The sequence below is a fragment of the Pseudomonas sp. BMW13 genome (genome assembly GCF_013357275.1).
Lineage (GTDB): Bacteria > Pseudomonadota > Gammaproteobacteria > Pseudomonadales > Pseudomonadaceae > Aquipseudomonas > Aquipseudomonas khazarica.
The window spans coordinates 56,996-113,406 of sequence record NZ_SUKD01000025.1; the positions used below are offsets into that span (position 1 = coordinate 56,996).

Genomic DNA, 56,411 nt, shown 5'->3' on the forward strand with positions numbered 1-56,411 from the left:
AAGGAGTTCATGGAAGTCCGCGAGTAGCCCTGCCGATGGGCTGCGCTTGCACTTCGGGTTCACCGGGCGCATATCTGTGCGGTGAACTACAGGAGGCTGAGCATGGCCAGTGGCTGGGCGAACGACGACGCGGTACAGGAGCAGATCGACAGCAGCATCGAGGACGCCGTTGCGCGTGCCCGTAGCCAGCTGCCGAAGGGCGAGAGCCTGCGTCATTGCGAGGCGTGCGACGCGCTCATTCCCGAAGCGCGCCGCCAGGCGATTCCCGGCGTGCGCCTGTGCGTGACGTGCCAGGCCGAGCATGACCGCGAGAACGCCGCGTTCACCGGCTACAACCGGCGCGGCAGCAAGGATAGCCAGCTGCGTTGAACGAATGCGGCACCTCTCGGCGTGTCGAGGGTCTAGTTCTACTACGACCATCACTCAGGAAGAGGTGCCTGCATGACGATTTTCGAAGCGCTGCGACTCAGCCATGACCTTCAGCGCGAGCTTGCGCAGAAGCTGGTCGCCACCCACGGGGACAGCTCCGAACGCCACGCCCTGTTCGCCCAGCTCAAGCAGGAGCTGGCCGTGCATTCGGTGGCCGAGGAGCGCCATTTCTACATTCCCCTGATGCAGCAGGATGCCGGCGTCGACCTGTCGCGCCATGCGATTGCCGAGCATCACCAGATGGATGAAATGATCGAGGACCTGGAGGCGACCGACCCCAGCAGCCCCAGCTGGCTGGCACAGGCCAAGGCCCTGGCGGACAAGGTCGAACATCACCTCCGGGAAGAGGAACGCACCTTCTTCCAGATGGCCGGCAAGCTGCTGCGCGAACGGCAGAAGGAGCAACTGGCAGGTGATTACCTGAGCGCCTACGACGAGATGAAACAGGCCTCCTGAATCGGCCCGCCGGACAGGTTGCCGCCGCCCTGCTGGCTGCTCAGCGTGAGCGCTGGCAGAGCACCAGCAGTGTGAAGGCCAGGCCGAGCAGACCGCACAGCAGTGGCTCTGCCCAGAGCGCGCCAAAGGCTTCCAGCCTCGCGCTGGGCGCGGGTTTTTCGGCGAGATAGAGCACCTGCACGGCTTCGCCTTCCTCGTAGCCGAAGATCAGCCCGCCTTGTGGATAGCTGTGCTGCCGACCCTGTTCATCGGTAAAGCTGATCTGCGGGTGCGAGCCGCCAGCATTGAGCGCTACCACCTGGCCCGGCGCACGCTTCGCCTCGTCGAGAAAGGCGAGCGTATCCAGGTAGCTGTACAGGGTGGCGGTCAGCAGCAGAAGGCCGATGCCGAGAAACAGCGCGGATTTGAATCGGTGCATCCGTTGCGTCCTGTCATCCGTGAAAGAGCGCGCAGGTTAGCGAGGTTGCGTCCGGGTGGCCGTGATGTCGCTCACGCAGGCAGCGGGCGGATGCGCTCCGCCCGACTGTCCGTTCAGAACAGGAAGTAACGCTGCGCCATTGGCAGCACCTCGGCCGGTTCGCACCAGAGCAACTGGCCGTCGGCCTTGACCTGGTAGTTCTGCGCGTCGACCTCGATGCTCGGCAGGTAGCCGTTGTGGATCAGGTCGGTCTTCTGCACCTCGCGGCAGCCTTTGACCACGCCGATCTGCTTCTGCAAACCAAGCTGCTGCGGCACGCCGGCGTCGAATGCCGCCTGGCTGATGAAGGTGATGCTGGTGGCGTGGCGGCTGCCGGCATAGCTGGCGAACATCGGCCGGTAGTGCACCGGTTGCGGCGTCGGGATCGAGGCGTTGGCGTCGCCCATCAGGCTGGCGGCGATGGCTCCGCCCTTGAGGATCAGCGTCGGTTTCACCCCGAAGAAGGCCGGGCGCCAGAGCACCAGGTCGGCCCACTTGCCGACTTCGATGGAGCCGACCTCGTGGCTGATACCGTGGGTGATCGCCGGGTTGATGGTGTACTTGGCGATGTAGCGCTTGGCGCGGAAGTTGTCGTTGCCCGGGGCATCCTCGGGCAACGGGCCGCGCTGCTGTTTCATCTTGTCGGCGGTCTGCCAGGTACGGGTGATCACTTCGCCGACACGGCCCATGGCCTGGCTGTCGGAGCTGATCATGCTGAACGCGCCGAGGTCATGCAGGATGTCTTCGGCGGCGATGGTCTCGCGGCGAATGCGGCTTTCGGCGAAGGCCACGTCCTCGGCGATGCTCGGGTCGAGGTGGTGGCAGACCATGAGCATGTCCAGGTGCTCGTCGATGGTGTTCCTGGTGAACGGCCGGGTCGGGTTGGTCGAAGATGGCAGCACGTTGGGGAAGCCGCAGGCCTTGATGATGTCCGGCGCGTGGCCGCCACCGGCACCCTCGGTGTGGTAGGTGTGGATGGTGCGGCCCTTGAAGGCGCCGAGTGTGGTTTCGACGAAACCCGACTCGTTCAGGGTGTCGGTGTGGATCGCCACCTGCACGTCGTACTGGTCGGCCACGCTCAGGCAGTTGTCGATGGCCGCCGGGGTGGTGCCCCAGTCTTCGTGCAGCTTGAGACCGATGGCGCCGGCCTTGACCTGTTCGATCAGCGGCTCCGGCAGCGAGGCGTTGCCCTTGCCGGTGAAGCCGAGGTTCATCGGGAAGGCATCGGCGGCCTGCAGCATGCGCGCCATGTGCCAGGGGCCCGAGGTGCAGGTGGTGGCGTTGGTACCGGTGGCCGGCCCGGTGCCGCCACCGATCATGGTGGTGACGCCACTCATCAGCGCTTCTTCGATCTGCTGCGGGCAGATGAAGTGGATGTGGGTGTCGATGCCGCCGGCGGTGAGGATCATGCCTTCCCCGGCGATCACCTCGGTACCGGCGCCGATGGCGATGCTCACATCGGGTTGGATGTCCGGGTTGCCGGCCTTGCCGATCGCGGCGATACGCCCGTCCTTGAGGCCGACGTCGGCCTTGACGATGCCCCAGTGGTCGATGATCAGCGCGTTGGTGATCAGGGTGTCGACCACATCGGCGGCGCACAGCTGGCCCTGGCCCATGCCGTCGCGGATCACCTTGCCACCGCCGAACTTCACTTCTTCACCGTAGGTGGTGAAGTCCTTCTCCACTTCGATCCACAGGTCGGTATCGGCCAGGCGCACCTTGTCGCCGACGGTGGGGCCGAACATGTCGGCGTAGGCTTGTCTGCTGATTTTCATATTCGCTTCCCTTGTGGTGCGAAGGCTGGCGCGTGTTTGTCTTTCTGTCTGTCAGGGCATGAGGCACTGCGGTTCTTCTGCAGGAGCGGCTTTAGCCGCGATAGCGGTTTCGCGGCTAAAGCCGCTCCTACAAACCTCACCTCAATCCAGGTCGCCCATCACGCGCCCGGCGAAGCCGAACACGCGGCGTGCGCCGCTCAGCTCGACCAGTTCCACCTCGCGGCTCTGCCCCGGCTCGAAGCGCACCGCCGTGCCGGCCGGAATGTTCAGGCGCATGCCGCGCGTCGCCGCGCGGTCGAACAGCAGCGCATCGTTGGTTTCGAAGAAGTGGTAGTGCGAGCCGACCTGCACGGGACGGTCGCCACTGTTGGCCACGGACAGGGTCAGGGTGCGGCGACCGGCATTGAGCTCGATCTCGCCGTCGGCAATCTGGTATTCGCCGGGAATCATCAGGTGCTCACTCCAGAATCAGTTGCATGAAGGTCAGGTCCAGCCAGCGCCCGAACTTGCGGCCGACCTGGGGCATCTGCCCCGTGGTGACGAAGCCGAGGCGCTGGTGCAGGCGGATCGAGGCGCTGTTCTCGGACTCGATGGCAGCGACCATGACGTGCAGGTCGGCGGCGCGGGCGCGCTCGATCAGCGCCTGCATCAGGGCCGGGCCAAGGCCACGGCCACGCTGGTCGGCGCGCACGTAGACCGAATGCTCGACGGTCTGACGAAAGCCCTCGATGCTGCGCCAGGTGCCATAGCTGGCATAGCCGAGCACCTCGTCGTCGGCGTCGCGCGCCACCAGCACGGGAAAGCCGCTGGCTGTGCGCTCGGCCAGCCAGGCACGTCGGTTGGCCAGGTCCACCAGCGTTTCGTTCCAGATCGCCGTGGTGAACTCCACCGCGTCGTTGTATATGGCCAGGATGCCGGGCAGGTCGGCTTCGCTGGCGTCCACGATCGAGTAACTCATGCTCAGGCGATCGGCTGGTGGACGGTGACCAGTTTGGTACCGTCGGGGAAGGTGGCTTCGATCTGGATTTCCGGGATCATCTCCGGCACGCCTTCCATCACCTGGTCGCGGCTCAGCAGGGTGGTGCCGAAATGCATCAGCTCGGCGACGGTCTGCCCATCGCGCGCGCCTTCGAGCAGCGCCGCGGAGATGTAGGCCATGGCCTCCGGGTAGTTCAGCTTCACCCCCCGGGCCAAGCGACGCTCGGCCACCAGGCCGGCGGTGAAGATCAGCAGCTTGTCTTTCTCTCTTGGCGATAGGTCCATGAGAACTCCAGTCAGATGGCGTGGCAGGGCAGCCCTGCGTGGCGAAAGTGGTGGGTGGCCAGCGATGGCTGAATGTTCATCCGCTCAGGTACTCCAGATCCGTGGCGGCACGGCTTCGCGGCCGAGCAGCGCTGGTCGCAGCAGGCGCCACAGGGCGATCAGCCAGGCGCGGGCCTTGAGCGCTTCGCTGGCCAGGCAGCGTGCGATCAACAGCCCGGACAACTGGCTGAGATCGCCACGTACGCCCGCGACCTGCACTTCACGGCAGCGCTCCAGCAGCTCGCCGGGCACCTCGCCGCTGACCAGCAGGGTGGCGAATACCGGTTGGCCATCGAGGCCGAGCGGCGAGTCGAGCAGGCCGTCGTCGCCCGTGACCCGCTGGCGCTCGTGCCACAGCAGCTTGCCGTCGCGGCGGATGTCCAGTGCGGCCTGGAAATGGCCGCTGCTGAAGCGCTCGTCGGCGGCCGGGCGGCCGAGGGCGATGATGTCCCAGTAGAACAGCCGGGCATCGCCCTGCAGCTCGATCTGCGTGTGCAGCTCGGCCTGGGCGCCGGCATAGAGGATGGTTTCCTGCGGCAGCCACTCCAGGGTGGCGCCGGCCGCGACGCTCAGGCGCAGGTCCTGGCGGGCCACCTCGCTGGCGCGATACCACTTGGCTGCACCCGGGCTGGTGAGCTGCACCCAGGTGTTCTCCCCGGCATCTGCCGAGATGTCCAGGCGGTCGCCGCCGGCGATGCCGCCGGGCGGGTGCACGATGATGTGCTGGCAGACCTGCGGCCCTTCGGCATACAGGTGCTTCTGCACCCTAAGTGGGCCGAGGTGGCGCCTCTGCACCGGGGTGGTGCGCTCGCCATGGCGTGCGTAGGCCAGTTCCAGTTCGGCGGGCCAGCTTGGCGTGAACAGGGCTGCAGGCAGATTCATGGTGGGGCAGGGATTCCACTCGATAGTTGACCGAGTGGGCAAGCAAGAGGCGTGCCCTGAACCAATTCGGTGCGCCGTTGCGGGCGCCGGCCTGAAGTGGTCGGCGCCGGGCGGGTCAGTCGCGATCCACGGCGAAGGACGACCAGGCCTGACGGCTTGGCATGATTTCCAGGCGGTTGATGTTGATGTGCGCGGGCAGGGTGGCCACGTAGAAGATCTGCTCGGCGATGTCCTCGGCGCTGAGCGGCGTGGTGGTGCTGTACAGTGCGTCGGAAGCAGCCTGGTTGCCCTTGGTGCGGACCAGGGTGAACTCGGTTTCGGCCATGCCGGGTGCGATGTCGGTGACGCGCACGCCGGTGCTGACCAGATCGCAGCGCAGGTTGAAACCGAACTGTTTGACGAAGGCCTTGGTGGCGCCGTACACGTGGCCGCCCGGGTAGGGCCACTCGCCGGCGACCGAGCCGATGTTGATGATGCTGGTGCCCTTGCCGGTTTCCAGCAACAGCGGCAGTACGGCATGGGTGACGTTGACCAGGCCGGTGACGTTGGTGTCGATCATGGTGTGCCAGTCCTGCAGGGCCACCTTCTGCGCCGGTTCGGGGGCCAGGGCCAGGCCGGCGTTGTTGAGCAGCACGGTGACCTTGCGGAAGGCCTCCGGCAGGGCATCGACCATTCCTTGCACGGCCTCTGCGTCACGCACGTCGAGGGTGGCGATATGCACGGGAACCTTGGCTGCCAGTTCGTTCCGCAGCGCCTGCAAGCGCTCCTCGCGGCGGCCGGAAAGTACCAGCGACCAGCCGGCCTCGGCGAAACGGCGGGCGGCGGCGCGACCGAAGCCGGAGGTGGCGCCGGTGATGAAGATCACGTTGCTCATGGGGTGTCCTGTGCAGGTTCTGGAGTGGAGGGTGACGCGGCGCTGCCCCGGCAGTCGGGGCTTGGCGTGGGGCGAGGCGCACACGGCGTTCGCCACTGGCCCCGGTTACCGGGGCGGGCGGCCTCGGGCCGCTGCGGTGGGCGCCTGGAGGCCCGTCGGTAAGGGCAGGCCGGTACTGTCGCACAGATGATGCCGCGGTGTCAGGCGTCGCTGCGCACCGCCCGCGACCTGCCTCAGATCGCCACCAAGCCGCGTACGCCCTCGGCTTCCATGTTCTCGCCACGGCCCTGCTGGACGATCTCGCCACGGCTCATCACCAGGTACTGGTCGGCCAGTTCGGCGGCGAAGTCGTAGAACTGCTCGACCAGCAGGATGGCCATGTCGCCGCGCTCGGCCAGTTTGCGGATCACCGCGCCGATTTCCTTGATCACCGAGGGCTGGATACCCTCGGTGGGTTCGTCGAGGATCAGCAGGCGTGGCTGGCTGGCCAGGGCACGGCCGATGGCCAGCTGTTGCTGCTGGCCGCCGGAGAGGTCGCCGCCACGCCGCTGCTTCATCTCGCGCAGCACCGGGAACAGCTCGTAGATGAATTCCGGGACGACCTTGGCCTGGCTGCCGGGAAACCGCGACAGGCCCATCAGCAGGTTCTCTTCCACGGTCAGGCGGCCGAAGATCTCGCGTCCCTGTGGAACGTAGGCGATGCCGGCGTGCACCCGCTGGTGCGGCTTGAAGCCGGTGATGGCCTTGCCTTCCCATTGCACGCTGCCGTCCTTGGCCGGGATCAGGCCCATCAGGCACTTGAGCAGGGTGGTCTTGCCCACGCCGTTGCGGCCGAGCAGGCAGGTGACCTCGCCGACCTTCACGTCGAACGACAGCCCGCGCAGGATGTGGCTGCCGCCGTAGTACTGATGCAGTTGTTGGACTTGGAGCATGATTCAATTCCTCGTTCTTGGCGCTGCAAGCTTCAAGCTGCAAGCCACACGTAAAAGCGGCTTGAGGCTTGCAGCTTGTAGCTGGCGCGTCAGCGCCCCAGATAAACCTCGATCACCCGCTCGTCGTTCTGCACCTGCTCCAGCGAGCCTTCGGCCAGCACGCTGCCCTGGTGCAACACGGTGACGTGGTCGGCGATCGAGCCGACGAAGCCCATGTCGTGTTCCACCACCATCAGCGAGTGCTTGCGCGCCAGTGACTTGAACAGCTCGGCGGTGAACTCGGTCTCGGCGTCGGTCATGCCGGCCACCGGTTCATCGAGCAGCAGCAGATGCGGCTCCTGCATCAGCAGCATGCCAATCTCGAGGAACTGCTTCTGGCCATGCGACAGCAGGCCGGCCGGGCGGTGGCGCGAACTTTCCAGGCGGATGGTGGTGAGCACGTCTTCGATGCGGTCCTTCTGTTCGCCGCTGAGCCTGGCGCGCAGGCTGGCCCACACCGACTTGTTGGCCTTCTGCGCCAGCTCCAGGTTCTCGAACACCGACAGTGCCTCGAATACCGTGGGTTTCTGGAACTTGCGGCCGATGCCGGCCTGGGCGATCTCCACCTCGCTCATGGCGGTCAGGTCGTACTGTTCGCCGAAGTAGGCCACGCCGTTGTCCGGGCGGGTCTTGCCGGTGATCACGTCCATCATGGTGGTCTTGCCGGCGCCGTTGGGGCCGATGATGCAGCGCAGCTCGCCGACACCGATGTACAGGGTCAGGTCGGTCAGCGCACGAAAGCCATCGAAGCTGACGTTGATGTCTTCCAGGGTGAGGATGGTGCCGTGACGGACATTGACGCCCTTGCCGACGGTCTTGCCGGTGTCCAGCGACAGGCCGGTGGGGTCGAAAGCGGCTTCGAGCATGGTTTCGGGTACCGGAGTAGCTCTCATTGATCCTTCTCCGTGGAGGTCGTCAGGAGCGCGTCGCGAGCATTTTCAGCTGCAAGGCGCGAGGCGCGCAGCGACGAAGCAGTACGAGTGGGTACGCTGAGGAGCGGGCACCGCGCAACGCCGCAGATGGAAAGTGCAGGAGCGATCATGATGACTGCCTCCGCAGCAGGCCGATGACGCCTCGCGGCAGGAACAGGGTGACGACGATGAACAGGGCGCCCAGGGCGAACAGCCAGTATTCGGGGAAGGCCACGGTGAACCAGCTCTTCATGCCGTTCACCAGGCCAGCGCCGAGCAGCGGGCCGATCAGCGTGCCGCGCCCGCCGAGGGCGACCCACACGGCCGCTTCGATGGACTGCGTCGGCGCCATCTCGCTGGGGTTGATGATGCCCACCTGCGGCACGTACAGCGCTCCGGCCAGGCCGCACAGCACGGCGGACAGCACCCAGATGAACAGCTTGTAGCCGCGTGGATCGTAACCGCAGAACATCAGGCGATTCTCGGCGTCGCGCAGGGCAGTGAGCACGCGGCCGAACTTGCTGCGCGCCAGGCGAAAGCCCAGGTACAGGCTGGCGACCAGCAGCAGCACGGTGGCGAAGAACAGCGCGGCGCGGGTGCCCTGCGCGGTGATGTCGAAGCCGAGGATGCGGGTGAAGCCGGTGAAGCCGTTGTTGCCGCCGAAGCCGGTCTCGTTGCGGAAGAACAGCAGCATGCCGGCGAAGGTCAGCGCCTGGGTCATGATCGAGAAATACACGCCCTTGATCCGCGAGCGGAAGGCGAAGAAGCCGAACACCAGGGCCAGCAGGCCGGGCGCCAGTACCACCAGGCACATGGCCCAGAGGAAGCTGGAGGTGCCGTACCAGTACCAGGGCAGCTCGTTCCAGGCGAGGAAGCTCATGAACGCCGGCAGGCCGTCACCGGCGGCTTCGCGCATCAGGTACATGCCCATGGCGTAGCCGCCGAGGGCGAAGAACAAGCCGTGGCCCAGCGACAGCATGCCGGCGTAGCCCCAGACCAGATCCAGCGCCAGGGCGACGATGGCGTAGCAGAGGATTTTGCCCACCAGGGTCAGGCTGTAGGCCGTCACATGCAGGGCATGCTCGGCCGGCAGCAGGTGCAGCAGCGGCATGGCCAGCAGCAGCGCCAGTACCAGCACGCCGACGGCCATGCAGACGCGGGGGCCGAGCTTGGCGCTGGCGCGGGCCAGCAAGGTTTGGTTTAGCGCATTCATCAGTCGATCACTCGTTCTTTATTGGCGTAGGGCGGGGGCAACCCGCCGCTGCAGCGATGGCCCGCTCGGGGTGGTGGGGTTCACCCGCCCCACGGTCGATGGCGCCACCATCAGTCGATCACCCGGCCCTTGAGCGCGAAGAGGCCTTGCGGGCGTTTCTGGATGAACAGGATGATCAGCGCGAGGATGAGGATCTTGCCGAGCACGGCGCCGATCTGCGGTTCGAGGAACTTGTTCACCACGCCCAGGCCGAAGGCGGCCAGCACGCTGCCGGCCAGCTGGCCGACGCCGCCGAGCACCACCACCAGGAAGGAATCGATGATGTAGCTCTGGCCGAGGTCGGGGCCGACGTTGCCGATCTGGCTCAGGGCGACACCGCCGAGGCCGGCGATGCCCGAGCCGAGACCGAAGGCCAGCATGTCCACGCGACCGGTGGGCACGCCGCAGCAGGCGGCCATGTTGCGGTTCTGCGTCACCGCGCGCACGTTCAGGCCCAGGCGCGTCCGGTTCAGCAGCAACCAGGTAAGGACCACGACAAACAGCGCGAAGCCGATGATGACGATACGGTTGTACGGCAGCACCAGGTTCGGCAGCACCTGCACGCCGCCGGACAGCCAGGCCGGGTTGGCCACCTCGACGTTCTGCGCGCCGAAGGTGACGCGCACCAGCTGGATCAGGATCAGGCTGATGCCCCAGGTGGCCAGCAGGGTTTCCAGCGGGCGGCCGTAGAGATGGCGAATCACCGTGCGCTCCAGCGCCATGCCGATGCAGGCGGTGACCAGGAAGGCGATCGGCAGCGCCGCCAGCGGATAGAGTTCGAGGTAGCCGGGGGCGAGCTTCTGGAAGGCCAGCTGCACCACGTAGGTGGTGTAGGCGCCGAGCATCAGCATCTCGCCGTGGGCCATGTTGATCACCCCGAGCAGGCCGAAGGTGATGGCCAGGCCGAGCGCCGCGAGCAGCAGGATCGAGCCCAGCGACAGGCCGCTGAACGCCTGGCCGAGCAGCTCGCCGATCAGCAGTTTGTTCTTCACCTGCGCCAGGCTCTGCTCGGCTGCGGCGCGCACGTCGGCGTCGCTTTCGTCGCCGTCGAGCAGACCTTGCAGGCGGGTGCGCGCCTGCGGGTCGCCGGTCTGCCCCAGGCGCTTGACCGCCGCCAGGCGCACCGCCGGGTCGGCGTCACTCAGCTGCAGGTTGGCCAGGGCCAGGGTGATGGCGTCCTGCACCGCGTCGTCCGCTTCGATGCTCAGGCGGCTCTCCAGCAGCGGCAGCAGGGCGGGCGGTGTGTTGCGTTGCAGTTGCCGGGCCGCCTCGAGGCGCACGGCGGCGGCATCGTCGAGCAGCTGATGGCTGGCGACGGCCACGCCGATCAGGCCGCGCAGGCGATTGTTCAGGCGCAGCTTGCGTGGTGTGCCGTTGGCTTCACCCTCGCCAACGGCGGCCTGCCAGGCACCGTCCTGATCGATGAAGGCGCGCTTGTCGGCATCGCTGGCGACGCGACCCTGCTGCAGCGCCTGCAGCAGCGGCATGCGCTCGATGGTGGGGGCCGCCGCCCAGCCTTGCAGGAGCTTGGCCTGCTTGCTGGCGTTGGCTGCGGCGAAATCGTCGGCCTCGCCAGCCGTCGCGGCCAGTGGCAGCAACAGCAGCAGGCTGAGGAGAATTCGGGTAAGGGCAGTGGGCATAAGGTGTCCTTGGCGTAGCCCGGAGGCAATCCGGGGTGAGCGTCCCGGATTGCATCCGGGCTACGGCGGCCCTCTCCCTGGCCCTCTCCCCCTCTTCATGGAAGAAAGGGGGAGAGGGGACCGGTACGCTGCAGTGCATCGCTGCGTGCAGCGTGTCTCCCCTCTCCCGCTTGGCGGGAGAGGGGCTGGGGGAGAGGGGCTTTTGCCTTAGTTCGACTTCACCGGGGTGTCGGCTTTCTTGTCGTTGCCTTCGATGTACGGGCTCCACGGCTGGGCGCGGATCGGCCCCTCGGTTTCCCAGACCACGGAGAACTGACCGTCATCCTGGATTTCGCCGATCATCACCGGCTTGTGCAGGTGGTGGTTCTTCTCGTCCATCTTCAGGGTGAAACCGCTCGGCGCGGCGAACTCCTGGCCGGCCATGGCCTCGCGAACCTTGTCGACGTCGGTGGTGCCGGCCTTCTCGACGGCCTGGGCCCACATGTGGATACCCACGTAGGTGGCTTCCATCGGGTCGTTGGTCACCACGGTGTCGGCGTTCGGCAGCTTCTGGGCCTTGGCGTAGGCTTTCCAGTCGGCGACGAACTTCTCGTTGACCGGGTTCTCCACGGACTGGAAGTAGTTCCAGGCCGCGAGGTGACCGACCAGCGGCTTGGTGTCTATGCCGCGCAGTTCTTCTTCACCCACGGAGAAGGCCACTACCGGTACATCGGTGGCTTCCAGGCCCTGGTTGGCCAGTTCCTTGTAGAACGGCACGTTGGAGTCGCCGTTGACGGTGGAGACCACGGCCGTCTTGCCGCCCGCAGCGAACTTCTTGATGTTGGCGACGATGGTCTGGTAATCGCTGTGGCCGAAGGGGGTGTAGACCTCTTCGATGTCCTTGTCGGCGATGCCCTTGCTGTGCAGGAAGGCGCGCAGAATCTTGTTGGTGGTGCGCGGGTAGACGTAGTCGGTACCCAGCAGGAAGAAGCGCTTGGCGCCGCCGCCGTCTTCGCTGAGCAGGTATTCCACCGCCGGAATGGCCTGCTGGTTTGGCGCCGCACCGGTGTAGAACACGTTCGGCGACATTTCCTCGCCTTCGTACTGCACGGGGTAGAACAGCAGGCCGTTGAGTTCTTCATAGACCGGCAGCACGGATTTGCGCGACACCGAGGTCCAGCAGCCGAAGGTCACGGCGACCTTGTCCTGAGTCAGCAGCTGGCGCCCGCGCTCGGCGAACAGCGGCCAGTTCGACGCGGGGTCGACCACCACCGGTTCCAGTTGCTTGCCGAGCACGCCGCCCTTGGCGTTGATCTCGTCGATGGTCATCAGCGCCATGTCTTTCAGCGACGTTTCGGAAATGGCCATGGTGCCGGACAGCGAGTGCAGGATGCCGACCTTGATGGTCTCGGCGGCCTGGATGGACCAGCTCAGGCCCATGGCGGCGATGGAAGCGGAAAGGGTGAAGGCCTTGATCAGGCTGCGACGTTGCATGGTGCGATCTCCATTCACAAGTGTGAGTAAGTGGACAGCGTTGTTATGGGTCATGCAGTGAAGGTCATGGCTCGGTTATTCCGGCATCCGCTCCACGCGCTGTCTCGCGGCGTAAAGCTTGTGCAAGGTGATCGAATGCACCTCTGCCTGGCTGACCTCTATATGGCTCTTGAGCAATTGCTGTGCCTCTTCTGAGCGATGAGTCAGGATTGCCTCGAGAATCTGCCCATGCTCGGCGTAGGTCAGCTCGATGCGCCGCGCCTGGGTGAAGTCCAGCCGCCTTAGAATGCGGATCTTCTCGCTGACCTCACGGTGTACGCGGGCCATCTCGCGGTTGCCGGCTGCCTCGAGCAGCTGGCAGTGAAACGCTTCGTCGAGGCGTGAAACGGCGCTGCCGTCCTGCAGCTGATTCTCTTTGCGCACCATCCAGGTGCGCGCGAGCGCTTGCAGTGCAGGGGGTTGTTCATCGCTGGGGCGCTGGCAAAGCCGGCGCACGGCGTCCAGTTCGAGCAGGATGCGCAGCTCGTACAACTCGTCGAACTGCGCGAAGTCCAGGGGGCGTACCTGCCAGCCGCTGCGAAAGTGCACGTCGAGAAAGCCCTCGCGCTGCAGGCGATGCAGGGCCTGGCGCACGGGGGTGCGGCTGGCGCTCATGCGCTCGGCGACCTCGCCTTCGGAGAAGCGGTCGCCGGGCATCAGGCGAAACTCGAAGATGTCGTCCTTGAGCCGAGCGTAGATACGCTCGGCCAGGCTCGGTGGACGTGGCGTGCTGCGCGACATGGGCTCAGGCCTGGGTGCTGGCGATGAAGGCGCGCCAGCCACCGAAACTGGTGATGTCACGCGCGCCATCCAGCGCGTAGGGCTCGCAGATGAAACCCTTGACCCAGCGACCGTCGGCCAGCTCCAGGTTGCCGATGCCCAGGGGCGGCGGAATCTCCGCGACGAACTCGCCGAAGCGCGCCTGCGGCACGTCCCACAGCTCGACGATGATCTCCGCGCCATCGGCGGCGACCCGCGCCAGGCCCGGCTTGGGCGGCACGCTGCCGGGCAGGGCGAAGAGGCGGTAATGCGCGGCGCTGCAGGTCTGTTCAACCAGTACGGCATCGCGTGTGGTGAGCTGGAAGTTCAGCGGCATGCCGGTCAGGTGCGCACCGACCACGGCGACGCGAATGCTGCCGGGGGCCGGCTTGTCGCGGTTGGTCTGTGCAGGCAGCGGCTTGCCGGTGGCGCCCATGGGCAGGTCGAGTGCCTGTTGCCAGCGCTGGCCGAAGGCGGCCAGCGCCTGGTCATGCCAGGCCGGGGCGAGCAGGGTGATGCCGGCGGGCAGACCGTCGGCGCGCAGGCCCGCCGGAACGGCCAGGGCGGACAGGTCGGCGAGGTTGGTGAAGTTGGTGTAGGTGCCGAACTGGCTGTTGAACAGCACTGGTTCTGCTTCCATCTCGGCCAGGGTGCGGAGGGTTGGCGAGGTGGGCACCACCAGGGCGTCGAAGCTGGCCAGGGCGTCGTTGATGACGCGACTCAGTTCGGCGCGGATGTATTCGGCCTTGTAGGCATCGCAGGCGTTGTACTTGTGGCCGTTCGCGACGATGCCGCGCACCACCGGGTTGATGTGTTCGGGGTTCACGCCTTCCACCGCGACGCTGCGCTCGGCGACCCAGGAGCCGTAGTAAAGCTGCTCGGCCAACTGCTGGAAGGGGGCGAAATCGATTTCCACCAGGTCGGCGCCCAGCCCTTGCAGCTTGTCCAGTGCAGCCCTGTACACCGCCTGGTTCTGGCTGTCGCCGAAGAACTCGGGATTGGCCGGCACCGCCAGACGTGGGCGGGCCGGCATGCCGACCTTGGCCCTGTTCGGGTTGCTGCGGCTGTAGGCATCGGCAGCGTCGTAGCCACCGGCGATATTGGCCACCGCCAGGGCGTCGCTGACGGTCAGGGCGAACACTGAAATGCAGTCGAGCGTGCGGCAGGCCGGCACCAGCCCGGTGTTGGGCAGCCAGCCCTTGGTCGGCTTGAGCCCGACGATGTTGTTGAAGCCTGCCGGCACTCGGCCGGAACCGGCGGTATCGGTGCCCAGGGAGAAGGGCACCAGGCCCCGCGCCACCACGCTGGCCGAGCCGGAACTGGAGCCGCCGCTGACATAGGCCGGGTCGAAGCTGTTGGGCACCGCGCCGTGAGGCGAACGGGTGCCGACCAGGCCCGTGGCGAACTGGTCGAGGTTGGTCTTGCCGATGAGGATGGCGCCGGCCGCACGCAGGCGGGCGACCACTGTGGCGTCGGCAGCGGCCGCGTAGGCGAACTCGGGGCAGGCGGCAGTGGTCGGCCAGCCGGCGGCATCGATGTTGTCCTTGATGGCGAAGGGCACGCCATACAGGGGCAACCTGCTCAGGTCGCCGGCCGCCGCGTCCAGCACGGCTGCCAGTTCTTCCAGCTGCGCGCTCAGCTGGGCATCGCTGGCCAGGGCGATCCAGGCGTTGTCGGCGTGGTCGAGTTCGGCGCGCAGCGCGCCGATCAGTGCGGCTGGCGACTGGCCGTCGCGGTAGGCCTGCTGCCATTGGCCGAGGGTGAGGGCGTGAGGAGCGGTGAGCATGTGCTGATCCCATCTTGTATCCAAGTTGGGATCAGCAGAGCAACGAAGGTGCCAGGTCTGTTCAGCCCGCTGTTTTCAAGGGGCAGGGCGCGGATTGGCAGGGGCCGGCACGGCCTGGGCGCACCGTGCCGGGGCCGGGCTGCGAGCTTGTGGTGCGCGAATGCCGTTGCAACGGCGTAGCCCGGATGAAATCCGGGACAGGTCCTTCATGGCGCCAGGTAGTTCTTCACCCCGGTGAAGATGATCTGCGCGGCGAGGGCGCAGACGAACAGGCCCATCAGGCGGCTGACGATCTGCAGGCCCTGGTCGCCGAGCAGGCGTTCGAACTGGTTGGACAGGTAGAGCACCACGCCAACGGTCAGGCTGGCGAGGAGGATCGCCGCCACCGCCACCAGCTTGTCATCCCAGTGCGGCTGGCTGGCCCCCATCAGCAGCAGGGCACCGATGGTACCGGGGCCGACAGTGATGGGAATGGTCAGCGGCACGATGGTGACGTCCTGCTGCACGTTGTCGCTCTGTACCGCCGACTTGCCCTGGGCCATGCCCAGCGCGGAGATGAACAGCACCGAGCCCGCACCGATGCGGAAGGCGTCGATGGTGATGCCGAACAGGGTGAAGATGTGCTTGCCGAACAGGTACAGCAGCACGCTGGCGACCAGCGTTGCCAGCGCCACTTTCCAGGCCAGGCGCTTGCGCTCCTTGAGGGTGTAGCCGCGGCTCAGGCCGATGAAGCAGGAAAGGACGAAGAAGGGGCTGTAGAGCACCAGCATCTTCAGGTACAGGCTGAACAACTCGGACATTGGGGGGCTCGTTTGAGAGTAGGGCGGGGGCAAGCCGCCATCGATGGTCAGGCGGGGTTCACCCGCCTTACGACACTTCACGCTGGCGACGCAGTTCGCGCTCGGCGATCCAGTGCTCGATCAGGTCGCGCAACTGCGACAGCTCGACCGGCTTGGACATGTGCCCGTCCATGCCCACGGCGCGGGCACGTTCCTTGTGTTCGTTGAGGATGTGCGCGGTCAGCGCCACCACCGGGGTGCGCGGGCGCTGTTCGCTCTGTTCCCAGGCGCGCAGCTGCTCGGTGGCGGAGAAACCGTCGAGTACCGGCATCTCGCAGTCCATCAGCACCAGGTCGTAGGGCTGCGCCTTCATCGCGCTGAGGGCTTCCTCGCCGTTGCTGGCGGTATCCGGCTGCAGGTTGAGCTTGCCGAGCATGCCGCGAATCACCTTGGTGGAGATGCTGTTGTCTTCGGCCACCAGGATGCGGAAGTCGGCTGGCACGTTCAGCGGCGTACTCACCGGCGTCGGCGCGGCCTGGGCGGGGGTGTCGTTGGGGCGCTGGGCCAGTTCGTCGGCCAGGGTGGTCTTGAGCGTGTAGCCGGCCACCGGCTTGGCCAGGATGCGCTTGATCCCGGCGTTGCGGGCGATCACCTTGCTCGGCGCATTGCTGATGCCGGTCAGCATGACGATCAGGATGTCGTGGTTGAGGCTAGGGTCTTCCTTGATCTTGGCGGCCAGTTGCATGCCGGTCATGCCGGGCATGTCCTGGTCGAGCAGCACCGCGTCGAAGTACTCGCGCATGTGCGCCTTGGTGCGCAACAGTGCCAGCGCCTCCTTGCCCGATGGCACGGCACTGACCTGCATGCCCCAGGCGTTGCACTGCTGCATCAGCACCTTGCGGCAGGTGTCGTTGTCGTCCACCACCAGCAGGCGTGCACCCTGCAGCGGGCTGTCCAGGTCGGCTTCCGGTTGCTCCAGGCGGGCCGCGTCCAGTGGCAGGGTCAGCCACAGCGTGGTGCCCTGGTTGCCGCTGCCCTGGATGCCGAATTCGCCGCCCATCAGGCGCACCAGCTGGCGCGCGATGATCAGGCCCAGGCGACCACCGAGACGGGTGGCGGCGAGGAAGTCACGGCTCTGCAGTTCGGCGTTGAGCAGGGCGTCGCGCTCTTCGGGCAGCAGCGGGCGACCGCTGTCCTGTACGGCGATGCGCAGGCGGTAGTTGCCGTCGCTGTTGTCCAGTGCGACCACCAGCAGGATCTCGCCCTCGTCGGTCTGCTTGAACGCATTGTCCAGCAGGCTCAGCAGGGCCTGACGCAGACGCGTGGGGTCGCCGCTGATCACCCGTGGCACCTGCGGCTGGATGAAACTGATCAGTTCGACCTTCTGCTGCTCGGCCTTGGCGCGGAAGATGTCCAGGCAGTCCTCGATCAGCGCGCCGAGGTCGAACTGCACGTCGTCCAGCTCGATCTGGCCGGATTCGAGCTTGGAGATGTCGAGGATTTCGTTGATCAGGGTGAGCAGCTCGTTGCCCGAGCTGTGGATGGTCTGCACGTAGTCGCGTTGCTTGGCCGACAGCGGCGTGCCCAGCAGCAGCTCGGTCATGCCCAGCACACCATTCATCGGGGTACGGATTTCGTGGCTGATCTTGGCCAGGAACTCGGCCTTGGCCCGCAGCTCCGCGCTGCTCGCGGCGAGCGCCGTGCTCTGCTGCAGGGTGTCCTGCTGGATCTGCCGTTGGCGCTCGGTCAGCGAGATGCTGAGGATCAGTCCGGCCAGGGTCGCGACGCTGAACACGCCGAGCACCAGCCAGCCGGGGGTGAGCTGGTCGAAGCCGAGCAGCACCGGCACGAAGAAACCGAAGCCGAGGTTGAACACCAGCATGCCCACGGCGATCAGGCGCGCCGGTGTGTAGCCGGAGCGCCAGTGCAGGCTGCTGACCAGCAGCAGGTTGAGCGAACTCACCACCACCAGCAGATAGACCAGCGAGCTGAACCAGTACAAGCCGGTGAGGGCGATGCACAGTGCGTAGGCCAGCACCAGCACGGCGTTGCCCATCAGCAGGCGATTCAGACGGCTGTTCTGCACCGGCGTGCTGTGCACGAAGCCGAGGCCGAAGGCCAGCACGCTGAAGGCGGCGAACAGCGCCGAGAGGTCGGCGATCAGCGACTGGTTGTAGCCCAGGCTGGGCAGCCACTGGGCGAAGATGCCGAGGTTGGCCGAGGAGCAGATGGCCAGGCCGATGTTGACGCCAGCCAGCCACAGCGCACTGCCACTGCGGGTGTAGATGAAGCGGATGAGGTTGTACAGGGTCAGCAGCAACAGCGCGCCGAAGAGCATGCCGTAGAGGTAGACGGGCTTCTCCAGGCTGACCAGCTCGGCCTGGTCCATCACCTTGAACCAGGTCATCAGCGGGTGATTGGAGGTCAGGCGGACGTAGGCGACGCGGGCCTGGCCATCGTTGGGCAGGGGCATCAGGTAGAAGCGCGACGGCAGCGGTCGCGATTCCTGCGGCATGGCCTCGCCGGTGTGCAGGTTCTGCTCGAGCTGGCCGTCCCTGAGCAGGTAGTAGTCGAGGTACTGAACCCGTGGCGAGAACACCCACAGCCAGGCCGGTTGCTGCTGCGGCGCGAGTTCGGCCCGCAGCCAGACGGCATGCTTGCTGGGGGGGAAGGTGAAGGACTGCTTGGTCAGAGGCTTGAACTGCTGGCGTTGCGCGCGAACCTCATCGAGCCCCAGCCGTGCACTGGCGTCAACCAGGTAGGACCAGGTCGTGGTACCCGTCGGGCTTACGCTGGCGCTTGCTGTCACGGCGAGGCCGAGCAGCAGCAAGCTGGCGATGAGTCCAATGGCAATCCTGAGCCGGCGCACGGGCAAGTCCTTCTATATAAGTGGCCGGATTATAGCCAAGCATCCGTTTGGGGGAATACGGTACAGAGAGGCTTTTTGTGACCCATCAGGCCAACTGGCAACGCGGCTCGCCACGGGCGTTCCGGGCCCGTGGCGGCTGCTTGGCGAGCCAGCAGGCGTGACCGGCGAGTCGAACTCGCCGGCTCGCTGCCGGTCCGCACCTGTGCCTCAGTCCTCGCCGCGTTCGCGGGCGATGGCGCGGTAGCCGATGTCGTTGCGGTGGAACATGCCGTTCCAGCGAATCTTCTCGGCAAGGCGGTAGGCCTGTTGCTGGGCGTCGGCGACGCTGGCGCCGATGGCCGTGGCGCACAGCACGCGGCCGCCTGCGGTGACGATCTGGCCGTCCTTCAGCGCGGTGCCGGCATGGAACACCTTGCCGTCGAGCTGGGCCGCGTCATCCAGGCCGCTGATCACGTCGCCCTTGGCGTAGTCGCCCGGGTAGCCGCCAGCTGCCAGCACCACGCCCACGGTCGGACGCGGGTCCCAGGTCGCTTCGACCTTGTCCAGCGCCTTGGCCAGCGCGGCTTCGACCAGCAGCACCAGGGAGCTTTCCAGGCGGCACATGATCGGTTGGGTTTCCGGGTCGCCGAAGCGGCAGTTGAACTCGATGACCTTCGGCGCGCCGCTCTTGTCGATCATCAGGCCGGCGTAGAGGAAGCCGGTGTAGACGTTGCCTTCGCTGGCCATGCCACGCACGGTGGGGTAGATCACTTCGTCCATGACGCGCTTGTGCACGTCGGCGGTGACCACGGGAGCCGGGGAGTAGGCACCCATACCGCCGGTGTTGGGGCCGGTATCGGCGTCGCCGACCCGCTTGTGGTCCTGGCTGGTGGCCATCGGCAGCACGTTTTCGCCGTCGACCATGACGATGAAGGAGGCTTCCTCGCCGTCGAGGAACTCTTCGATCACCACGCGCGAACCGGCGTCACCGAAGGCATTGCCGGCGAGCATGTCGCGCACGGCTGCCTCGGCTTCTTCGAGGGTCATGGCGACGATCACGCCTTTGCCGGCGGCCAGGCCATCGGCCTTGATCACGATGGGCGCACCCTTCTCGCGCAGGTAGGCCAGCGCCGGGTCGATCTCGGTGAAGTTCTGGTAGTCGGCGGTGGGGATGCGGTGGCGCGCCAGGAAGTCCTTGGTGAAGGCCTTGGAGCCTTCCAGCTGAGCAGCCGCGGCGGTAGGGCCGAAGATGTCCAGGCCGCGCTTGCGGAACAGATCGACCACGCCTTTGACCAGCGGCGCTTCCGGGCCGACGATGGTCAGCTGCACGTTGTTCTCGGCGAAGTCAGCCAGTTGCTCGATGGCCAGCACGTCGATGGCGACGTTCTCGCACTTGGCCTCGACGGCGGTGCCGGCGTTGCCCGGGGCAACGAAAACCTTCTCGACGCGCTTGTCCTGCGCCACTTTCCAGGCCAGGGCGTGCTCGCGGCCGCCGCTGCCGATGATCAGTACGTTCATGGGGTTCTCCTGAGCGTAGCCCGGATGCAATCCGGGGCTTTCAATTAGGGCGTCCCCCGGATTTCATCCGGGCTACGTTCTACACATTTCGGGTGACGTAGGGTGGATGGCCGAAGCCATCCACCAGCCAATCAATGGCGGAAATGGCGCATCGAAGTGAACACCATGGCAATGCCAGCTTCGTCGGCCGCCGCGATCACTTCGTTGTCGCGCATCGAGCCACCTGGCTGGATCACGGCAGTGATGCCGGCCTTGGCGGCGTTGTCGATGCCGTCGCGGAACGGGAAGAAGGCATCCGAGGCCATGACCGCGCCCGGTACCGGCAGGCCGGCGTGCTCGGCCTTGATCGCGGCGATGCGGGCGGAGTTGACGCGGCTCATCTGGCCGGCGCCGACACCCACGGTCTGACGGTTCTTGGCGTAGACGATGGCGTTGGATTTGACGAACTTGGCCACTTTCCAGGCGAAGATCAGGTCATGGATTTCCTGCTCGCTCGGTGCGCGCTGGGTCACGATCTTCAAGTCTTCCGCCTTGATCATGCCGATGTCGCGGCTCTGCACCAGCAGGCCGCCGTTGACCCGCTTGAAGTCCCAGCCGGCGGCACGTTCGGCCGGCCATTCGCCGCACTCGAGCAGGCGCACGTTGGCCTTGGCCGCGACCACTTCACGGGCTGCAGCGGAGATTTTCGGGGCGATGATCACTTCGACGAACTGGCGCTCGACGATGGCCTTGGCGGTTTCGCCATCCAGCTCGCGGTTGAAGGCGATGATGCCGCCGAAGGCCGACTCGGTGTCGGTGGCGTAGGCCAGGTCGTAAGCCTTGCGGATGCCGCCTTCGTCTTCCGGAACCACGGCGACGCCGCACGGGTTGGCGTGCTTGACGATGACGCAGGCCGGCTTGACGAAGCTCTTCACGCATTCCAGCGCGGCGTCGGTGTCGGCCACGTTGTTGAAGGACAGCTCCTTGCCCTGCAGCTGGATGGCGGTGGAGACGCTGGCTTCACCCTTCTTCGCTTCCACGTAGAACGCCGCGCTCTGGTGCGGGTTCTCGCCGTAGCGCATTTCCTGCGCCTTGACGAACTGGCTGTTGAAAGTGCGCGGGAAGGCGCCACGGCCCTCGGTGGACAGGGTGTCACGCGCCTGGTCGATGGTGCCCAGGTAGTTGGCGATCATGCCGTCATAGGCGGCAGTGTGCTCGAAGGCCTTGAGGGCCAGGTCGAAACGCTGGGCGTAGCTGAGGCCACCGGCTTTCAGCGCGGCGACGATGCCGGCGTAGTCGCCGGTGTTGACCACGATGGCCACATCCTTGTGGTTCTTCGCGGCCGAACGGACCATGGTCGGGCCGCCGATGTCGATGTTCTCGATGGCGTCGGCCAGGTCGCAGTCAGGCTTGGCCACGGTGGCCTCGAAGGGGTAGAGGTTGACCGCCACCAGGTCGATCGGCTTGATGCCGTGCTCGTCCATCACCGCCGCGTCGAGGGCGCGACGGCCGAGGATGCCGCCGTGGATCTTCGGGTGCAGGGTCTTCACGCGGCCGTCCATCATCTCCGGGAAGCCGGTGTAGTCCGCCACTTCCACTGCGGCTACGCCGTTGTCCTTGAGCAGCTTGTAGGTGCCGCCGGTGGAGAGGATCTCGACACCGAGGGCGCTCAGTTCACGGGCAAACTCGAGGACGCCGGTCTTGTCGGAAACGCTGATCAGCGCGCGGCGGACGGGCAGAAGGGTGGTCTGGTCGGTCATGTCACTATCCATCAGAGCGGGGGATATCAGCAAAAAAGGCGGCTCATGCGGGCCGCCCTTTTCAGGAGTTCAGGGTTACAGCAGATCGTACTGCTTGAGCTTCTTGCGCAGCGTGCCGCGGTTGAGGCCGAGCAGTTCGGAGGCCTTGGTCTGGTTACCTTTCACATAATTCATGACGGTTTCCAGCAGCGGCGCTTCCACTTCGGTGAGCACCAGGTTGTACACGTCGGTGACGTCCGCGCCCTCCAGGTGGGCGAAATAGTTATGCAGCGCCTTCTCCACGGCGCCGCGCAGGGTCTGGCCCTCTTCGCTCGGCGTGCTCAGGTGCTGTTTCAGGCTGGTGTTGTCACTCACGGGTGCAATTCCACTCACTAAGGTCTCTGTCATCAACGTCATGCGGCCACCTCGTTTCCATCATCGTGCCGCTCGCGGAAGAACTCGCGAACGTGGGCGCACTGTGCGTCCGTACTGTCCAGACGGTTGAACTGGGCGCGAAACTCCCTGGCGCCCGGCAGGGTTGCCAGATACCAGCCGACATGCTTGCGGGCGATGCGTACGCCCATCAATTCGCCGTAGAAGGCGTGCAGTGCGGCCAGGTGTTCTAGCAGAATGCGTTCCACTTCGAGCAGACCGGGCGCCGGCAGGGTGCTGCCGGTACGCAGGTAATGCTCGATTTCACGAAAGATCCACGGCCGGCCCTGTGCCGCGCGACCGATCAGCAGCGCGTCGGCGCCGGTGGCGTCGAGTACGGCCTTGGCTTTCTGTGGGGAGTCGATGTCGCCGTTGGCGAACACCGGGATGCTGACCGCCTGCTTGATGGCGGCGATGGTCTCGTACTCGGCGTCGCCGGTGTACAGGTCGGCGCGGGTGCGACCGTGTACGGCCAGTGCGCTGATGCCGGCGTCCTCGGCGATCTTCGCCACGGTCACGCCGTTCTTGTTCTGTCGGTCCCAGCCGGTGCGGATCTTCAGGGTCACCGGCACGCTCACCGCGCCGACCACGGCATCGAGGATCTCGCGTACCAGCGGCTCGTCGCGCAGCAGGGCGGAGCCGGCGGCCTTGTTGCAGACCTTCTTGGCCGGGCAGCCCATGTTGATATCGATGATCTGTGCGCCCAGCTCGACATTCTTGCGCGCCGCTTCGGCGAGCATCTGCGGGTCGCCTCCGGCGATCTGCACCGAGCGTGGCTCGGGATCACCGGCGTGCAGCAGACGCAGACTGGACTTGCGGCTATTCCACAGGCGCACATCGCTGGTGACCATCTCCGACACCACCAGGCCGGCGCCGAGGTTACGGCACAGCTGGCGGAACGGGCGATCGGTGACACCGGCCATGGGGGCCAGGATCAACCGATTGGGCAATGTGTAGGGGCCAATACGTGGGGCCGACATGGGGCGTCCCTGCTTGTTGGTTCGCAGTTGAGACAAAGGGCGATCAACACCTGCCCTCCACTGTGTCCTCAGGGGAAACGATGGTGGGTCGGTGCTCGCGAAAGGGTGGGCATGATACCCGCTCTGGGTGACCGGATAAAGGCTGTTTTGAACAAATTCTGAACAGCTATGGGCTTATCGCCAGTAGTTAGATGGACGGCCTGCGACCACAGGCCGCGTGGCCTCCAGGCTATTCCGGGGAGTGGAAGCTGAGGCTGTAGTTCACCGCGCGGGTGCCCGGGTCGAGGATGTCCAGCGAGATGTGAATGGGCGTCTGCGGCGGCATTTCGCTCTGCCCGGCGAGCTCGCCGGCGAGGTATTCGCTGGGTTTGAAGCGACGACTGGCGACCAGTTGTCCGCCGAGGTCGGCGAAGCGCATTTCCAGCAGCGGGAAGGGCTGGGCGAAGGGCGCGCGGTTGTAGAGGATGGCGTCGACGATCAGTGCGCCGGAGAACTCCGGGTGGCTGCGCACCACCAGGTTGCTGCTGCGGATCTGGCTGATGTCGACCTTCGACGGCAGCTCGCAGCCGATGTTCGGGCAGAGCTGTTCGAACCAGGGGCGATAGCGATCCTGACGCGCCAGTTCGTCGAAGTTGTAGGCGGCGTACTGCGCCAGCAGCCCAGCTGCGGCCAGCAGGTTGAGCAGGCCCCAGCCGAACAGGCGGCCCCAGGCCGTCTCCTTCTGCTGCTGCCAGTCGAGTTGCAGCGGTTCGTCGTCGAGGTCGAACAGGCGTTCCTCGCGCAGAGCAGGCTCGCTGCGTGCGGCGTCGTCGGGTTCGGGCTTGTCGTGAGGCTGGTCGTCTTCCGCATCCGCCACGTCCAGTGCGCCGATGCGAGGCTCTTGCGGCTGCTCGCGTTCGACGCCACTCGCGGCTGGCGAGGCCGCTGCGAGCGGCTCGTCGCTCTGGCGCGGCGCAGGTTCGGGGGCGTTCGTCGGCTCCAGCTCGAAGCTGTCGCGCTTTACCTGTTCGTCACGCAGCAGGGCTTCGGCCCAGGCCTCGTCATGCACATCGTCGTCGTCCTGTGCCGTGGCGCTGCCGAAGCTCTCGCTGTAGCGCGGCGCGCGCTCCAGGGCGAGGAACTGCTGCGACAGTTGCTGCTCCTGCTCTTCCAGCTTGGCCAGCTCCTCATCCAGGTCGAGGCTGTCCAGGTCGAGGTCGTCATGAATCCACAGGGTCTCGTCGACGGCCTTCGCCGCAGGTGCCTTGGGGGGGGCTGGCGGCTGCGGCTTGCTGGCGGGGGCGCTGACCGGCTTGACGCTGGTCGCCGCTGCCGCACCGCGCGGGCCGAACAGTTGCTCGGCGGCGTTGAACACGTGCAGGCAGGCACCGCAGCGGACTGCGCCATGGGCAGCGGCCAGCTGCGCCTGGCTGACGCGGAAGCTGGTGCGGCAATTGGGGCACTGGGTGACGTGGCTTTCGCTCATGCGCGGGTCCGGGAAAACGAGGCGGCTAGTCTAACGCAACGGCTACGTGCGGTTCAGCGCTTGACGCCGCTGATGCGCACCCAGCCATCCTTGACGGCCGTCGGGTCGAGGTCGAACGCCTCTGCGTAGGCGGCACGGACTTCCTCGGCCTGCTCGGCGAGAATGCCCGACAGTGCCAGGCGTCCACCGCCCCTGACCAGGGTGGTGATCTGCGCGGCCAGGGCTACCAGCGGGCCGGCGAGAATGTTGGCGACCACCACATCGGCTTGTTGCTGGGGCATGTCCGCAGGCAGGTAGACCGGGAAGCGCGCCGGGTCGATGCCATTGCGCGAAGCGTTGTCGCGCGAGGCTTCCAGCGCCTGCGGGTCGATATCGGTGCCGACCGCCTGCGGTGCGCCGAGCAGCAGGGCGGCGATGGCGAGAATGCCCGAGCCGCAGCCGAAGTCGATCACGCTGCAGCCTTCGAGCTGCTGGCCGTCGAGCCATTCCAGGCACAGGGCGGTGGTGGGGTGGGTACCGGTGCCGAAGGCCAGGCCCGGATCGAGCAGCAGGTTCACGGCTTGCGGCTCCGGCGCGGCGTGCCAGCTGGGCACGATCCACAGGCGTTGGCCGAAACGCATGGGCTGGAAGTTGTCCATCCAGCTGCGCTCCCAGTCCTGGTCCTCGATGCGCTCGACCTGGTGCTCGGGCAGTGCGCCGCCGCACAGCAGCTGCAGGTGGGCGAGCAGCGCGGTTTCATCGGTGTCGGCTTCGAACAGCGCCAGCAGGTGGGTATGCGACCACAGCGGCGTGGTGCCCAGGTCCGGTTCGAAGATCGGCTGGTCTTCGGCGTCCATGAAGGTCACCGACACGGCGCCCACTTCCAGCAGGGCATCTTCGTAGGTTTCCGCCTGCTCGGGGGTGATGGCGAGACGGACTTGTAACCAGGGCATGGAAAACCTCATGAACGGGGCGCGTTTGGCCGCGCAGCTTACTTGAACGGACGGCCGGCTTGCCAGCGTGCCCGCCGAAACGACAAGGGCCGCCCGTGGGCAGCCCTTGTTGCAACGCGTATCAGGCTCAGTGCCTGTCCATACCCAGTTTCTTTTCCAGGTAGTGGATGTTCACGCCGCCTTTGACGAAACCCTTGTCGCGGGTCAGGTCGCGGTGCAGCGGCACGTTGGTCTTGATGCCGTCGACGACGATCTCGTCCAGGGCATTGCGCATGCGCGCCATGGCCTCGTCGCGATCCTTGCCGAAGGTGATCAGCTTGCCGATCAGCGAGTCGTAGTGCGGCGGTACGCTGTAGCCACTGTACAGGTGCGAGTCGACACGAACGCCGTTGCCGCCCGGGGCATGGAAGTGCTTGACCTTGCCGGGGCTGGGCATGAAGTTGTCCGGGTCTTCGGCGTTGATCCGGCACTCGACCGAGTGACCGAGGATCTTCACGTCTTCCTGCTTGATCGACAGCTTGTTGCCGGCGGCGATGCTGAGCATCTCCTTGACGATGTCGATGCCGGTGACCATCTCGGTGACCGGGTGCTCCACCTGAACACGGGTGTTCATCTCGATGAAGTAGAAACGGCCATCTTCGTAGAGGAACTCGAAGGTGCCGGCGCCACGGTAGCCGATCTCGACGCAGGCATCGACGCAGCGCTTGAGCACTTCGGCGCGGGCCTTCTCGTCGATCAGCGGGGCCGGGGCCTCTTCGATCACCTTCTGGTGGCGACGCTGCAGCGAGCAGTCACGGTCGTACAGGTGAATGGCGTTGCCCTGGCCGTCGGACAGCACCTGGACTTCGACGTGGCGCGGGTTGCCGAGGAATTTTTCCAGATAGACCATCGGGTTGCCGAACGCGGCACCGGCTTCGGTGCGGGTCAGCTTGGCCGACTTGATCAGGTCTTCTTCCTTGTGCACCACGCGCATGCCGCGACCACCACCGCCGCCGGCGGCCTTGATGATCACCGGATAGCCCACTTCACGGGCGATGCGCAGGGCTTCTTCCTCGTCTTCCGGCAGCGGGCCGTCGGAGCCGGGTACCACCGGTACGCCGGACTTGATCATGGCGTCCTTGGCCGACACCTTGTCGCCCATCAGGCGGATCACGTCGGCTTTCGGGCCGATGAAGGCGAAGCCGGAGTTCTCCACCTGTTCGGCGAAGTCGGCGTTCTCGGCGAGGAAGCCGTAACCCGGGTGGATGGCAGTGGCACCGGTGACTTCAGCCGCGCTGATGATCGCCGGGATGTGCAGGTAGGACTGTGCGCCGGGTGCCGGACCAATGCAGACGGACTCGTCGGCCAGGCCCAGGTGCATCAGTTCGCGGTCGGCGGTGGAGTGCACGGCCACCGTCTTGATCCCCAGTTCCTTGCAGGCGCGCAGGATGCGCAGGGCGATTTCGCCACGGTTGGCGATAAGGACTTTTTCCAGCTTCTGCATTGCAGGCTCCCCGTGCATCAAACGATGGTGAACAGGGGCTGGTCGTACTCAACCGGCTGGCCGTTTTCCACCAGGATGGACTCGATCACGCCGCTGGCTTCGGCCTCGATGTGGTTCATCATCTTCATCGCTTCGACGATGCACAGGATGTCGCCTTTCTTCACGCTCTGGCCCACTTCGACGAAGTTGCCCGAGGTCGGCGAAGCGGCGCGGTAGAAGGTGCCGACCATCGGCGAACGGGCGACGGTGCCGTTCAGCTTCGGTGCGGCAGCCGGGGCGGCTTCAGCGCTGGCGGCCGGGGCCGGGGCGGCAACCGGAGCAGCGGCCGGGGCCGGTGCATAGATGGGCTGCGCGGCGTAGGCCGGCTGCTTGTTGCTGTGACGGCTGATGCGTACGGACTCTTCGCCCTCTTTGATCTCCAGCTCGTCGATACCGGACTCTTCCAGCAGCTCGATCAGTTTCTTGACTTTACGGATATCCATGAAGGTTCAACTCCCAGAGGTGAGGTAGGACTTGTCTACCGAGCGTCGCGTCAGGCGCGCTCGGCCAGTTGTTCGAGTGCCGCTTCCAGGGCCAGCCGATAACCGCTGGCGCCAAGGCCGCAGATCACCCCTACTGCAACGTCGGAAAAATAGGAGTGATGGCGGAATGGTTCACGCTTGTGCACGTTGGACAGGTGCACTTCGATGAATGGGATGCTCACTGCCAGCAACGCGTCACGTAATGCGACACTCGTATGGGTAAAAGCGGCAGGATTGATCAGGATAAAGTCGACGCCTTCACCCTTTGCGGCGTGAATGCGGTCGATCAGTTCGTACTCGGCATTGCTTTGCAGGTACATCAGGTGGTGGCCGGCTTCGCGGGCGCGCAGCTCCAGGTCCTGATTGATCTCGGCCAGCGTGGTGGCGCCGTATTTGTCTGGCTCACGGGTACCCAGCAGATTCAGGTTGGGGCCGTGAAGTACCAGTAGAGTGGCCATGGACGCGTTCCTTGTTGTTCGGGCTGCGCAGGACTATGCCGCAGCCGTGCGATGTCAGCAATAGTCGACACGATGCCTGCCGTTTGCGGCAAGAATATGACTATAGCAGCTGGTCTGGTCGCTATCGGATCGTTGCGCTGCCCCTGTGAGGTTGCAATGTCCGCTGTGTGGCTGGTCAGCGGCTGCTGCGTGCCGCGGCTCGATCCAGGCGCACGCCGAAGGTGGCGGCGTCGACTTCACCTACGACACGCAGATCGAGCAGTTCGTCACCCCGGGCGGAGAACAGCTGGATCGCGGGCGGCCCGAACAGCTGGTAGCGATCCAGCAGGGCGCGCTGCGCGGCGCTGCTTTCGGTGATGTCGAAGCGTATCAGTCTCCAGCCGGCCAGCTTGCTGCCCACTTCGGCATTGCCGAACACTTCGCGTTCGATCACCTTGCAGCTGATGCACCAGTCGGCGTACCAGTCCAGCAGCAGCGGTTGCCCGGCGGCCTTGGCCTCGGCCAGCGCAGCGTCCAGCTCAGCAGGGCTGCTCAGGGTCTGCCAGGCACCGCTCTTGGTGCTGCCCTGGCTGGCAGTGGCCGACAGCTGACCGAGCGGCTTGAGCGGGTCGCTCGTGCCCTGCAGGGCACCGACCCAGGCGGCCAGGGCGTAGACCAGCAGGGCCAGGCCGGCGATCTGGCCGAGTTTCTGCCGGTGCGTCTTCGGGCCGAATTCCAGCGCGCCGAGGAACACCGCCACGCCGCCGGCCAGCAGGCCCCACAGCGCCAGGCTGAGGCTGCCCGGCAGCACGCGTTCGAGCAACCAGACAGACACGGCCAAGAGCATCACGCCGAAGGCGTTGCGCACGGTGACCAGCCACGGGCCGGACTTCGGCAGCAGGGCGCCGCCGCCCGCGCCGAACAGCACCAGCGGCGTGCCCATGCCCAGGCCCAGGGCGAACAGTTGCAGGCCGCCACCGACGGCGTCGCCGGTGCTGCTGATATAGAGCAGCAGGGCGGTCAGGGGCGCGGTGATGCAGGGCGATACGATCAGGCTCGACAGCACGCCCAGGGTCGCGGCACCGGCGATGGTGCCGCCCCGGGTCTGGCTGGCGCGCTGGTCGAGGCGGTCGCGTATGAAGGCCGGCAGGCGCAGTTCGAAGACGCCGAACATCGCCATGGCGAACAGGCCGAAGAAGGCGGCGAAGGGCACCAGTACCCAGGGCGACTGCAGCATGGCCTGCAGGTTGAGACCGGCGCCGAACAGCCCCATCAGCGCACCGAGCACGGCATAGCAGGCCGCCATCGGCAGCACGTAGGCGAGCGACAGAACCAGCCCGCGGGCATTGCTCGGGCGACCGCGCAGCACCACGCCGGAGAGAATCGGCAGCATGGGCAGCACGCAGGGGGTGAAGGTCAGGCCCAGCCCGGCGAGGAAGAACAGCGCCAGATCTTTCCAGGTCCACTCGCTCTGCTGCAGGTCGGCGACACTGGCGGGCATCTCGCCGATTTCGATGTACTCGGTCTCGGGCGGGTAGCACAGGCCCTTGTCGGCACAGCCCTGGTAGCCCACCTGCAGGCGCAGCGGGCGGTTGTCCGGGTTGTCCAGCGGCAGGCGCACGTCGAGCACGCCGTAGTACACCTCGACATCGCCGAAGAATTCGTCGTGCTTGGCCTTGCCGGCAGGCAGTTGCGCCTCGCCGAGGTCGAAGCCGGCCGGCTCCACGCTGAAATTCAGGCGGTGGCGGTACAGGTAGTAGCCCTCGGCCGCGACGAAACGCAGGGTCACGCTCTGCGCATCGCTGCTCACCAGGCTCAGCTTGAAGGCTTCCCGTACCGGCAGGAAATCGCTGCTGTTGTTCAGCGGGGCGCCAAGCGGCGACGCGGCCGGGCGCTGGTCGAACAGGTTGGCGCTGGCCGGCAGGCTCAGGCACAGCAGGAGCAGGGGAAGGAGCAGGCGACGCAGTGACATCGGGCGACTATCTCGGCGGAAGGTGGCGGCATGATACCGGAAAGCGCCCATGCACATTTCGCCAGCTGAACGGACTGCCGATCTGCTCGGATGAGCGTCGCTTAGATCGGCGGCCGCGCGCCGAGTTCCAGGCCTGCGCCGGTATGCCGCAGGTCAGACGCGAAACGCCTGCACGGCCTCGTGCAGCTGGCCGCCCAGCTGCATCAGCTGCTCTCCCTGGTCACGCCCCTGGCCGATGCGCTGCAGGTTGTCGTCGCCCAGCTGGTGGATGCGCTCACCGTGTTCGCGGATCTCGCTGACCGAGTCGCTCTGCTGGGCGGTGGCCTCGGCGATGCGTTCGGCCATGCTGGCGATGGTGCGGATCGCGCTGACGATCTCGTCGAGCGCGCCGTCGGCGGCCTCGGCCTTGCCTGCGGTCTGTTCGGCGTGCTCGACCTGGGCGCGCATGGCCTGCACCGACTGGTGCGCGGCCTGCTGCAGACGCCCGATCACGTCCTGAATCTCGGCGGTAGCACTGCCGGTGCGTTGCGACAGCGAGCGGACTTCGTCGGCGACCACGGCGAAACCTCGCCCGGCCTCGCCGGCCCGCGCCGCCTCGATGGCGGCGTTGAGGGCGAGCAGGTTGGTCTGTTCGGCGATGCCGCGAATCACCGTCAGCACGCTGCCGATGGTGGCGGTTTCATCGGCCAGGCGCTCGATGGCCTGGGCGTTGCCCTGAACTTCCGTCACCAGGGCGTGCAGGCCCTCCAGGCTCTGGCCGATGACCTGCTGGCCCTGGACCAGGGCGCGGTCGGCGTCGCGGCTGGCGTCCGCCGTCTGGCTGGCGTCCTGCGCCACCTGGCCGATGGTCGCCTCCAGCTCGCCCAGTGCGTCACGAATCAGGGCCGTGTCGCCGGCCTGGCGCTCGGCGCCGCTGTGCAGGCCGCCACTGAGCTCGGCCAGGGTGCGGCTGGAGCCGGCAACCTGTTCGGCATGGCCGCGAATGCTGGCGACCAGCTCCACCAGGTAGCGGCGCAGGTGGTTGAGCGAATCCTCGATATCGCTCAGCTCGCGGGTGCGCGAGTTGATGGTGATGGCCTCGGCGAAGTCGCCATGGGCCCACTTCGACAGCGCCGGGACCAGGTGCCCGAGGACCCGTGACAGGCGGCGCTGGATACGGTCGATGACCAGGGCGATGAGCAGGATCAGGCCGATCATCAGGCCCTGGATCAGGCGCACCTCGCCCTGGATGCGCGCGTATTCGGCCCTGACCAGCGGTTCCAGCCCGGCCAGCGCCTGCTGCACCTGGGTCACGCGCTCGCTGGTGGTCTGGGCCAGTTGCTGGCGTTGCTCGACCAGCTCGCGTGTGCGTTGCAGTTCATTGGGGTAGCGGCGTACCAGTGTGCTCAGCTCGCGCTTGAGGTCGATGCCCCGGTCCTGCGCCTGCTGTTCCTGCTGGCCTTCGTCCAGGCCGAGCAGGGCGGCGAAGCCGATGCTGGCGGAGCTGTCGGCTTCCTGCACGCCGAGCAGCGGCAGGGCGTCCAGCGCCGAGACCTGCTGGCCGAGCGCCTTGAGCTCGCGCTCGACATCGCCCAGCAGTTCGCTGCGCCCCTGGCTGATGAAGCGCTCGCGTGCATGCACCAGTTTCAGCAGGCGTGAACCCGCCTCCCGCAGGGGCTTGCGGTAGGCGCTGGCGGCTGGCGTGTCGGCGCTATCGGCGTACTGGGTCAGTTGTTCCATCGCCGCGAGCATTTCCCGTTCGGCCTGCAGCAGCAGGCCCTGTGGGTCGCCCGCCAGCTTGCCTGCGGCCAGCAGCTGGTTGCCGCTGAATTCGCGGAGCTGTTCGAGGCTGGGGCGCAGTTCGTCGGCCAGTTGCGGCGGAAGCTGGTCGAGCGCCTGCTTGAACGCGTCGATGGCCTGGGTCGCGGTGCTGTGCTGTACGGCGTTGCCGCTGGCCAGGTAGGCCTGGATGTTGTCGGCGACCTCGCGCTGGAACTGCTGCGACAGCGTCAGGTAGCGCTCCATCAGCTGGACCGGTTGCTGCAGGGCGCGTTGCGACCACCAGAGGGTCGCTGCCAGGGCTACGCAGACGGTGACCAGCAGCAGGGTGTTGAGGTTGGTGAGCAGCTTGAGGCGCATGGCAGGCTCGAACGAAGACTGAACGATGCCTGCGAGGTTATTGCGATTTGGTTACAACCTGATGACGACGTGCGCTGCGTCACGTTTTCCGCCTGTCCATCCGCCGCCGTCGATGGGCCGCACGGTCGAGCGTTTCAGTCGCCGCTGTACAGCTCGACCCGATTGCGGCCGCCATGCTTGGCCTTGTACAGCGCCTCGTCGGCCCGCTTGGACAGGGCGTTGCCGTCCAGGCCCGGTTGCAGCATGGCGATGCCGCAGCTGAAGGTGCAGGAGAGGTCCTGTGGCTGCGCCGGGTAGTGGATCTCGGCGAAGCGCTGGCGGATTTCCTCGAGCACCTTGAGCGCCGACTGCTCGTCGGTGTCCGGCAGCACCACGGCGAATTCCTCGCCGCCGTAACGACCGATGTGATCGGTCTTGCGCAGGCGCTGCTTGAGGAACAGCGCCAGGCTCTTGATCACCCGGTCGCCCATGGGGTGGCCGTAGGTGTCGTTGACCTTCTTGAAATGGTCGATGTCGAGCATGGCGAAGGCCAGCGGCTGCTGTTCGCGGCGGGCGCGGTAGCAGGCGTCGTCGAGCAGCTGCAGGGTGTGGGTGTGGTTGTACAGGCCGGTGAGGCTGTCACGCACCATGCGCGCCTTGAGGTTGCGCGCGCGCGCCGCACGGTTGCGCACGGTGGCGATCAGGTGGCGTGGCTTGATCGGCTTGGTGAGGAAGTCGTCGCCGCCTTCGCTCATCGCGTCGAGCTGCTTGTCCAGGTCGTCCTCGGCCGACAGATAGATGATCGGCACGCTGACGTAGCGGTCGTTGTGGCGGATCACCTTGGCCAGTTCGGTGCCATTGCACTCGGGCATGTACATGTCGAGGATGATCAGGTCCGGCTGGAACTCGGCCAGCGCGTCCATCGCCTTGATCGGCTCGGTGAGGGTGTGGGTCAGGATGCCGGCGCTGTTGAGCACGCGTTCGGTATGCGTGGCCTGGGCCTTGGAGTCATCGACGATCAGCACCTTGTACGGATCGTACTGGGAGACATGGGTCAGCACCTCGATGCGTTCGAGCAGGCTCGAGGCATCCAGCGAACCGGTGAAGAACTCCTGCCCGCCGGCACGCACCGCTGCCAGGCGGGTCGGGGTGTCGGTGTCGCAATGGCTGAAGAACAGCAGTGGAATCTTCTGTTCCAGGCCCTGCTGGATGGAGTCGGCGAGTTCCAGGCCGATGCCGGCGAAGTCGACGTCCATGACGATGGCCGCCGGGTGGCGTTCGGCGATGGCCGCGCGGAAGGCGCGCTCGTCACCGAGTGGCTGCGCCGCGAGACCGAAGAACTCCAGTTGCTGGGCCAGGCGCTCGGCGCGCTGGGCATCCTGCAGGGCGAGGTAGACCGGCTTGCGCAGGGGCGGCAGGAAGGTCTGCTCGAAGGCATCGCTGTGGCGCAGGCCCGTCCGCGACAGGCGCTGCATGGCCTGGTTGAGGCGGGCGATCAGGCTGCTGTTGAGGCGCCCGCGATTCTCCACCACCTCATCGAGGCTGGTGCTGATGGTCTTCGCCAGCTGGGCATGCTCGATCTGCTCGAAACGCTCGGCGTAGCGCAGCAGGCGCAGGTTGGCCTCGGTCAGCTCGGCCATGCCGGCATCGCTCCACTCGCTGCGCTGCAGACGCTGCCAGACTTCCAGCACCTGACGCGCCTGATGGATCACGCGCTGGGCGAAGTGGTGCTTGAGGCGGTCGCGACTGGGATCCGGGTGCTCGGTCATGGGCCGACTTCTATCGAGTGTTAAGTCAGTGGTGGCTTGATGCTATCACTTGTCGGCGGTGCTGGCATTGCCGCCGATCAATTGGCGGCGGTATTTCTGTCGAATAGGCGACAAAAATGTGCATTGGGCTATTTTGACGTCGCACGTACCGGCGCGTCAGGCGAGGCGGGTCACAAAAAACGGTTTTCCTCGTACCGGCGGTAAGTTTGCCCGCGTGCCCTGCGTTTTGCTGCGAGCTTGCCTTATAGTGCTGGACAGGCCGCAACCCGTTGGTCGGCTTGTGGTCGAACATTCGAATTCGCTTAAAAAGGACATTGCCATGCTGGACTGGAAGAATCGCGCGGCGAGCTCGCCCGACGGTACCGACAAGACCGCGAAACTGGGGCGTGAGCGCAGCAGCTCCAGCCTGATCGGACGCGCGCTCGGCGGGCTGCTCGGTGTGTACCTGCTGGTGACCCTGGTCGTGGGGTGGTACTGGAGCCAGGAACCTGGCGCCTTTCAGGTGCAACAACATGCCCAGGCGGCCGCGCAGCAGGCGCAGCGGCAGATGGTCACCGGCTACACCACGGTGGAAACGCTCAAGCAGGTCGCCAGCACCCTGCTGGACAAGCCGGGCGGCTATCTGTCCAACGACCTGGCACCGCCGGGCCTGTGGCTGGACAACATGCCGAACTGGGAATACGGCGCACTGGTGCAGGTGCGCGACTTCGCCCGGGCGTTGCGCAAGGACTTCTCTCGCTCGCAGTCGCAGTCCACGGAAGACCCGGACCTGGCCAAGGCCGAGCCGCGTTTCCACTTCGACCACAAGAGCTGGGCGCTGCCTGCCTCCGAGTCCGAGTACCGTGAAGGGATCAAGTCGCTGGACCGCTACCTCGCCCGTCTGGCCGATCCGGGGCAGAAGAATGCGCAGTTCTATGCGCGTGCCGACAACCTCAACAACTGGCTGGGCGACGCCGGCACCCGTCTCGGCTCGCTGTCGCAGCGTCTGTCGGCCAGCGTCGGCCAGGTACGCCTGAGCGACAACCAGCAGGTCGGCAACGATGCCGCGGAGTCGGGCCTGGTCGGTGAGGGCGGCGTGTACGAGACCCCCTGGCTGCAGATCGACAACGTGTTCTACGAGGCCCGTGGCCAGGCCTGGGCGCTGGCTCACCTGCTGCGTGCCGTCGAAGTCGATTTCGCCGATGTGCTGGCCAAGAAGAACGCCACCGTCAGCGTGCGCCAGATCATCCGCGAGCTGGAGGCGGCGCAGGCGACGCTGTGGAGCCCGATGATCCTCAACGGCAGTGGCTACGGCATCCTCGCCAACCACTCGCTGGTGATGGCCAACTACATCTCGCGTGCCAACGCCGGCATCATCGATCTGCGTCAGCTGTTGAGCCAGGGTTGATGAGCAGGATCTCGGCGGCGGAGGCGGCGCATCGTGCCGCCTCCGACAGCGAGCGGGTCGCCTGGGTCGACGAGAACGACCGGCCGCTGGGTGGCGTCTCGCGGGCGCAGCTGCGTGAGCGTCACCTGATCGGCCGTGGCACCTATATCCTGCTGTTCAACTCTGCCGGCCTGCTGTGCGTGCACCGGCGTACCCTGAGCAAGGCGCTGTATCCCGGCTACTGGGATGTCGCGGCAGGCGGCATGGTGCTCGAAGGCGAGGATTACCGCCTCTCCGCCGAGCGCGAGCTGGCCGAGGAGCTGGGGATCGTCGACGCCGAGCTGGTCGAGCATGCGCACTTTCTCTACGACGCGCCGGAGAGCCGCCTGTGGTGCATGGCCTATTCGGCGGTGTCCGATGCGCCGCTGGTGCTGCAGCCGGAGGAGGTGCTCGAAGCGCGTTTCATCAGTGTCGAACAGGCCCTGGAGGAAACCCGCCATATGCCGTACTGCCCGGACTCGCTGGCGGCGCTGGAACGCTACATGAACAGACCGCCTGCGGCTGTCTGATGCCTTTGTTACTGGGCGGTCGCAGCAAGCCCGGCAACGCCTCGTAGGGCATGCCAGTTGGGCGCTTGCACGTCTGTGGTGTCGCGGATTCCGAGCGCTTCGTGCACGATGGCGAACAGCGTCGCCATCGTGCCGGACAATGACGCAAATACGTACTTAGCAAGCTCGGTCTTTGCCGTTACACTGCGCGACCTTTTCGGCGGACCTCTATCCGCCAGCGCTGCCCCTGCCTGAGTGGGGCTTCGCGGTCGACCTGCGTCGGCCAGTCGCTATCCTGACCCCTACGAGGACAAGCCGGTGGTCAAGAAAGCCTCTTCATTCTCCGCTCTGAGCGGTCTCGTCTATTCCACCGATGGTGGTCGCCATTGCCCGGATTGCAACCAGCCGGTGGATGCCTGTGTCTGCAAGCAGACGCGCATTCCCGAAGGCGATGGCATCGCCCGCGTACGCCGTGAAACCAAGGGGCGTGGCGGCAAGACCGTCACCACGGTGAGCGGTGTGCCGCTGGCCGAGGAGCCGCTCAAGGAGCTGGCCAGCGCCTTGAAGAAGCGCTGCGGCACCGGTGGTGCGCTCAAGGACGGCGCGATCGAGATCCAGGGCGATCACGTCGACCTGCTGTTGGCCGAACTGGGCAAGCGCGGTTTCACCGCGAAGAAGTCCGGCGGCTGACGCGCCATTATTTTCTAAACTTCGATGAAGCTCGGAGGGTCAACCGCCGAGCAAACGTCATCTTGCTTGCTTAAATTTTCCGACTGGCCGCCCGCAGGCCAGGCTTTCTCATGGGAGAACCCGATGTCCGCACGACGCACCCGCAAAGACGACGGCAGCCAATGGACCGTAGCCGATAGCCGCAGTGTCTACGGCATTCGCCACTGGGGCGCCGGCTATTTCTCGATCAACGATGCCGGTCGCGTCGAGGTGCGTCCCAACGGGCCCGACAGCCAGCCCATCGACCTCAGCCAGCAGGTCGAGGAGCTGCGCCAGAGCGGTCTGTCGCTGCCGCTGCTGGTGCGCTTCCCGGACATCCTGCAGGACCGCGTGCGTCGCCTCACCGGCGCCTTCGACTCCAGCATCGAGCGCCTGGAATACCAGAGCCGCTACACCGCGCTGTACCCGATCAAGGTCAACCAGCAGGAAGCGGTGGTCGAGAACATCATCGCCACGCAGAACGTTTCCATCGGCCTGGAAGCCGGCTCCAAGCCCGAGCTGCTGGCCGTGCTGGCGCTGGCGCCGAAGGGCGGCACCATCGTCTGCAACGGCTACAAGGACCGCGAGTTCATCCGTCTGGCGCTGATGGGGCAGAAGCTCGGCCACAACGTGTTCATCGTCATCGAGAAGGAATCCGAGGTGCGCCTGGTGATCGAGGAGGCGGCCGAGCTCAAGGTCGCGCCGCAGATCGGCCTGCGCGTGCGCCTGTCCTCGCTGGCCTCCTCCAAGTGGGCCGACACCGGCGGCGAGAAATCCAAGTTCGGTCTCTCGGCCGCGCAGATCCTCCAGGTCGTCGAGCGCTTCCGCGCGGCCGGGCTGGACCAGGGCATCCGCCTGCTGCACTTCCACATGGGCTCGCAGATCGCCAACATCGCCGACTACCGCAAGGGCTTCCGCGAGGCCATCCGCTACTACGGCGAGCTGCGCGCCATGGGCCTGCCGGTCGATCATATCGATGTCGGCGGCGGCCTCGGCGTGGACTACGACGGCACCCACTCGCGCAACGCCAGCTCGATCAACTACGACATGCAGGACTACGCCGATGCCGTGGTCGACATGCTCAAGGAGTTCTGCGACCGCCAGGAGATCCCCCATCCGCACATCTTCTCCGAGAGCGGCCGGGCGATGACCGCGCACCACGCCGTGCTGCTGGTGCAGGTCACCGATGTCGAGCGGCACAACGACAAGGTGCCGGAGATCGATCCGAGCGTCGAACAGCCGGAAATCCTCCAGGTGCTGATCGAGCTGCTCGACGACAGCGATCCGGAAATGGTCGCCGAGACCTACTGGCGTGCCACCCACTACATCGAGGAAGTGGCCGCGCAGTATTCCGCCGGCAAGCTGAGCCTGGCGCAGAAGGCCCTGGCCGAGCAGTGCTACTTCGCCATCTGCCGTCGCCTGCACAACCAGCTCAAGGCCCGTCAGCGTTCGCACCGCGCCGTGCTCGACGAGCTCAACGACAAGCTGGCCGACAAGTACATCTGCAACTTCTCGGTGTTCCAGAGCCTGCCGGACACCTGGGCCATCGGCCAGATCCTGCCGATCCTGCCGCTGTCGCGCCTGGACGAGGAGCCGCTGCGCCGTGCCGTGCTGCAGGACCTGACCTGCGACTCCGACGGCAAGATCCGCCAGTACGTCGACGAGCAGTCCATCGAGACCAGCCTGCCGGTGCACGAGATCAAGGAGGGCGAGGACTATGTGCTGGGCATCTTCCTGGTCGGCGCCTACCAGGAGATTCTTGGCGACATGCACAACCTGTTCGGTGACACCGACTCGGTGAACATCTACCAGGCCGCCGATGGCAGTGCGGTGCATGCCGGCATCGAGACCCACGACACCATCGAGGACATGCTGCGCTACGTGCACCTGTCGCCCGAGGAGCTGATGACGCATTACCGCGACAAGGTGGCCAGCGCCCGGATCAGTGCCCGCGAGCGCACCCAGTTCCTCGACGCGCTGCGCCTGGGGCTGACCCGCTCCTCCTACCTGGCGTCCTGATGCTCAACTGATCGCCTCGGCCAGGCGTCGAGCCAGGTGCAACGCCTGCTCGGCGCTGGCGATGTTGGTGAAGCCCAGCAGCAGCCCGCTGCCGCAGGGATGCTGCCGCGACCACTCCGACAATGCCATCACCGCCAGCCCGGCGCCTTGTGCGCGGGCTGCCAGGGCGCGGTCGTCCTCGCGCTCGTCGAGCCGGGCCAGCAGATGGATGCCGCCGGCCTGCAACTCGACGCGCAGGCGTGAACCCAGGACGTGTTGCAGCGCCGAGGCCAGATGAGCGCGGCGCTCGGCATAGCGCGCACGCATGCGCTTGAGGTGGCGGGCGAAGTGGCCCTGGTCGAGAAAGTCCGCGGTGATTGCCTGAGGCAACGCCGGACAGCCGTGATCGAAGTCCTGTGCGCAGGCGGCGAAGCGCGCCACCTGTGCCTGCGGTACCACCAGGTAGGCCAGACGCAAGCCGGGGAACAGCACCTTGCTGAAGGTGCCGCAGTACAGCACGCGGCCGGCATGGTCGAGGCTCTTCAGGGCCGGCAATGGGCGACCGACGTAACGGTACTCGCTGTCGTAGTCGTCTTCGATGATCCAGGCCTGGCGGTTCGCCGCCCAGTCGAGCAGGGCCAGTCGCCGGGGCAGGCTCAGCGACACACCCAGGGGGCTCTGGTGGGACGGCGTGACCAGCGCGCAGCGGGCATCCGGGGCGAGCGCCCGCCCGCGCTCCACGCAGAGTCCCTGTTCGTCCACCGGCACCGGGACTAGCGTGACCTCGCTGCCCTCGAGCATCTGGCGTGCCTTGAAATAACCCGGGTCTTCGAACCAGCAGCGGTCGCCGGCTTGCAGCAAGGTCTGGCGGATCAGCAGCAGGGCGTTGCGATAGCCGGTGGTGATGAAGATCTGTTCCGGCTCGCAGGCGATGCCGCGCGACACCCCCAGATAGCGCACCAGGCTGCGCCGCAGCGCGGGCAGGCCCTGTGCGGGCGGGTAGTTGAGGTCGGGGCTGCTCAGCTGGCGCAGGTGGCGCGCGCCGAGCCGGCTCCAGAGCTTGCGCGGGAAGCTGTCCAGGGCCGGCAGGCCGAGCTGGAACGGCAGCGCCTCTGCGCTCGGCTCATCGCCTGAGCGCGAGGCCTGGCGCTGTTTGGCGGGCAGCACAGGGTTGCCGGGGGCATGCGGCAACTGCGGGGAGACCACGGTGCCGGCCGGCCCGCGCGGCAGCAGATAACCCTCGCCGACCAGCAACTGGTAGGCCGCCTCTACCGTTCCGCGCGCCAGATTGAGCTCGCTGGCCAGGGCGCGAACCGAGGGCACGCGCTCGCCTGGCTGCAGGCGGCCCTCGGCGATCGCTTCGCGCAGGCGCTGATAGAGCTGCAGGTAGATCGGTGTCGCCTTGTCGCGTGCGCTTTCCAGGCGAATGCTGTACATGCCTATGTCCTGATCGATTCGATGATTCTTGGCTCTACTGACTATGCCATGTTCCGCCTAGAGTGGCGGCCATCTTCGATGGAGAACCGCCATGATTTCCGACTACCGCTGCGACTGGCTCGACGACCCGGACGAACTGCGTGCCTGCCTGCCCCTGATGCGCGTATTGCGCCCACACCTGAGCGACGCCGACGATTTCGTCCAGCGCCTGCAACGCCAGGCCGAGCAGGGTTATCGCCTGCTGGCGGCGCGCCAGGGCGACGAGGTGCTGGGCCTGGCCGGTTGTCGCCTGCAGGAGAACCTGCTGCACGGGCGCTTCTTCTATGTCGATGACCTGGTGACGCGCGAGGACCTGCGTAGCCAGGGCATCGGCGAGCGGCTGCTGGATGAGGCGCGGGCCCAGGCACGCCGCCTGGGCTGCGCCAACTTCGTGCTGGACACTGCGCTGGGCAACGCACGCGGGCAGCGTTTCTACTACCGTCAGGGTTTGCTGGCCATCGGCATGCACTTTCGCGAGGTGCTTTGAAATGCAGCGAATCCTCCTGTTGGAATGCGGCCCCTTCGGTCGCCAGAGTCGCGGTAGCGGCCTGGCGCAGGAGCTGGTCGAGCGTCTGCGTCAGCGTCACCCCCAGGCCCAGGTGCTGGAGCGCGACCTGGCGAGCGAGCCCTTGCCGGCACTGGCAGCGGCCTATGCCGAGGCACTGGTGGCGCAGGCGCCTGGCGACGATCCGGCGTTGCAGGTCTCCGAGCGACTGATCGGCGAGCTGGAAGGCAGCGACTGCCTGGTGATCGCCACGCCGATGCACAACTTCACGGTGCCGGCGGCGCTGAAACTGTGGATCGACTACGTGCTGCGCATCGGGCGCAGCTTCGCCGCCACCGAGGCTGGCAAGGTGGGGCTGCTGGCGGATCGTCCGACCTTCGTCGTGGTGAGTTCGGGCGGCTTCTACCGTGGCGAGCAGGCGCGGCAGCCGGACTTCCTCACCTCCTACCTGCGCCATGTGCTGAGTACCATCGGCATCCACGACCTGGAGTTCATTCACCTGCAGGGCCTGGTCCGCGGCCAGGCGCATGCCGAGGCGATGCTGGCGCAGGCGCGCGCGCAGCTGGATGCCAACCCCCATCTTGCTGCGCCGGGAGTCCTGCCATGAGCGCGTTGCGCCAGCCCTATTACGATCTGTCCGGCGAAGCGATGCAGGGTCTGCTCGCCACCAAGGCCGCGCTGGAGCGTGGCCCGCTGGGCAAGGAACTGATCGAACTGCTCTATCTGCGCGTCTCGCAGATCAACGGCTGTGCCTACTGCCTGGAGAAACACAGCGAGTCGCTACGTGCGGAGGGTGTGCCCCAGGCCAAGCTGGACGGCCTGGCCGGTTGGCGCGTGAGTCGTCATTTCCAGGCGCGTGAGCGAGCGGCGCTGGCCTGGGCGGAGTCGTTGAGCGAGATCGCCCGCAGCCATGCCGACGATCAGGACTACCAGCCGCTGGAGGCGCACTTCAGTGCCAGGGAAATCTCCGACCTGACCATTGCCGTGGCCCTGATGAGTGGCCTCAATCGCCTGGCCATCGGCATGCGTCTGTGACGCTCAGCCTGCGCTGATCACGCCATAGCCACGCGCCATCAGCGCGGCCAGCAGGGGAATCACCAGCAACAGCAGCAGTTCCAGGCGGATGGTCCAGGTCACCAGGCGCAGTTGCCTGGGGCTGGGCTCCGGGACCTGGCCGGCCTGAACCGCGTTGCGCCAGTTGAAGAAGACATAGGTCGGCAGGATCGACAGCAGGCCGACCAGGATGAACAGGCCGACCTTGGCATGGAACAGGCTGTTGCCCAGGTAATAGTCGGTGCCCTTGGCGAACCACAGTACGCGGGCGACGCCGGTCGCCAGGACCACGCCGGCACAGATGCCGTAGGCGATGTCGGTGATCATCAGGCTGCGCGCGCGTGACAGGTCCAGCGGCGCCTTGAACAGCACATGCTCGATGCTGAGCAGGGCGAACAGGGCGAAGATCGACAGGTAGTGCAGGTAGGCGACGAGGGCAGCGGCCATGCGGGTTCCTCTCCGGATCAGGGGGCGAGCAGGCTGCGGTTGCGGCCTTCGTGCTTGGCGCGATACAGCGCCTGGTCGGCGCGCTTGAGCGCCGCGCTGCTGCTCTCGCCGGGGCCGAGCAGGGCACAGCCGAGGCTGACGGTCTGCTGCAACTGCGTGTGCTCGAGCACGATGGGCTGGCTGGCGATGGCCAGGCGGATGCGTTCGGCGATCAGCAGCAGCTCCTGGTCATCCTTCACCAGGGCGAGGATGACGAACTCCTCGCCGCCGTTGCGCGTGACCACGTCCTGCGGGCGTACCGTCGCGCTCATGCGCCGTGCGCTTTCCCACAGCACGTGGTCGCCGGCATCGTGGCCATGCTCGTCGTTGACCCGCTTGAAGTGGTCCAGGTCGCAGTAGATCAGGCCGAGCTGCAAGCCGCTGCGCTCGGCGACCGCCTGCTCCAGCGGCAGGAAATGCAGCAGCCCGGCACGGTTCCACAGCTGCGTCAGGGGGTCGAGCATGCCCTTGCGCTGCTCGCGGCTCAGCGCATCGCGCAGGTCATCGGCCTGGTGGGCGCAGTGGCGTAGTTGCAGGTAGCCCTGCACCACGTAGGCCAGATCCCTGAGTCGCATCAGCTCCTGGCGATCGAGGCGGCGTGGTGCCGGATCGATCAGGCAGAGCGTGCCGAGCGCCTGCTGCTGGGCATCGAACAGCGGGTGGCCGGCATAGAAGCGCACGTGCGGGGCGCGCAGTACGATCGGGTTGTCGCAGAAACGGCTGTCGCGGTGGCTGTCCTCGACCACCAGCGGCGTGTCCTGCAGAATCGCGTGGGCGCAGAACGACACCGCGCGTGGGGTCTCGGCGACCTCCAGGCCCTGGCGACTCTTGAACCACTGGCGCTCGTTGTCGATCAGGCTGATCAGCGCTGTCTTGACCCCGAACAGATCGCGGGCCAGACGGGTGAGCGCATCCAGGTAGGGGTCGGCCGGTGTGTCGAGCACGTCCAGGCTCTCCAGGGCCTGCTGGCGTTCAGTTTCATTCGCGGGTAGCGGCGCACTGAGCATCGGTGATCTCTCCAGGGGGAAACCAGAGGTTGCGACGATTGATGCTCCAAGCATAGCCCCCGAGAACCAGGCTTCGCAGCCCCATGAATGCCAGAAATGCCAACCACAGCCCGTGGTTGCCCAGACTCTGCAGCCACCAGGCCAGCGGCAGGCTCAGCGCCAGGGCGATGAGCATGGCGTCGCGCATCTCGCGTGCCCGCGTGGCACCGATGAACAGGCCGTCGAGCAGGTAGCTCCACACGGCCAGCAAGGGCAGCACGGCCAGGTATGGCAGGAACACCTGGGCCAGCGCGCGTATCTCGCTGATGTCGGTGAGCAGGGCGACGAACCAGTGGCCGCCGAACAGGAAGAACAGCGCGAAGCCGATGCTGGCCAGCAATGACCAGGCACCGGCCACCAGCAGGGCACGCCTCAACGCATGGCGATCACGGGCGCCGAGCGCATGACCGCACAGCGCTTCGACGGCATGCGCCAGGCCGTCGAGGGCATAGGCGGTCAGCGTCAGGCCGTTGAGCAGCAGGGCATTGGCTGCCACCGTGGCGTCGCCCAGGCGCGTGCCTTGCACGGTGATCAGGAAGAACACCAGTTGCAGCGCCAGCGTGCGGATGAAAATGTCACGGTTGACCGCCAGCAGCGGGCGCCAGCTGCTCCAGCGTTGCAGTGCGCGGCCGTCCAGGTGGCCGGGGTAGCGTGCGAGGGCGCCGCGGGTCAGCCACAGGCCGAGCAGGGCGCCGCTCCATTCGGCTATCACCGAGGCCCAGGCCGCGCCAGCCACGCCCCATTCGAGACCGAGCACGAACAGCAGGTCCAGCCCGACGTTGAGCAGGTTGGCGGTGAGCAGAATGGCCAGCGGCCCGCGTGCGCTCTGCGTGCCCAGCAGCCAGCCGATCAGGGCATAGGTCGCCAGGCTGGCGGGCAGGCCGAACAGGCGAATCTGGAAGTACTGGCGCGCCAGTTGATCCAGCTCGGCCGACGGCTGCATCAGGCTCAGCGCCGCGCTGCTGAAGGGAATGGCCAGCAGGCTCAGCAGCAGTGCCAGGCACACGCCCAGGCCGAGCCCCTGCAGCAGCACCTGGCGCAGCGCGCCGCCGTCGCCACGGCCAGCCGCCTGGGCGGCGAAGCCGGTGCTGCCCATGCGCAGGAAGCCCATGGCCCAGGTCAGCAGGGTGTACAGGCTGCCGCCGACCGCCACCGCCGCCAGCTGGTGCGCATGCGGCAGGTGGCCAACCACGGCGGTGTCCACCAGGGCCACCAGCGGCACCGAGAGGTTGGAGAGGATCATCGGCGCGGCCAGGGCCCAGACCTTGCGCTGGGTCGGGGCGTGGCGCCAGGCGTCGAGCAGGGCGGACATGGACGGCTCCGGCAAAGCGGCGATTATAGGCACAGCGCTGTGCTGCCCGCATGCCGTGGCAGGAGTGTGAGTGGCTTGGCGAATTCGTCGGGACGGCTCGTCGCTGGGGGGATGCCTCGGCTATAGTTGTCGGCTTCTGCGCCCCCCGATCATGGAGCCCGCAATGCCGAACAAAGGACTGCTTCTGGCCTTGGTACTGAGTCTGCTCAGTGCCTGTGATTCCTCTCAACCTCCCGCCACTGTGACCCCCGCCGCCCCTGCCGCGCAGCAGGCCGAGGCCGCGAGACCCGCAGTCGATCGCGAGGCGCTGGCCAAGCGCTACGCCGGTCGCGAGCTGGAGGTGGTCGACGTTTCCGAAGTGCAGCTCGACGGCGCCAGCACGCTGTCGGTGACCTTCTCCATTCCCCTCGATCCCGAACAGACCTTCGCCGAGCGCCTGCATCTGGTCGACAGCACCAGCGGCAAGGTCGACGGCGCCTGGGAGCTGACCGACAACCTCAGCGAACTGCGCCTGCGCCACCTGGAGCCCAAGCGCAAGCTGGTGCTGACCGTCGATGCCGGCCTGCAGTCGATCAATGGCGGCAAACTGGCGAGCGAGCATGTCAGCCGTTTCCAGACCCGCGACCTGCAGGCCAGCGTCGGCTTCGCCAGTCGTGGCTCGCTGTTGCCCACCCGCCTGGCCGAGGGCCTGCCGGTGATCGCGCTGAACGTCGACAAGGTCAATGTCGAGTTCTTCCGCATCAAGCCGGAGATGCTGCCGCGTTTCCTCTCGCGCTGGGGCCGCGCCAGCAACCTGGACACCTGGGAAGCCCGCGAGCTGCTGCCGATGGCCGATCTGGTCTACGGCGGACGCTTCGACCTCAACCCGGCGCGCAACACCCGCGAGACCCTGCTGTTGCCGATCGCCGGCCTGGAGCCGTTCAAGCAGCCCGGCGTGTACCTGGCGGTGATGCGTGAAGCCGGCAGCTACAGCTATTCGCAGCCGGCGACCCTGTTCAGCCTCAGCGACATCGGCCTGTCGGCGCATCGCTACCAGGATCGCCTGGATGTCTTCACCCAGGCGCTGGAGGGCGGCAAGGCCCAGTCCGGCGTGCAGCTGGAGCTGCTCGACGGCGAAGGCGCACTGCTCGCCGAGGGCAAGACCGATTCCGCCGGCCATGCGCAATTGCCGCTGCCGGCCAAGGCCCAGGTGCTGCTGGCCAAGCAGGACGAGCAGACCAGCCTGCTGCGCCTGAATACCCCGGCGCTGGACCTGGCCGAATTCGATATCACCGGTCCCAAGGCCCACGCCCTGCAGTTCTTCGTGTTCGGCCCGCGTGACCTCTATCGCCCAGGCGAGACCGTGCTGCTCAATGGCCTGCTGCGCGATGCCGATGGCAGCCCGGTGAAGGCCCAGCCGATCAGCGTCGAGGTGCGTCGCCCGGATGAGCAGGTCAGCCGCAAGTTCGTCTGGAACGCCGACGAGGGTGGCCTCTATCAATACCAGCTGCCGCTCGCCGAGGAAGCGCCGACCGGGCGCTGGCAACTGCTGCTCGATCTCGGCGACGGCAGCCCGCAACTCTATGAATTCCTCGTCGAGGACTTCCTGCCCGAGCGCATGGCGCTGGAACTCAAGGGCCAGGAGCAACCTTACGCACCGAGCGACAGCGCCGAGTTCGCGGTGACCGGGCGTTACCTCTACGGCGCACCGGCCGCCGGCAATCGCCTGAGCGGGCAGCTCTACGTGCGCCCGCTGCGTGAAGCCGTGGCGAGCCTGCCCGGCTACCAGTTCGGCGATATCACCGAGGCCGACCTGAGCCAGGATCAGGAACTCGACGAACAGAACCTCGACGATGAAGGGCGTGCCGTGCTGCGTCCGGAGAACCGCTGGAGCGACGCCAAGTCGCCGCTGCGTCTGATCCTCCAGGCCAGCCTGCAGGAGTCCGGTGGTCGCCCGATCACCCGGCGCCTGGTGCAGCCGGTATGGCCGGCCGAGCGCCTGCCCGGTGTGCGCGGCCTGTTCGACGGTGAGGAGGTCGATGCCGACAGCCTCGCCGAGTTCGAAATTCTCGTGGCCGACGCCGACGGCAACAAGCTGGCCGCCGATAACCTCAACGTGCGTCTGGTGCGCGAGCGCCGCGACTACTTCTGGAGCTTCTCCGACGGCGAGGGCTGGCGCCACAACTACAACGAGAAATTCCTCACCCTCAGCGACGAGCCGCTGAAGATCGCCGCCGGCGGCACCGCCAAGGTCAGTTTCCCGGTGGAGTGGGGCCCGTATCGGGTCGAGGTGGTGGACAACCAGACCGGTCTGGTCAGCAACCTGCGCTTCTGGGCCGGCTACCGCTGGCAGGACAACGCCGACGGCGGCGCGGTGCGCCCGGACCAGGTCAAGCTGGCGCTGGACAAACCGGCCTATGCCGCCGGCGACGTGGCCAAGATCACCGTCACTCCGCCGGCTGCCGGCAATGGCTACCTGCTGGTCGAGTCCAGCGAGGGGCCGCTGTGGTGGCAGGAAATCAGCGTGCCGGCCGAAGGCAAGACCTTCGAGCTGCCGATCGACAAGCAGTGGGCGCGGCATGACCTGTACCTGAGTGCCCTGGTGGTACGCCCCGGTGAGCGCAAGGCGCAGGTCACGCCGAAGCGTGCCGTGGGCCTGCTGCACCTGCCGCTGGAGCGTGCGCCGCGCAAGCTGGCGGTGAGCCTGGACGCGCCGGAGAAGATGCGACCCAAGCAGCCGCTGAAGGTCAAGGTCAGCGCGCGCAACGCCGATGGCAGCATTCCCGAGACGGTGCGCGTGCTGGTTGCCGCAGTGGACGTCGGCATCCTCAACATCACCAGCTACGCCACGCCCGACCCGTTCGCCAACTTCTTCGGGCGCAAGGCCTATGGCGCCGACCAGCTGGATATCTACGGCCAGCTGATCGAGGCGCAGGGCCGCGTCGCCAGCCTGGCCTTCGGGGGTGACGCCGGCCTCGCCGCCGGTGGCAAGCGCCCGGACACCAGCGTGCTGATCGTCGCCCTGCAGAGCGATGCCTTGAAGCTCGACGCCAAGGGCGAAGGTGAAGTCAGCCTGGACATCCCCGACTTCAACGGTGAGCTGCGGCTGATGGCGCAGGCCTGGACCGATGAGCGCTTCGGCATGGCCGAGGCCAAGACGGTGGTGGCGGCGCCGCTGGTCGCCGAACTGTCAATGCCGCGCTTCCTCGCCGGCGGCGACGAAACCACGCTGGCGCTGGACCTGACCAACCTCTCCGGCAGCGAGCAGAAGCTCGACGTGCAACTGGGCGTGGAAGGCCAGCTGCGTCTGCTCGGCAAGGGCGAGTCGCCGATCAACCTCAAGGACGGTGAACGCACCACGCTGCGCATCCCGGTACGGGCCGAAGGTGGCCTGGGCCAGGGGCGCATCCATGTCGAGGTGCAGGGCCTGGCGCTGCCGAACGAGGCGCTGGGTGATTTCACCCGCGAGTGGACGCTGGGCATTCGTCCGGCCTACCCGGCGCAGCTGCAGCACTTCCGTGCCGTGCTGGGCGAGGGCGAGCCGTGGAGCATGCCGGCTGGCACCCTGAACCAGTTCGAACCGGCCGGTCTGGAGGCGGTGCTGGCGCTGTCGAGCCGGCCGCCGCTGAACCTCGGCGAGCAGATCCGCGCACTCAAGGCCTATCCCTACGGCTGCCTGGAGCAGACCACCAGTGGCCTGTACCCCTCGTTGTACGCCGATGCCGCCAGCCTCAAGCGACTTGGCCTGGAAGGCGAGCCCGACGAGCAGCGGCGCAAGAGCATCGAGCTGGGTATCGAACGCCTGCTCGGCATGCAGCGCCACAGCGGTGGTTTCGGCCTGTGGAGCGCCGAGAGCGAGGAAGAGTACTGGTTGACCGCCTACGTCACCGACTTCCTCCTGCGCGCCCGCGAGCAGGGCTTCGGCGTGCCGGCCGAGGCGCTGAAGAAAGCCAACGATCGCCTGCTGCGCTACCTGCAGCAGAGCAGTCTGATCGAGGCCAGCTACAGCCAGGACTTCGCGCACACCCGTTTCGCCGTGCAGGCCTATGCCGGCTACGTGTTGGCGCGCAGCCAGCAGGCCCCGCTGGGGGCCCTGCGCAGCCTGTTCGACCGGCGCAACGACGCCCGTTCCGGTCTGCCGCTGGTGCAACTGGCGGCGGCGCTGAAGCTGATGGGCGATGGCCCGCGCGCGGGTCAGGCTCTGGCTGCCGGGCTGAGCCGCAAGCGTGATGGCGAGCGCTGGATGGCCGACTATGGCAGCCCGCTGCGTGACCAGGCGCTGATCCTGTCGGTGCTCGAAGAGAACGACCTGGCTGCCGAGCAGAGCGAGCAGCGCCTGTTCGATCTGGCCGATGAACTGGCCGGCAGGCGCTGGCTGTCGACCCAGGAGCGCAACTCGCTGTTCCTCGCCGGTCGCGGCATTCTCAGCAAGCCGGAGCAGAACTGGCGCGCAGCGCTCGCCAGCGGTGCCTTCCAGTTCGAACTGAGCGACCAGCAGCCGGGCATCAAGCTGGAACGCGCCGAACTGGCGGAGCCGCTGAGCGTGAGCAACGCCGGCAGCGCCACGCTGTACCAGCAGCTGACCCTGTCCGGCTACCCGACCCAGGCGCCGCGAGCTGGAGGTGACAACCTGAGCATCGAGCGCGAGTACCTCGGCATGGATGGTCGCCCGCTCGACCTGCAGCGCCTGGACAGCGGCGAACTGGTGCTGGTGCACCTGGCCGTGCGCGCCAAGCAGCGCGTGCCCGATGCCCTGGTGGTCGATCTGCTGCCCGCCGGCCTGGAGCTGGAAAACCAGAACCTGGCGCAAAGCGCTGCGAGCCTCGACGACGCGGGCAGCAGCGTCAAGGAATGGCGCCGCTCCATGCAGAACGCCCGCATCAAGCACCAGGAATATCGCGGTGACCGCTACGTGGCCGCCGTGGACGTCGAAGGCTACGGCACCACCCACCTGCTGTACCTGGCCCGCGCCGTGACCCCCGGCAGCTACCGCGTGCCGCCACCCCAGGTGGAATCGATGTACCGGCCCAGCTGGCAGGCGCTGGGCAGCTCGCCGGGTACTCTGGTGGTGCGGGGGCGTTAGAAACGGCCCTCTCCCCAACCCTCTCCCATAAATGGGAGAGGGGGACGACCGCATCAGGTTCTGCTGGCGCGTCAGACCGCGCCCTCTCCCGCTTGCGGGAGAGGGCAAGGGTTCAGGGAGGAACCATGACGTTACTCGACAACGCCAAACGCCTACGTCGCGAGATGACCGATGCCGAGCAACGGCTCTGGTACTACCTGCGTGGGCATCGTTTCCTCGGTCTGAAGTTCAAACGGCAGAAACCCATTGGTCCTTACATCGTCGATTTCATCTGCACCGAGCGCTGGCTGGTCATCGAGCTCGATGGTGGGCAGCACCTGCAGCAGGGGGAATACGATCAACAGCGTGAACGTTATCTACAAAATCGAGGTTATCGTGTGCTGCGCTTCTGGAATCATCAGCTACTGGCTGAAACAGAGGCCGTACTTGAACAGATTCGTCTTGAAATCGGCGAGCAAGATGGTCCGTGAACGTTGCCGCGAGGCTTCGCAGAATACTGATCTGCTCCCCTCTCCCATAAATGGGAGAGGGGCTGGGGGAGAGGGTTGTGCATGCACCGCCTAGTCCGTCGCTGGCTCCTGATTTTTCTGCTGCCCCTGGCCCTGCTCTGGCTCGCCGACCAGTTGTTCCCGCTGCCCTTGCCCGAGGACGACCTGGCCCGTGTGGTGCTGGCCGAGGATGGCACGCCGCTGTGGCGCTTCGCTGACCATGACGGCGTGTGGCGCTACCCGGTGACGCCGGACGAGGTTTCGCCCTACTACCTGGAGGCCTTGCTGACCTACGAGGACCGCTGGTTTCGTCAGCACCCCGGGGTGAATCCGCTGGCGCTGGCACGGGCGGCCTGGCAGAACCTGACAGGCGGGCGCGTGGTGTCCGGCGGCAGCACGCTGTCGATGCAGGTCGCGCGTCTGCTCGACCCGCACAGTCGCGATCTGCCCGGCAAGTTCAAGCAGCTGTGGCGTACCGCACAGCTGGAATGGCACCTGTCCAAGGACGAGATTCTCGCCCTTTACCTGAACCGGGCGCCGTTCGGCGGCACCTTGCAGGGGGTGGCGGCGGCGAGCTGGAGTTACCTGGGCAAGCCGCCGAGCCAGCTGACCCGCGCCGAGGCGGCCCTGCTCGCGGTACTGCCGCAGGCGCCCAGCCGGTTGCGCCCGGACCGCCATCCGCAGCGCGCCCAGGCCGCACGTGACAAGGTGCTGCGCCGCCTGGGCGAGTTCCAGGTGTGGCCGCAGGTGCAGGTGGACGAGGCGCTGGAGGAACCGGTGTTCCTGGCCCCGCGCCGCGAGCCGAGCCTGGCGCCGCTGCTGGCCAGGCGCCTGAATCGTGCCGGCAGCCCGCCGCTGATCCGCACCACGCTCGACGCCGGCCTGCAGCTGCGCCTGGAAGACCTGCTGCTGGGCTGGCGCGCGCGTCTGCCCGAGCGCACCTCGGCGGCGATCCTGGTGGTCGAGCATCCGAGCATGGCCGTGCGTGCCTACCTGGGTTCGGTGGACATCGGCGATACCGCGCGCTTCGGTCATGTCGACATGGTTCGAGCGCTGCGTTCGCCCGGCTCGACGCTGAAACCCTTTCTCTACGGCATGGCGCTGGATGCCGGGCTGATCCATTCCGAGTCGCTGTTGCAGGACGTGCCGCGCCATTATGGCGACTACCGTCCCGGCAACTTCGCTGCGGGCTTCATTGGCCCGGTGTCGGCCAGCGAGGCGCTGGCCACGTCGCTCAACCTGCCTGCCGTGCAACTGCTCGAAGCCTATGGGCCGAAGCGTTTTGCCGGCGAGCTGCGCGGTGCTGGCGTGCCGATCCGCCTGCCGCCGCTGGCCGAGCCGAACCTGGCGCTGATCCTCGGCGGTGGCGGGGCGCGACTGGAGTCCCTGGTGGCCGGCTACAGCGCCTTCGCCCGCGGCGGCATGGCCGCCAAACCGCGTTTGCAGCCCGGCGATGTGCTGCGTGAGCGACGCCTGCTGTCCCCGGGGGCGGCCTGGATCATCCGCCGCATTCTCAGCGGCCAGGCCCGTCCCGACCGCGACCCGCGTGCCTACCTGGCGCAGCGCCCGACGCTGGCCTGGAAGACCGGCACCAGCTACGGTTTTCGCGATGCCTGGGCCATCGGCGTCGGTCCGCGTCACCTGATCGGTGTGTGGATCGGTCGTCCCGACGGTACGCCGGTGCCCGGCCAGTTCGGCCTGGCCTCTGCCGCGCCGCTGCTGCTGCAGGTGCATGATCTGCTGGTCAATCGTGACAGCCAGCGCGGCATCGCCGTGCCGCCCGATCCGCAGCCGGCCGAGGTCGGTGTCGCCGCCGTCTGCTGGCCACTGGGGCAGCCGATGAGCAAGGACGATCCCAATTGCCGGCGCCTGCGTTTCGCCTGGACGCTGGAGGGCACCACGCCACCGACCCTGCTGGCGGCCGATCAGCCGCTGGGCAGTGGCCTGCGCGAGCGCTACTGGGTCAACACCCAGGGCAAGCGCGTCGGCCCCGGTTGTGCGGGGGCCGAGGCGCGGGAACTGGACCTGTGGCCGGCGCCGCTGGAGCCCTGGTTGCCACGCCGCGAACGGCGCAGTGCGCGGTTGCCGGGCGTGGATGCCGATTGCCCGCCGCCGCCGCGCAACCAGGCGGCGCCGCTGTCCATCGTCGGTGTGCGCGACGGTGACCGCCTGCGCAGGCCGCAGGGCAACCATGAACCACTGCGTCTGAGCCTTTCGGCCCTGGGCGGCAGTGGTCGACGCTGGTGGTTCCTCGACGGTCGACCGCTTGGTGACAGCGCGATGGACGCGACCTTCAGCCAGGTTTTCGACAGCGGTCGGCATCAGCTCAGCGTGCTCGACGACGGTGGCCAGACCGCTCGTCTGGAATTCAGCGTCGCCCCCTGAGTGCGCCCGACGCCGCGCAGGCAGGCGCCGGCCGCTCTGCGCGGGCGCCTGGCCGAGCGCCCCGGACGGCGCGAGTAAAGTCCGGGCCGGCGCCGCCGATAGGACATCTGTCGGTCACTGATTTGCAATATGTGTACAATTTTGTATCCAATTACTCGGTCGAGCTCCGAACCACCTCCGGGAGAACCCTTCATGCGTCTCTGGCAACGCAGCATCCAGTGGCAGTTGATCCTCAGCATGGGCGCCGCTCTGCTGGCCAGCATCCTGATCGTCGTCGGCATCTACTCGGCGGTGGTCAATCGCCTGACCGAGCGCTACCTGATCGAAGAGGCGCTGCCCGCACGGGTTCTGGCGATACGCAACGACCTGGAGCGGGTGCTGACCGCGCCGATCACCGCCAATGCCTCGATCGCCGAGAACAGCCTGGTACAGGACTGGCTGGCCGCCGGCGAGGACGCGACCCGGCGCGACGAGTTCGCCCGCTACCTCGAGGGCGTGCGTGCTCAGCAGAACGCCATGACCACTTCCATCGTCGCCCTCGCCAGCGGCAACTACACCACCGGTGAAGGGCTGATGCGCACCCTCGACCGCAGCCAGACGGAGAACCAGTGGTTCTATCGCCTGGTCGACAGCGACCGTGACCGGGCGCTGGAGATCGACATCGACAAGACCACGCGCCTGCCCACGCTGTTCATCAACCAGCGCATCAAGCAGGGCGGCAAGACCCTGGGCGTCTCCGGCCTCGGCTACAGCCTGGCGGACATGTCGAAGATGATCAGCGAGTTCCACTTCGGCGAGCGTGGCCAGGTGTTCCTCGTCGACGGCCAGGGCAACGTCAAGGTGCATCCGCGCTCGGAGCTGAGCGGCAGCGGCAAGCTGAGCGAACTCTTCGGTGCCGATGCCGCTCGCCAGGTCCTGGCCGGTGACAGCCATGCGGTGCGTTTCGAGCGTGATGGCGAGACCTTTCTCGCGGTGGCGCAGAAGTTCGCCAGCATCGACTGGCTGCTGGTCAGCGAGGTGCCGGAGGCGGAAGTCTATGCCGAGGCGCGGCAGGCACTGTGGGTGACCAGCCTGATCGGCGTCGCCGTGGCGCTGCTGTTCCTCGGCCTGGTGGTGCTGCTGGCGCGTGGGCTGGTGCGGCCGATTCGTCAGGTGACTCAGGCGCTGGTGGAAATCGGCGGCGGCGGTGGTGACCTGACCCGTCGTCTCGATGAGTCGAGGGCTGATGAGCTGGGTGATCTGGCGCGCGGCTTCAACCGTTTTCTCGCCAGCCAGCGCGACCTGATCGGTGACGTGCTGGCGACCAGCGAGCGCCTGCGCACGGCGGTCGGCCAGGTGACGCGGGTGGTGGAGAACACGGCCGGACGCGCCGGCCAGCAGCAGGAAATGACCGACATGGTGGCCACCGCCGTGCATGAGATGGGCCTCACCGTGCAGGAGATCGCGCGCAACGCCAGCAGCGCCGCGCAGTCCTCACATGCCGCGCGTGACGAGGCGCAGGGTGCGCGCCAGGTGGTCGGGCAATCCATCGCCCATATCGAGCGGATGTCGGCGGACATCGGCAGCGCTGCCGAGGCGGTCACCGAACTGGCCGACCAGGTGGCTTCCATCGATCAGGTGCTGGCGGTGATCCGCGGGATTTCCGAGCAGACCAACCTGCTCGCGCTCAACGCCGCCATCGAGGCCGCACGCGCTGGCGAGATGGGCCGTGGCTTCGCGGTGGTCGCCGATGAAGTGCGTACCCTGGCCAGCCGCACCCAGGCCTCGACCGATGAAATCCAGCAGATGATCCAGCGCCTCAAACAGGGGGCCGAGACGGCGGTCAGCTCCATGCATGCGGGACAGGCGGCGACCAGCACCGGTGTCGAGTCCAGCCAGCGCACCGGGCAGTCGCTGGGGGCGATCACCGAGCAGGTCGAGCGCATCAGCGACATGAACACCCAGGTGGCGGCCGCGACCGAGGAGCAGAGCTCGGTGACCGAGGAGATCAACCGCAACGTGCAGGGCATCGCCGACCTGGCGCATGCCACCGCCGGTGAAGTCCGTGCCTGTCGCGAGGATTGTCAGACCCTCAGCCGCCTGGCCGACGACCTGACGGGGCAGATGGGCAAGTTCAGGCTCTGACCGGCTCGGCCGAGACCAGGCGGTTGCGGCCTTCGCGCTTGGCCCGGTACAGCGCGCTGTCGACGCGACGGAAGAAGGCGTCGGCATCGCTGTCGTGGCGGCTGTTGAAGCAGCCGACGCCGAGGCTGGTGGTCAGCACCAGGCGTTGTCCGGGCAGCTCCAGGCCTTCCTCTTCCAGCTCGCGCCGGAAGTGCTCCGCCAGGTCCCAGGCCTGTGCCAGGGTCGTACCCGGCAGCAGCACGCCGAACTCCTCGCCACCGAGACGCAACAGGGCATCGGCATCGCGTCGGAAGACCCGGCGCATGCGTTCGGCGAAGGCAGTCAGGCAGGCATCGCCGCTGGCATGGCCGTGTTCGTCGTTGACCTGCTTGAAGAAGTCGATGTCCAGCAACACCAGCGACAGCGGTTCGCCCTGGCGTATGGCATTGGCCACCAGGCTGGGGAACAGGTTGTTGAACTGATAGCGGTTGCCCAGTTGCGTCAGGCTGTCGGTACGGCTGAGCAGGTCGAGCTGGCGCTGCTGATCCAGGAGTTTCAGTTCCAGCTCCAGCGTGGCGCGGTACTCACGGTGATTGCGCCCCAGCACCAGGACCAGATAGCCCAGGTAGAAGAGCAGGGTGATCAGCACGGCGTGGCGCTCGTCCCAGTTCGACGCCATCACGGCGAGCCCTGGCAGGTAGAGCAGGATCAGCGCCAGCAGGGCACGTCTGTAGCGCATGGCGAAGTTGAAGGTCATCGCTGTGCTGAAGGCCACGGTGGCGAGCGTGGCGATCAGTTCCGAGCCGTCGTAGGCGTCGCTGTAGAGCGCCAGGGCGTGCGCCTGGCCCCAGCAGAACGCCGTCAGCAGAATCAGCCCCCAGTGACGATCCAGCCAGTGTTTCAGCTGCTGCGGATCGTCGATCGCGTTGGGGCGATGCAGCAGCCGGGCGATCAGCAATCCGGCGAACAGGCAGCTGCCCAGCACGCCACTGACGACGACACCTGCCGGAGAGGCGCTGAATATCCAGGTCAGCAGCCAGGCGAGCAGGTAGAAGAGTCCGCCCACGCGGGTGCGGATGCGCGTGTCGTCCACTTCGCGCCACAGCGCGAAGGTCGTTGGCTGGCGCGGTACTTCGGCGTCGGTCATTTCTCTGCTTGGGCCTCGCTAGAGAGGTCGGTGCCCTCTCCTGGAGTTTTTGTGATCACAGAAGCCAGTTCGCCAGAGCATAGCGCTTTTTACGGGGAGATGAGTGTCGAATCGCCACTACTGTGTGCCGCCTGTCGTTGCCGGCCCCGGCGGGCAATGTCCCGTTACGTTTGCCTGCCCCTGGCGGAAGAACCCGTGGGTGTTCGTCGCAGTCGGAGACTGCACTGCGCACGATTGCAACAAAACGGGCGCAGGCTGTCGTTCATCCACCTTCATGCGAGCGCTCTGCGATGTTGTCCGCTGCCAAGGGGATGCTTGGAAAGCTTCCTGTCCTCAGCCCATGGAAATGGGCGCTGTTGCTGGCCTTGCTGCTGGCGACCTATTCCCTGCGTCTGCTGCATCTCGATGAGCGGCTGTACTTCTGGATCAAGACCTCCTGGCATGAGGATGCCTGGGAGCATCGCAGCCTGTGGTTGCCCGAATACCGGGTGGCGATCGACGCCAAGCCGGTCGCCGGTGTCGGCAACAACTTCTCCGGGCTCAGCTTCGATGATGATCGCCAGCAGATCTGGGCGGTGGTCAACAACCCGGAGCAACTGCTGCGGCTGTCGCCTGAAGGCGAGCTGATCGCACGCTACCCGCTCGAAGGTTTCGAGGATGTCGAGGGCGTGACCTACCTGGGCGACGACCTCTTGCTGCTGGCCGAGGAGCGCAAGCACGCGCTGGTCGCCGTCGCCGTTCCAACGCAACCTGGAGGCGCGATTCGCCGCA

The 56,411-nt window shown here is 66.6% G+C and carries 48 protein-coding genes and 1 pseudogene (2 of these 49 running past the window's edge); 16 read left to right on the forward strand and 33 right to left on the reverse strand.

The window, feature by feature from the left end:
* The 3 genes from E4487_RS18800 to E4487_RS18810 form a co-directional block, all read left to right on the forward strand.
* On the forward strand, positions 1-27 hold the 3' end of the coding sequence (locus E4487_RS18800; protein ID WP_037052663.1) for an oxaloacetate decarboxylase. Its footprint begins 837 nt before the window's first position; only the last 27 of its 864 coding nucleotides appear in the window; its start codon lies off the left edge, out of view; the stop codon is at positions 25-27.
* Positions 28-102: 75 nt separating this feature from the next.
* Positions 103-369 (forward strand): DksA/TraR family C4-type zinc finger protein, encoded by a 267-nt coding sequence (locus E4487_RS18805; RefSeq protein ID WP_037052517.1) that lies wholly within the window; start codon positions 103-105, stop codon positions 367-369.
* Positions 370-441: 72 nt separating this feature from the next.
* Positions 442-885, forward strand: a complete 444-nt coding sequence (locus tag E4487_RS18810) for a hemerythrin domain-containing protein (RefSeq protein WP_037052521.1) — start codon at positions 442-444, stop codon at positions 883-885.
* 40 nt (positions 886-925) lie between these two features.
* On the opposite strand, the gene E4487_RS18815 is transcribed toward E4487_RS18810, so the two are convergent.
* From E4487_RS18815 to E4487_RS18950, 28 genes are all read right to left on the reverse strand, one after another.
* A complete protein-coding gene (locus tag E4487_RS18815) occupies positions 926-1,303 on the reverse strand; it encodes a DUF3592 domain-containing protein (protein WP_175254099.1) in 378 nt (125 codons plus the stop codon).
* Between the two features lie 113 nt (positions 1,304-1,416).
* On the reverse strand, positions 1,417-3,117 hold the full coding sequence (gene ureC, locus E4487_RS18820; RefSeq protein WP_175254100.1) for an urease subunit alpha: 1,701 nt from the start codon (positions 3,115-3,117) through the stop codon (positions 1,417-1,419).
* Positions 3,118-3,258: 141 nt separating this feature from the next.
* A complete protein-coding gene (locus E4487_RS18825) occupies positions 3,259-3,567 on the reverse strand; it encodes an urease subunit beta (RefSeq protein ID WP_037052530.1) in 309 nt (102 codons plus the stop codon).
* A gap of 7 nt (positions 3,568-3,574) precedes the next feature.
* Entirely contained in the window at positions 3,575-4,075 is a 501-nt protein-coding gene (locus tag E4487_RS18830) for a GNAT family N-acetyltransferase (protein WP_175254101.1), read from the reverse strand.
* A 2-nt stretch (positions 4,076-4,077) separates the two neighbouring features.
* The gene (gene ureA, locus E4487_RS18835) at positions 4,078-4,380 is read right to left on the reverse strand and encodes an urease subunit gamma (protein ID WP_017678731.1); all 303 of its coding nucleotides are present in this window, start codon (positions 4,378-4,380) and stop codon (positions 4,078-4,080) included.
* An 84-nt stretch (positions 4,381-4,464) separates the two neighbouring features.
* The gene (locus tag E4487_RS18840; protein ID WP_175254102.1) at positions 4,465-5,301 is read right to left on the reverse strand and encodes an urease accessory protein UreD; all 837 of its coding nucleotides are present in this window, start codon (positions 5,299-5,301) and stop codon (positions 4,465-4,467) included.
* Positions 5,302-5,416: 115 nt separating this feature from the next.
* Positions 5,417-6,175, reverse strand: a complete 759-nt coding sequence (locus tag E4487_RS18845) for an SDR family NAD(P)-dependent oxidoreductase (protein ID WP_175254103.1) — start codon at positions 6,173-6,175, stop codon at positions 5,417-5,419.
* Between the two features lie 233 nt (positions 6,176-6,408).
* Positions 6,409-7,107: an urea ABC transporter ATP-binding subunit UrtE gene (gene urtE / locus E4487_RS18850; RefSeq protein WP_037052544.1), complete on the reverse strand. Its 699-nt coding sequence runs from the start codon at positions 7,105-7,107 to the stop codon at positions 6,409-6,411.
* An 89-nt stretch (positions 7,108-7,196) separates the two neighbouring features.
* Positions 7,197-8,039 (reverse strand): urea ABC transporter ATP-binding protein UrtD, encoded by an 843-nt coding sequence (urtD, locus tag E4487_RS18855; protein WP_175254104.1) that lies wholly within the window; start codon positions 8,037-8,039, stop codon positions 7,197-7,199.
* Between the two features lie 145 nt (positions 8,040-8,184).
* A complete protein-coding gene (gene urtC / locus E4487_RS18860) occupies positions 8,185-9,207 on the reverse strand; it encodes an urea ABC transporter permease subunit UrtC (protein ID WP_373921545.1) in 1,023 nt (340 codons plus the stop codon).
* A 173-nt stretch (positions 9,208-9,380) separates the two neighbouring features.
* Complete coding sequence (urtB, locus tag E4487_RS18865; RefSeq protein ID WP_175254106.1) at positions 9,381-10,949, reverse strand: urea ABC transporter permease subunit UrtB; 1,569 nt, start codon at positions 10,947-10,949, stop codon at positions 9,381-9,383.
* Positions 10,950-11,156: 207 nt separating this feature from the next.
* Positions 11,157-12,422, reverse strand: a complete 1,266-nt coding sequence (gene urtA / locus E4487_RS18870; RefSeq protein ID WP_037052561.1) for an urea ABC transporter substrate-binding protein — start codon at positions 12,420-12,422, stop codon at positions 11,157-11,159.
* A 75-nt stretch (positions 12,423-12,497) separates the two neighbouring features.
* Positions 12,498-13,202 carry a GntR family transcriptional regulator gene (locus E4487_RS18875; RefSeq protein ID WP_175254107.1) on the reverse strand — a complete coding sequence of 235 codons (705 nt, stop codon included), beginning with the start codon at positions 13,200-13,202 and terminating at the stop codon, positions 12,498-12,500.
* Between the two features lie 4 nt (positions 13,203-13,206).
* On the reverse strand, positions 13,207-15,006 hold the full coding sequence (gene atzF, locus E4487_RS18880) for an allophanate hydrolase (protein ID WP_175254108.1): 1,800 nt from the start codon (positions 15,004-15,006) through the stop codon (positions 13,207-13,209).
* 206 nt (positions 15,007-15,212) lie between these two features.
* Positions 15,213-15,806, reverse strand: a complete 594-nt coding sequence (locus E4487_RS18885; protein ID WP_037052568.1) for a MarC family protein — start codon at positions 15,804-15,806, stop codon at positions 15,213-15,215.
* A 67-nt stretch (positions 15,807-15,873) separates the two neighbouring features.
* Positions 15,874-18,654 carry a hybrid sensor histidine kinase/response regulator gene (locus E4487_RS18890; RefSeq protein WP_037052570.1) on the reverse strand — a complete coding sequence of 927 codons (2,781 nt, stop codon included), beginning with the start codon at positions 18,652-18,654 and terminating at the stop codon, positions 15,874-15,876.
* 207 nt (positions 18,655-18,861) lie between these two features.
* Positions 18,862-20,151 carry a phosphoribosylamine--glycine ligase gene (purD, locus tag E4487_RS18895; protein ID WP_037052572.1) on the reverse strand — a complete coding sequence of 430 codons (1,290 nt, stop codon included), beginning with the start codon at positions 20,149-20,151 and terminating at the stop codon, positions 18,862-18,864.
* A 131-nt stretch (positions 20,152-20,282) separates the two neighbouring features.
* Positions 20,283-21,890 (reverse strand): bifunctional phosphoribosylaminoimidazolecarboxamide formyltransferase/IMP cyclohydrolase, encoded by a 1,608-nt coding sequence (gene purH / locus E4487_RS18900; protein WP_037052574.1) that lies wholly within the window; start codon positions 21,888-21,890, stop codon positions 20,283-20,285.
* Between the two features lie 75 nt (positions 21,891-21,965).
* Positions 21,966-22,286, reverse strand: coding sequence for a DNA-binding transcriptional regulator Fis (gene fis / locus E4487_RS18905; RefSeq protein WP_037052576.1), 321 nt, complete (start codon positions 22,284-22,286; stop codon positions 21,966-21,968).
* Positions 22,283-23,281: a tRNA dihydrouridine synthase DusB gene (dusB, locus tag E4487_RS18910; protein WP_037052578.1), complete on the reverse strand. Its 999-nt coding sequence runs from the start codon at positions 23,279-23,281 to the stop codon at positions 22,283-22,285. Before dusB ends, fis begins: the two co-directional genes overlap by 4 nt.
* Before the next feature lie 229 nt (positions 23,282-23,510).
* Positions 23,511-24,746, reverse strand: a complete 1,236-nt coding sequence (locus E4487_RS18915; RefSeq protein ID WP_175254109.1) for a DUF3426 domain-containing protein — start codon at positions 24,744-24,746, stop codon at positions 23,511-23,513.
* A 53-nt stretch (positions 24,747-24,799) separates the two neighbouring features.
* Entirely contained in the window at positions 24,800-25,678 is an 879-nt protein-coding gene (prmA, locus tag E4487_RS18920) for a 50S ribosomal protein L11 methyltransferase (protein WP_175254110.1), read from the reverse strand.
* A gap of 127 nt (positions 25,679-25,805) precedes the next feature.
* The gene (accC, locus tag E4487_RS18925) at positions 25,806-27,161 is read right to left on the reverse strand and encodes an acetyl-CoA carboxylase biotin carboxylase subunit (RefSeq protein WP_037052595.1); all 1,356 of its coding nucleotides are present in this window, start codon (positions 27,159-27,161) and stop codon (positions 25,806-25,808) included.
* Between the two features lie 17 nt (positions 27,162-27,178).
* Entirely contained in the window at positions 27,179-27,643 is a 465-nt protein-coding gene (gene accB / locus E4487_RS18930; protein ID WP_037052597.1) for an acetyl-CoA carboxylase biotin carboxyl carrier protein, read from the reverse strand.
* A gap of 50 nt (positions 27,644-27,693) precedes the next feature.
* Complete coding sequence (gene aroQ, locus E4487_RS18935) at positions 27,694-28,140, reverse strand: type II 3-dehydroquinate dehydratase (RefSeq protein ID WP_037052599.1); 447 nt, start codon at positions 28,138-28,140, stop codon at positions 27,694-27,696.
* Positions 28,141-28,315: 175 nt separating this feature from the next.
* Entirely contained in the window at positions 28,316-30,091 is a 1,776-nt protein-coding gene (locus E4487_RS18940) for a protein-disulfide reductase DsbD (protein WP_175254111.1), read from the reverse strand.
* Between the two features lie 153 nt (positions 30,092-30,244).
* Positions 30,245-32,209, reverse strand: a complete 1,965-nt coding sequence (locus tag E4487_RS18945) for a methyl-accepting chemotaxis protein (protein WP_175254112.1) — start codon at positions 32,207-32,209, stop codon at positions 30,245-30,247.
* A gap of 134 nt (positions 32,210-32,343) precedes the next feature.
* The gene (locus tag E4487_RS18950) at positions 32,344-33,957 is read right to left on the reverse strand and encodes a PleD family two-component system response regulator (RefSeq protein WP_175254113.1); all 1,614 of its coding nucleotides are present in this window, start codon (positions 33,955-33,957) and stop codon (positions 32,344-32,346) included.
* A 319-nt stretch (positions 33,958-34,276) separates the two neighbouring features.
* Here E4487_RS18950 and E4487_RS18955 point away from each other — a divergent pair, with 319 nt between their 5' ends.
* The 4 genes from E4487_RS18955 (at position 34,277) to speA (ending at position 38,598) form a co-directional block, all read left to right on the forward strand.
* Complete coding sequence (locus tag E4487_RS18955) at positions 34,277-35,344, forward strand: DUF2333 family protein (RefSeq protein WP_047590804.1); 1,068 nt, start codon at positions 34,277-34,279, stop codon at positions 35,342-35,344.
* Positions 35,344-35,892, forward strand: a complete 549-nt coding sequence (locus E4487_RS18960) for an NUDIX hydrolase (RefSeq protein WP_047590801.1) — start codon at positions 35,344-35,346, stop codon at positions 35,890-35,892. Before E4487_RS18955 ends, E4487_RS18960 begins: the two co-directional genes overlap by 1 nt.
* Positions 35,893-36,189: 297 nt before the next feature.
* Positions 36,190-36,561 (forward strand): translation initiation factor Sui1, encoded by a 372-nt coding sequence (locus tag E4487_RS18965; protein ID WP_175254114.1) that lies wholly within the window; start codon positions 36,190-36,192, stop codon positions 36,559-36,561.
* Positions 36,562-36,684: 123 nt separating this feature from the next.
* A complete protein-coding gene (gene speA, locus E4487_RS18970; RefSeq protein ID WP_150607963.1) occupies positions 36,685-38,598 on the forward strand; it encodes an arginine decarboxylase in 1,914 nt (637 codons plus the stop codon).
* Positions 38,599-38,601: 3 nt separating this feature from the next.
* On the opposite strand, the gene E4487_RS18975 is transcribed toward speA, so the two are convergent.
* Positions 38,602-40,014 carry a PLP-dependent aminotransferase family protein gene (locus E4487_RS18975; protein ID WP_175254115.1) on the reverse strand — a complete coding sequence of 471 codons (1,413 nt, stop codon included), beginning with the start codon at positions 40,012-40,014 and terminating at the stop codon, positions 38,602-38,604.
* A 91-nt stretch (positions 40,015-40,105) separates the two neighbouring features.
* On the opposite strand from E4487_RS18975, the gene E4487_RS18980 reads away from it, so the two are divergent.
* The 3 genes from E4487_RS18980 to E4487_RS18990 are packed head-to-tail and all read left to right on the forward strand — an operon-like array spanning position 40,106 to position 41,593.
* The gene (locus E4487_RS18980) at positions 40,106-40,540 is read left to right on the forward strand and encodes a GNAT family N-acetyltransferase (protein ID WP_051800588.1); all 435 of its coding nucleotides are present in this window, start codon (positions 40,106-40,108) and stop codon (positions 40,538-40,540) included.
* 1 nt (position 40,541) lies between these two features.
* Positions 40,542-41,165, forward strand: coding sequence for an FMN-dependent NADH-azoreductase (locus E4487_RS18985; protein WP_037052616.1), 624 nt, complete (start codon positions 40,542-40,544; stop codon positions 41,163-41,165).
* Positions 41,162-41,593 carry a carboxymuconolactone decarboxylase family protein gene (locus E4487_RS18990; protein ID WP_037052619.1) on the forward strand — a complete coding sequence of 144 codons (432 nt, stop codon included), beginning with the start codon at positions 41,162-41,164 and terminating at the stop codon, positions 41,591-41,593. The genes E4487_RS18985 and E4487_RS18990 overlap by 4 nt, the downstream gene beginning before the upstream one ends.
* 3 nt (positions 41,594-41,596) lie before the next feature.
* Here the strand turns inward: E4487_RS18990 and E4487_RS18995 are convergent, their stop codons facing one another.
* The 3 genes from E4487_RS18995 to E4487_RS19005 are packed head-to-tail and all read right to left on the reverse strand — an operon-like array spanning position 41,597 to position 44,455.
* Positions 41,597-42,058, reverse strand: coding sequence for a DUF2214 family protein (locus E4487_RS18995; RefSeq protein ID WP_037052621.1), 462 nt, complete (start codon positions 42,056-42,058; stop codon positions 41,597-41,599).
* A gap of 17 nt (positions 42,059-42,075) precedes the next feature.
* The gene (locus E4487_RS19000; RefSeq protein ID WP_175254116.1) at positions 42,076-43,104 is read right to left on the reverse strand and encodes a diguanylate cyclase; all 1,029 of its coding nucleotides are present in this window, start codon (positions 43,102-43,104) and stop codon (positions 42,076-42,078) included.
* Positions 43,076-44,455 (reverse strand): MATE family efflux transporter, encoded by a 1,380-nt coding sequence (locus E4487_RS19005; protein WP_175254117.1) that lies wholly within the window; start codon positions 44,453-44,455, stop codon positions 43,076-43,078. Before E4487_RS19005 ends, E4487_RS19000 begins: the two co-directional genes overlap by 29 nt.
* Positions 44,456-44,618: 163 nt before the next feature.
* Between E4487_RS19005 and E4487_RS19010 the strand changes: the two genes are divergently transcribed.
* From E4487_RS19010 to E4487_RS24955, 5 genes and pseudogenes are all read left to right on the forward strand, one after another.
* Positions 44,619-49,517, forward strand: coding sequence for an alpha-2-macroglobulin (locus E4487_RS19010; protein ID WP_175254118.1), 4,899 nt, complete (start codon positions 44,619-44,621; stop codon positions 49,515-49,517).
* A gap of 125 nt (positions 49,518-49,642) precedes the next feature.
* On the forward strand, positions 49,643-49,987 hold the full coding sequence (locus tag E4487_RS19015; RefSeq protein WP_152487826.1) for an endonuclease domain-containing protein: 345 nt from the start codon (positions 49,643-49,645) through the stop codon (positions 49,985-49,987).
* Between the two features lie 81 nt (positions 49,988-50,068).
* Positions 50,069-52,390 (forward strand): peptidoglycan glycosyltransferase PbpC, encoded by a 2,322-nt coding sequence (gene pbpC / locus E4487_RS19020; protein ID WP_175254119.1) that lies wholly within the window; start codon positions 50,069-50,071, stop codon positions 52,388-52,390.
* Between the two features lie 237 nt (positions 52,391-52,627).
* Positions 52,628-53,650 (forward strand): annotated as a pseudogene (locus tag E4487_RS24950) (cache domain-containing protein); the annotation flags it as partial.
* A 135-nt stretch (positions 53,651-53,785) separates the two neighbouring features.
* Positions 53,786-54,514: a methyl-accepting chemotaxis protein gene (locus E4487_RS24955; protein WP_373921546.1), complete on the forward strand. Its 729-nt coding sequence runs from the start codon at positions 53,786-53,788 to the stop codon at positions 54,512-54,514.
* Here E4487_RS24955 and E4487_RS19030 read toward each other — a convergent pair.
* Positions 54,504-55,640 (reverse strand): GGDEF domain-containing protein, encoded by a 1,137-nt coding sequence (locus E4487_RS19030; protein WP_175254121.1) that lies wholly within the window; start codon positions 55,638-55,640, stop codon positions 54,504-54,506. The genes E4487_RS24955 and E4487_RS19030 overlap by 11 nt on opposite strands.
* 290 nt (positions 55,641-55,930) lie before the next feature.
* Here E4487_RS19030 and E4487_RS19035 point away from each other — a divergent pair, with 290 nt between their 5' ends.
* On the forward strand, positions 55,931-56,411 hold the 5' portion of the coding sequence (locus E4487_RS19035; protein WP_134678080.1) for an SdiA-regulated domain-containing protein. It continues 458 nt past the right edge of the window; the window shows 481 of its 939 coding nt (coding positions 1-481); its start codon is at positions 55,931-55,933; its stop codon lies beyond the right edge, outside the window.

Bases quoted from the DNA above. Each gene is read 5' to 3' on its own strand.
- pbpC (WP_175254119.1), top strand. From the start codon at position 50,069: ATGCACCGCCTAGTCCGTCGCTGGCTCCTGATTTTTCTGCTGCCCCTG.
- prmA (WP_175254110.1), bottom strand. From the start codon at position 25,678: ATGCCCTGGTTACAAGTCCGTCTCGCCATCACCCCCGAGCAGGCGGAA.
- urtB (WP_175254106.1), bottom strand. From the start codon at position 10,949: ATGCCCACTGCCCTTACCCGAATTCTCCTCAGCCTGCTGCTGTTGCTG.
- E4487_RS18885 (WP_037052568.1), bottom strand. From the start codon at position 15,806: ATGTCCGAGTTGTTCAGCCTGTACCTGAAGATGCTGGTGCTCTACAGC.
- E4487_RS18955 (WP_047590804.1), top strand. From the start codon at position 34,277: ATGCTGGACTGGAAGAATCGCGCGGCGAGCTCGCCCGACGGTACCGAC.
- E4487_RS18995 (WP_037052621.1), bottom strand. From the start codon at position 42,058: ATGGCCGCTGCCCTCGTCGCCTACCTGCACTACCTGTCGATCTTCGCC.
- urtA (WP_037052561.1), bottom strand. From the start codon at position 12,422: ATGCAACGTCGCAGCCTGATCAAGGCCTTCACCCTTTCCGCTTCCATC.
- E4487_RS19010 (WP_175254118.1), top strand. From the start codon at position 44,619: ATGCCGAACAAAGGACTGCTTCTGGCCTTGGTACTGAGTCTGCTCAGT.
- ureC (WP_175254100.1), bottom strand. From the start codon at position 3,117: ATGAAAATCAGCAGACAAGCCTACGCCGACATGTTCGGCCCCACCGTC.
- E4487_RS18950 (WP_175254113.1), bottom strand. From the start codon at position 33,957: ATGACCGAGCACCCGGATCCCAGTCGCGACCGCCTCAAGCACCACTTC.
- E4487_RS18960 (WP_047590801.1), top strand. From the start codon at position 35,344: ATGAGCAGGATCTCGGCGGCGGAGGCGGCGCATCGTGCCGCCTCCGAC.
- E4487_RS18845 (WP_175254103.1), bottom strand. From the start codon at position 6,175: ATGAGCAACGTGATCTTCATCACCGGCGCCACCTCCGGCTTCGGTCGC.
- E4487_RS18945 (WP_175254112.1), bottom strand. From the start codon at position 32,209: ATGCGCCTCAAGCTGCTCACCAACCTCAACACCCTGCTGCTGGTCACC.
- E4487_RS18875 (WP_175254107.1), bottom strand. From the start codon at position 13,202: ATGTCGCGCAGCACGCCACGTCCACCGAGCCTGGCCGAGCGTATCTAC.
- E4487_RS18805 (WP_037052517.1), top strand. From the start codon at position 103: ATGGCCAGTGGCTGGGCGAACGACGACGCGGTACAGGAGCAGATCGAC.
- E4487_RS19030 (WP_175254121.1), bottom strand. From the start codon at position 55,640: ATGACCGACGCCGAAGTACCGCGCCAGCCAACGACCTTCGCGCTGTGG.
- atzF (WP_175254108.1), bottom strand. From the start codon at position 15,006: ATGCTCACCGCTCCTCACGCCCTCACCCTCGGCCAATGGCAGCAGGCC.
- E4487_RS19000 (WP_175254116.1), bottom strand. From the start codon at position 43,104: ATGCTCAGTGCGCCGCTACCCGCGAATGAAACTGAACGCCAGCAGGCC.
- urtD (WP_175254104.1), bottom strand. From the start codon at position 8,039: ATGAGAGCTACTCCGGTACCCGAAACCATGCTCGAAGCCGCTTTCGAC.
- E4487_RS18840 (WP_175254102.1), bottom strand. From the start codon at position 5,301: ATGAATCTGCCTGCAGCCCTGTTCACGCCAAGCTGGCCCGCCGAACTG.
- dusB (WP_037052578.1), bottom strand. From the start codon at position 23,281: ATGTCGGCCCCACGTATTGGCCCCTACACATTGCCCAATCGGTTGATC.
- urtE (WP_037052544.1), bottom strand. From the start codon at position 7,107: ATGCTCCAAGTCCAACAACTGCATCAGTACTACGGCGGCAGCCACATC.
- purH (WP_037052574.1), bottom strand. From the start codon at position 21,890: ATGACCGACCAGACCACCCTTCTGCCCGTCCGCCGCGCGCTGATCAGC.
- fis (WP_037052576.1), bottom strand. From the start codon at position 22,286: ATGACGTTGATGACAGAGACCTTAGTGAGTGGAATTGCACCCGTGAGT.
- E4487_RS18985 (WP_037052616.1), top strand. From the start codon at position 40,542: ATGCAGCGAATCCTCCTGTTGGAATGCGGCCCCTTCGGTCGCCAGAGT.
- ureA (WP_017678731.1), bottom strand. From the start codon at position 4,380: ATGGACCTATCGCCAAGAGAGAAAGACAAGCTGCTGATCTTCACCGCC.
- E4487_RS19005 (WP_175254117.1), bottom strand. From the start codon at position 44,455: ATGTCCGCCCTGCTCGACGCCTGGCGCCACGCCCCGACCCAGCGCAAG.
- E4487_RS18810 (WP_037052521.1), top strand. From the start codon at position 442: ATGACGATTTTCGAAGCGCTGCGACTCAGCCATGACCTTCAGCGCGAG.
- E4487_RS18815 (WP_175254099.1), bottom strand. From the start codon at position 1,303: ATGCACCGATTCAAATCCGCGCTGTTTCTCGGCATCGGCCTTCTGCTG.
- E4487_RS18975 (WP_175254115.1), bottom strand. From the start codon at position 40,014: ATGTACAGCATTCGCCTGGAAAGCGCACGCGACAAGGCGACACCGATC.
- E4487_RS18940 (WP_175254111.1), bottom strand. From the start codon at position 30,091: ATGTCACTGCGTCGCCTGCTCCTTCCCCTGCTCCTGCTGTGCCTGAGC.
- speA (WP_150607963.1), top strand. From the start codon at position 36,685: ATGTCCGCACGACGCACCCGCAAAGACGACGGCAGCCAATGGACCGTA.
- accB (WP_037052597.1), bottom strand. From the start codon at position 27,643: ATGGATATCCGTAAAGTCAAGAAACTGATCGAGCTGCTGGAAGAGTCC.
- E4487_RS19015 (WP_152487826.1), top strand. From the start codon at position 49,643: ATGACGTTACTCGACAACGCCAAACGCCTACGTCGCGAGATGACCGAT.
- accC (WP_037052595.1), bottom strand. From the start codon at position 27,161: ATGCAGAAGCTGGAAAAAGTCCTTATCGCCAACCGTGGCGAAATCGCC.
- E4487_RS24955 (WP_373921546.1), top strand. From the start codon at position 53,786: ATGGTGGCCACCGCCGTGCATGAGATGGGCCTCACCGTGCAGGAGATC.
- purD (WP_037052572.1), bottom strand. From the start codon at position 20,151: ATGAACGTACTGATCATCGGCAGCGGCGGCCGCGAGCACGCCCTGGCC.
- E4487_RS18980 (WP_051800588.1), top strand. From the start codon at position 40,106: ATGATTTCCGACTACCGCTGCGACTGGCTCGACGACCCGGACGAACTG.
- aroQ (WP_037052599.1), bottom strand. From the start codon at position 28,140: ATGGCCACTCTACTGGTACTTCACGGCCCCAACCTGAATCTGCTGGGT.
- E4487_RS18825 (WP_037052530.1), bottom strand. From the start codon at position 3,567: ATGATTCCCGGCGAATACCAGATTGCCGACGGCGAGATCGAGCTCAAT.
- E4487_RS18830 (WP_175254101.1), bottom strand. From the start codon at position 4,075: ATGAGTTACTCGATCGTGGACGCCAGCGAAGCCGACCTGCCCGGCATC.
- E4487_RS18915 (WP_175254109.1), bottom strand. From the start codon at position 24,746: ATGAGCGAAAGCCACGTCACCCAGTGCCCCAATTGCCGCACCAGCTTC.
- urtC (WP_373921545.1), bottom strand. From the start codon at position 9,207: ATGGCCGTCGGCGTGCTGGTACTGGCGCTGCTGCTGGCCATGCCGCTG.
- E4487_RS18990 (WP_037052619.1), top strand. From the start codon at position 41,162: ATGAGCGCGTTGCGCCAGCCCTATTACGATCTGTCCGGCGAAGCGATG.